This window comes from Streptomyces diversicolor, from assembly GCF_057537855.1.
This window is the reverse complement of the sequence record NZ_BAAJXA010000032.1, coordinates 57,504-106,004: the sequence shown is the minus strand read 5'-3', so window position 1 is coordinate 106,004 and position 48,501 is coordinate 57,504. Positions and strand designations below refer to the sequence as shown.

Here is a 48,501-nt window from a genome sequence, read left to right as displayed (position 1 = left end):
CACGGAGCTGGATCTGGGGCGGTTCGGCGGCCGGCATCCCGTCGAGCTGTTCGGCGGGGTGCGTTTCCCCGCCATCGGTGAACTCCCCTATCTCCTCACCCTCGCGGGCCACGGCTTCTACTGGTTCCGACTGCGCGGGGACACCGTGTAGCAGCCGCCGGGAAGGCGCCGCGGGGCGGTTTCCACCGCCCCGGCCGGGGCACGCATCAGTAACACCCCACCGGCTCGGACGCCCAGGAGGCGTACCGAAGAATGGGGAAAGGACGTGACGCCATGGCGGAAACGGTCACCCCGTCCGGCACGACGAGTCCGGCTCATATCCTCGCGTCCCTCGATCCCCTGCTGCGCGAGTGGCTGCCGAGGCAGCGCTGGTTCGCGGGGAAGGGGCGCCCGGTCACCGGGTTCTCACCGGTGGCGGTCACCGAGTTGCTGCCCTCCGGCCGTCTCGGCCTGTACCACCTGCTGGTCCGCGCCCACCAGCCGCCCGCACCGGGCGCCCGGCCGCGGCCCGGCGACTGCTACCAGCTGCTCGTGGGCGCGCGCGAGGCGCTGCCGCCCCACCTGGCGCCCGCGCTGATCGGACATGTGGACCGCGGGCCGCTCGCCGGCCGCACGGTGTACGACGCCCTGTACGACCCACGGCCCGCCGAGGTGCTGCTGGAGGCGCTGCGCGCCCGGGCCCGTATCGGGGTGCTGCGCTTCGAGCGGGACCCGGGGCAGCGGATACGCGACGGTCTGGTGGCCCGGCTGCTGACCGCCGAGCAGTCCAACTCCTCGGTCGTCTACGGAGATACGTTCATTCTGAAGCTGTTGCGCCGGGTCGTGCCCGGCGTCAACCCCGATCTGGAGATACCGCTGGCGCTGGCCGGCGAGGGCTGCGCCCGGGTGCACGCGCCGACCGCCTGGCTGCGGGCGGAGATCACGGACGCGGCCGGCGAGCCCGCCGTGCTGGCCGTACTCCAGCCCTTTGTGCGGGGCGCCACGGACGGCTGGGAGCTGGCGCTGCGCCGGCTGGCCAAGGGCGAGGACTTCGGCGCGGAGGCGCGGGAACTGGGCCGGGCCACCGCCGAGGTGCACACCGCGCTCGCGCACGCGCTGCCCACGGTCACCCTGGGCCGCGGCCGGCTGGAACCGCTGGTCGACGGGATGATCGAGCGGCTGGAGGCGGCCGTCCTCGCGGTGCCGGCCCTGCGCCCCCACGCGCCCGGGCTGCGGTCCGCCTTCACCGCGCTGGCCGGCCTGGCCGCCGAGGGGCGCACCTGGACCGCGCAGCGCATCCATGGCGATCTGCACCTCGGGCAGTGTCTGCGCGCGCCGTCCGGGCCGTGGTCGCTGATCGACTTCGAGGGCGAGCCGGCCCGGCCGCTGGCCGAGCGGCGCATGCCGCAGCCCGCGCTGCGGGACGTCGCGGGAATGCTGCGCTCCTTCGACTACGCGGCGCGGTCGGCGAGCCCGCCGGCGCCCGACTGGGCCGCGGTGTGCCGGGCGGCGTACTGCACCGGGTACGCCGAGGTCAGCGGGCGTGATCCGCGCACCGATCCCGTGCTGCTGCGGGCGTACGAGACCGACAAGGCGGTCTACGAGGCCGTGTACGAGGCCCGCCACCGCCCCGACTGGCTGCCCGTGCCCCTGGCGGCGATCCACCGCCTCGCCGCATCCGACCAGCCCTGACCCGCCCCGCGCCGAGGAGGCCCATCCGTGACCCCGCGCCCCGCGTCCAGCGCACCGGAACCGCACGACCGGCACCCCCACCCGCCCACCGCCGGCCGGCCACCGCGGCGCCCTGCGGCGCCACCTGCGAAGAAGAGGCAGGCGACCGCGGAAGCCGCGACGAGGAAGCCCCCGGTCGACAAGGGCGGGGCGCGGGACGCCCGGCAGACCACGGCGGGGAAGCCTGCCCGCGAGGAGCCGACGCAGGGGGCCAGGGATGTCGAGGGCATGGCCGTTCCGGCACTCGGCGCGGGGGACCGGGAGCGGCTGCTGGCGGGGACGCACCACGATCCGCACTCCGTGCTCGGGGCGCATCCGGTGGCCGGCGGTGTGGTGTTCCGGGCCTTCAGGCCGTACGCCCTGTCGGTCGCCGTCGTCACCGACGAGCTGCGGGCCGAACTCCACGACGACGGCGGCGGTTTCTTCTCGGCCCTGTTGCCGCTCGGTGACATCCCCGCGTACCGGCTGCGGGTGGCGTACGAGGGCGCCGTCCACGAGACCGAGGACGCCTACCGCTTTCTGCCCACGCTCGGCGAGCTGGACCTGCATCTGATCGGCGAGGGCCGGCACGAGCAGCTGTGGCGGGCGCTGGGCGCCGAACCCATGACCCACCAGGGAGTCGAGGGCACCCGCTTCACCGTGTGGGCGCCGAACGCCCGGGGCGTGCGGGTCACCGGCGACTTCACCTTCTGGGACGGCACCGGGTACCCGATGCGCTCGCTCGGCTCCTCGGGCGTCTGGGAGCTGTTCGTGCCCGGCATCGGCGAGGGCGAGCTGTACAAGTTCGAGATCACCCGGCCCGACGGCTCCCGCACGCTGCGCGCCGACCCGCTGGCCCGCCGGACCGAGGTTCCGCCCGCCACCTCCTCGATCGTGCACGCCTCACACCATGTGTGGGGCGACGAGGAGTGGCTGGCGCACCGCGCGGACATCCCGGTGCACGAAGCGCCGTTGTCCGTGTACGAGGTGCATCTGCCGTCCTGGCGACCAGGGCTGACGTATCGTCAGCTCGCTGAGCAGTTGCCCGCGTACGCCAGGGACCTGGGGTTCACCCATGTGGAGCTGATGCCGGTCGCCGAGCACCCCTTCGGCGGCTCCTGGGGCTACCAGGTCACCGGCTTCTACGCGCCGACCGCCCGCCTCGGCACCCCCGACGACTTCAAGTACCTGATCGACGCCCTGCACCAGGCGGGCATCGGCGTCCTCATGGACTGGGTCCCGGCCCACTTCCCGCGCGACGACTGGGCGTTGGCCCAGTTCGACGGCCGCCCGCTGTACGAGCACGCGGACCCGCTGCGGGCCGCCCATCCCGACTGGGGCACCCTGGAGTTCGACTTCGGCCGCCGCGAGGTGCGCAACTTCCTGGTCGCCAACGCCGTGTACTGGTGCGAGGAGTTCCACATCGACGGCCTGCGCGTGGACGCCGTCGCCTCCATGCTCTACCTCGACTACTCGCGCGAGCCGGGCCAGTGGACGCCCAATGAGCACGGCGGCCGGGAGAACCTGGACGCGGTGGCGTTCCTCCAGGAGATGAACGCCACCGTCTACCGCCGCTGTCCGGGCGTGGTCACCATCGCCGAGGAGTCGACCGCCTGGGACGGGGTGACGCGGCCCACCCACCACAGGGGGCCGAGCGGGTTCGGCGGGCTCGGCTTCGGCCTGAAGTGGAACATGGGCTGGATGCACGACTCGCTGCAGTACATCCAGCACGAACCGGTACACCGCAGGTACCACCACCACGAGATGACCTTCTCCATGGTGTACGCCTACAGCGAGAACTACCTCCTGCCCATCTCCCACGACGAGGTCGTGCACGGCAAACGCTCACTGGTCTCCAAGATGCCCGGCGACTGGTGGCAGCAACGCGCCGACCTGCGCGCCTACCTGGCCTTCATGTGGGCCCACCCTGGCAAACAACTCCTCTTCATGGGCCAGGAGTTCGCCCAGGGCGCCGAATGGTCCGAAGCACACGGCCCCGACTGGTGGCTCCTCGATCCCGGCTACGGCGCCGAAGGCGACCACCGCGGCGTCCGCGACCTCGTACGCGACCTCAACACCGTCTACCGCGCCACCCCCGCCCTGTGGCAGCGCGACACCGACCCCACCGGCTTCCAGTGGATCACCGCAGACAACGCAGCCGCAGCCGAGCACAACGTGTTCGCGTTCCTGAGATACGACGCGCACGGGACACCCCTGCTGTCGGTGTCCCACTTCTCCCCCGTCGTGCGCCACGACTACCGGCTCGGCGTACCGGACGACGTCCCCGCGTGGCGGGAGGCCGTCAACACGGACGCGGCCCGCTACGGCGGCGGCGACGTGGTGCACCCGCACCCGGTCAAGCCGGAGCCGCGCGGCCTGCACGGGCGCCCCGCGAGCATCCGGCTGACCCTGCCCCCGCTGGCTACGGTGTGGCTGCGGCCTGCCTGAGCCCGTCGGGCAGCGCGCCCGTGTGCAGCACGCCCAGCCGCTGGGTGGCCCGGGTCAGGGCCACGTACAGGTCGCTGGTGCCGTACCGGCCCGGCTCCACCACCAGCACCGAGTCGAACTCAAGCCCCTTGGCCTGGCGCGGGTCCAGCAGGACGACGGTCCGCGTCAGGTCGGGCTCGGCGCCTGCCGTGACCCCGTCCAGCCGGGCGGCGAGCGCCCGGTGCAGGTCGCGCGGCGCGATCACCGCGAGGCGGCCCTCGGCGGGCGTCAGTTCGGCGACCGCTTTCGCCACCGCGCCCGGCAGGTCGTCGGCCGCCCGCCGCACCCAGGGCCGTACCCCGGTCGAGCGGACCGATCTCGGCGGTTCGAAGCCGGGCTGTTCGGCGCGGACCACGGCCGCGGCCAGGTCCATGATCTCGGACGGGGTGCGGTAGTTGACGCCGAGGCGCGTGTGCTCCCAGCGGTCCTCGACGTACGGGGCGAGGATCCGGGACCAGGAGCCCACGCCCGCCGGCTCCGCGGTCTGGGCCGGGTCGCCGACCAGGGTCATCGAGCGGGTCGGGCTGCGCCGCATCAGCAGCCGCCAGGCCATCGGCGACAGCTCCTGCGCCTCGTCCACGATGATGTGCCCGAACGCCCAGGTCCGGTCGGCCGCGGCCCGCTCGGCGGCGCTGCGGACGTCGGTCTCCTCGTGCCGCTCGGCGAACCGTTCGGCGTCGATGATGTCGTGCGCGGACAGCACCTCGGAGCCGTCGGGATCGCCGTCCTCCTTGTCCTCGAACTCATAGGTGCGGGACGCGTACGACACATCGAGGACGCCTTGCGCGTAGGCGATCTGCGTCTCCCGTTCCCGTTCGGCGAGCGTCCGCCTGACGCGGTCGTCCTCGCCGAGCAGTTCGGCCGCCTCGTCGAGCAGCGGCACGTCCGCGACGGTCCACGCCCGGGTCACCGGACGGCGGATCGCGGCGGCGTCCTCGTCGCTCAGATACCCGTCGGGGTCGGCGAGGAAGTCCGCGAGCAGCCGGCGCGGGGTCAGCCTCGGCCACAGCCGGTCGATGGCGGACCAGACGTCCGGGTTCTCGGCGAGTTCGTCGCGGATCTGGGTGATGTCGGCGGCGTCCAGCAGATTGCCGCCGTCGTACGGGTCGGTGCCGATGCGCTCGGCCACCATGTCGGTGAGCGTGTTGAGGATGTGTCCCTCGAAGTGCTCGCGGGCCACGTTGTGCGGCAGCCCGGCGGCGCGGGTGCGCTCCCGGGCGACCTTCACCAGGCCGTCGTCGAGCATCAGGACCTCGCGGTCGTGCTCGATCGCGATCACCGGGTCGGGCAGCGCCTGCCGGTCGCGTACGACGGCGGCGAGCACGTCGGCCATGTCGGCACGGCCCTTGACCGCCGCGGCCCGCGGCGTGTCCCGGGCGGTGGCCCGCACCCCGGGGAACAGCTCGCCGACCGTGGCGAGCAGCACCCCCGTCTCGCCGAGGGAGGGCAGCACCTCGCCGATGTAGCCGAGGAAGGCGGGGTTCGGTCCGACGATCAGGACGGCACGCCGGGCCAGCAGGTCCCGGTGCTCGTACAGCAGATAGGCCGCCCGGTGCAGCGCGACCGCGGTCTTGCCGGTGCCCGGGCCGCCCTCGACCACCAGCACCCCGCGGTGGGGCGCCCGGATGATCTCGTCCTGCTCGGCCTGGATGGTCTGCACGATGTCGCTCATGCGGCCGGTGCGCGCGGAGTTGAGCGCGGCCAGGAGCACGGCGTCCCCGGTCGGGTCCTCGTGGCCGGTGCGGGTGACGTCGCCGAGGTCGAGGATCTCGTCGTGCAGGGAGGTGACTCTGCGGCCGTCGGTGGAGATGTGCCGGCGCCTGCGCAGGCCCATCGGGGTGTGGCCGGTGGCCAGGTAGAAGGGGCGGGCGACGTCGGCGCGCCAGTCGATGAGGACCGGGGTGCGCTCGGCGTCGTCGGTGCGCAGCCCGATACGGCCGATGTGATGGGTGGTGCCCGAGGTCAGGTCGATACGGCCGAAGCAGAGCGAGCCGTCCACGGCGTTCAGCGCGGCGAGCAGCCCGGACCGTTCGGCGACCAGGATGTCCCGCTCCAGGCGGGCCTGCATGGGCTTGTCGCCCTGCGCGAGAGCGTCCGCGACGGAGGTCTCGGTGTCGCCGCGCAGCGCGTCGACACGCGCGTACAGTCCGTCGATGAATTCCTGCTCGCGACGCAATTCATCGTCCGGAAATTCGGTGTTTGACAATTCCGCTCCCGCCCGGATATACTGTGCTCACTGAACTTCTTTGCGACTGCATTCCTTTGAAGTCGCGAATCACCGAATATACGCAAGGAAATCCCCCGAGCGCAATTGCTCGGGGGATTTTTTGCGGGCGTCACCGTCCTACAGCACGTCGGACAGCTCCTCCAGGAGCCTGCGCCGGGGCCGCGCCCCGACCATCGCCTTCACCGGCTCACCGTCCCGGAACACCATGAACGTCGGCATCGACAGCACCTTGTACGCGTTGGTGGTCACCGGATTGGCGTCCACGTCCAGTTGCACGACCTTCAGCCGGTCGCTCGTCTCGGCGGCGAGCGCGCCGAGCACCGGCGCCATCTGCCGGCACGGCGGACACCAGTCGGCGGTGAACTCCACCAGCACCGGCAGCTCGGATTCGATCACCTCCGCCGTGAAGTCCCCGTCCGTCACCTCGGCCACGCCGAGCGTCCTGGTCATCGTCGGTGTCCTCCCAGTTCGCACTCCGGTTCCGGACCGCCCGGAACCAGCGCCTCGGCGGCCAGCGCCGCCCTGGCCCGCTCCGCACGCCCGAGCTGCCCGGCGACCTGCGCCCGCACCGCCCGCAGCTCCCCGATCAGGGCGTCCAGCTCGTCCAGCTTGCGCCGGTAGACCGCGAGCGAGGCGGGGCAGGAGTCGCCCTCCGGATGCCCGGCCCGCAGACACTCCACGAACGGCCGGGTCTCCTCCAGGTCGAACCCGAAGTCCTGCAGCGTCCGGATCTGGGTGAGCAGCCGCAGGTCCCGCTCGTCGTAGACGCGGTGGCCCTTGCCGTCGCGGCGCGCGGGCAGCAGCCCCCGCGCCTCGTAGTACCGCAGCGTTCGCGTGGTGGTCCCGGCCCGTGCGGCCAGCTCGCCGATGCGCATGTCCCCGACGGTAGGCGTTGACGTCGGCGTCAGGGCAACCGGTCGGTCAGCCGGGCTCCCCCGCGGACCGGGCCACCTCCAGCAGGGAGGCGCTGTGCCGCTCCGCGTCGTAGGCCCGGCGTCCGCCGCGCAGGCCGAACAGCCGCTTGGCGAGCGCGATGTAGAGGACGGCGAGGATGTTGACGACGAGGGTGGCGATCTTCACCCAGCTGACGCGTTCGCCGAGTTCGTAGATCTCCAGCGGCAGGAAGACCGCTGTGGACACCACCGTCAGGTACTCGGCCCAGCGTTTGGCGTACCAGAGGCCGACCGCCTCCACCAGCTCGATCAGCGCGTACGCCAGCAGCAGCGCCGCCACCAGCAGCAGCGTGGAGTGCCGGTAGCCGAACGCCCTCTGGACGGAGCCCACCACCGGGGAGTGGTCGAGGTCGTAGTGGAAGTGCCGGAAGACCGGCCGGAAGACGTCCAGGTACTCGTCGAACAGCCGCCGTACCGCGTTCTCGCTGTTGCTGAACCGCCACACGGCCACCGCGACCAGCACGACGAACACCCCGCGCAGCGCCCGCTCGACGGCCACGCAGCGCAGGATGAACAGGTCCCGCAGCACCTTGCCGCGCGGCACCAGCGGGGCGTCGGCGGCGGGCCCCGAGCCGTGCGGTTCGCCGAGCACGAAGTCGCCGCAGCGCAGGCACCGCCAGACCTCGCCGAGCGCGGTCCGCGCGTGCAGCCGTACCCGCAGCCGGGGATCGTCCGGGGCGTAGGTCACATGGCCCTTGCGCGCACACGTGCGCCGGTTCCAGTCGATCGCCATCCCCCGTGTCCTCCGTAGCTGCCCGCGGCGGTGCCGCGCCGTTCCGTCCGGCATGGCACCGTAGTGCACCCGAGTAAGAGAGGCGGGGAAGGCGGGGGCCGGGGGCGTTCAGTCGGCCCTGCTGCCCGTCAGCTCCCGCTCCGTTTCGACCGGCTCCGGTGCGGCGGCCGAGCGGCCCGGCAGCAGCAGCGCCACCAGGACCGTGCCGGCCCCCAGGATCAGCGCGCCGACGAGGCTGGTGCGGGCCACCGCGTCCGCGAAGGAGGAACCGACCGCATCGGTCATCCGCCGGGCGCCCTCGGCGAGTTGCCCGGCCTGCGCCTTGAGCTGCGCGGCCTGCTGCGGATCGCCGGTGTCCGCCGCCCGCTCGGCGAGGTGCCGTGCCCGCTCGCCGATGCCCTGCGCGACGGCGTACCCGGCGCCCACCGAGTCCTGGGCGGTGGCCAGCGCGGTGGCCGGCAGCCCGGTGCCGCGGGTCGCGTCCGTGAGCCGGTCGGCGTACGAGGTGGACAGCAGGGAACCGAGGACGGCGATGCCGAGCGAGCCGCCCAGCTCCAGCGAGGTGTCGTTCACGGCGCCGCCGACGCCCAGTTCGGACTCCGGGAAGGCGCCCATGATGGCGTCCGTGCAGGGCGAGAGCGCGAGGCCGATGGCGAGGCCGAGGACGACGAGCGGGGCGACGAAGTCGCCGTACGAGGAGGCGGCGTCGACCCGGGTCAGCAGGGCGAGCGCCGCCGTGCCGGCGACCATGCCCGCGGTGACCGTCGGACGCATGCCGATGCGCGGGGTGAGCCGGCCGGTGAGCGCCGCGCCGACGAAGACGGCACCGGCCAGCGGCAGCATGCGCAGACCGGTCTCCAGGGCGTCGTAGCCGAGCACGAACTGAAGATGCTGGGTGAGGTAGTAGAAGGCGCCGAAGACGGCCAGGAAGAAGAGGGCGACGGCCAGATTGGCGCCCGCGAACCGGCGGCCCGTGAAGCGGCGCACGTCCAGGACCGGGTGCGGATGGCGCAGCTCCCACAGCACGAAGGCGACCAGGCCGGCGCCCGCGACGACGGCCGCCGTGACGGCCTTGGCGTCCCAGCCGAAGTGCGGACCCTCGATGATCATGTAGACCAGGGAGCCGATCCAGACGACGGACAGCAGCCCGCCGACGTGGTCGATGCGGTCGTGGTGGCCCGCCCTGGACGGCGGCACCAGGACCAGGGCGGCGACGATCGCGACGGCGGCGACGGGCACGTTGATCAGGAACGTCGACGACCAGCCGTGGTGGCGCAGCAGCGCGCCCGCGACCACCGGTCCGGCCGCGATGGCGAGCCCGGCGGTGGCCGTCCACAGGGTGATGGCCCTGGTGCGTTCGGCGCGCGGGAAGGTCGCGGCGAGCAGTGAGAGCGTGGCGGGCATGATGAGGGCCGCGCCGACGCCCATCACGGCGCGGGCCGCGATGACGGCCGTGGAGCTGTCGGCGAGCCAACCGGAGACGGCACCGCAGCCGAAGACGACGAGCCCGAGGACGAGGGCCCCGCGCCGGCTGTACTTGTCGCCGATCGCGCCGAGCAGCAGCATCAGCGCGGCGTACGGAACGGTGTAGGCGTCGATCACCCACTGCAGGTCGGCGCTGGACAGCCCCAGGTCGCGGGTCATGTCGGGGGCCGCGACCGTGAGCGCGGTGTTGGCCATCACGATGATCAGCAGGCTCAGACAGAGCACCAGGAGCGCCCACCAGCGCCGGGGGTAGGGGCGGTCCGTCCTGTCGACCGGCTGGTTCATGACGAAGCGCATGGCAGGGGTCGCCTTCCTCGCGGATGCACACGACAGCAGTTGCACAATGAAGTGCAATTGCACAACACTGTGCAAGGTATGCGAGATGCACAGTGCTGTGCAAGTCGAGGGGAGGGCAGAATGACTGCCATGACCACGGGCCACACCAGCCGCGCCGACGCCAATCGGCGGCACATCCTCGACGTCGCCCTCGCCGAGCTGCTGCGCGACCCCGACGCCTCCATGGATCAGATCGCGCGCGCCGCGGGTGTCGTACGGCGGACCGTGTACGGGCATTTCCCCAGCCGGGAGGCGCTGATCAGCACGCTCACCGACGGGGCGGTGGAGTCGCTGGCCGCCGCGCACGCGGCGGGCCGCGCGGGCGTCGAGGACCCGGCCGAGGCGGTGGCGCGTTCGGTGCTCGCGGTGTGGGAGATCGCCGACCGCTACCGGCTGCTGGTGGCGCTGGCCCAGCGCACGGTCACCGTGCAGGGCATCCGGGAACGCCTGACCCCGGTCCGCGAGGCGTGCGCGGAACTGCTCCAACGCGGCCTGGACCGGGGCACGTTCCGCTCACCGCTGCCGGCGGCGGCGCTGGCGTACGTCCACGAGCAGATGCTGTTCGCGGTGATGGAGGCGGTGAACGACGGCCTCCTGCCCCCCGCGGAGGCGGGCGGCTCCGCCGCGGTCAGCGTCCTGACAGCAGCAGGCATGGCCCCCGACCGAGCCACCGCCCTGGTGGCCGACCTGAACGGCTGACCCAGCGGCCCCGTCCACGCACCCCCGGCACACCTACGCTCCCAGGCCCACCACAACCCACCCAGGGGCGCGGGGAACGGCGCGCTCAACCACAACGCACCCGCGGGGAACGGCGCACCCAGCCACAACGCGGCCGGCACGGGCGGCCCGGTGCCAGGAGGCCGGCGCACAACGGAACCGGGTGGGCCGGGCAACGGGGGATGCTCGGCCGCCCGGGGCGGTGACCGGACGCCCGGCCCGGGTTCAGGCCGGGCCGGACGTCCGGAGTCGGTGCCGGGCCGAAGCCCGGGGGAACTACACGTCCGGAGCCTCCGCCGGGCCCAACCCCGGCGGAGCCACAGGTCCGGGGCCGGGGCCGGGGTGAAGCCCCGGGGGAAGGGCGTGTCCGTAGTTGGGGGCGGGGCGAAGGCCGGCGGGGCCGTTACGCCTTGGCCAGTTCCTTCTCGTGGTCGCCGTTGCCCGGCCGCTCCGGCAGCTCGGACGCCGGCTCGCCCTCGTCCAGCAGGGTCTTCTCGTCGAAGGGCAGCTCACCGGCGAGCACCCGCCGGACGCGGTCCGTGTCGATCTCCTTCGTCCAGGTGCCGATCAGCACGGTGGCGACGGCGTTGCCCGCGAAGTTCGTCAGGGCACGGGCCTCGCTCATGAAGCGGTCGATGCCGACGATCAGACCGACGCCGTCGACCAGCGCGGGCTTGTGCGACTGCAGTCCGCCCGCCAGCGTGGCGAGCCCGGCGCCGCTGACGCCGGCGGCGCCCTTGGAGGCGAGCAGCAGGAACAGCAGCAGCGGTATCTGCTCGCCGACCGACATCGGCGTACCCAGGGCGTCGGCGATGTACAGCGACGCCATGGTCATGTAGATCATGGTGCCGTCGAGGTTGAAGGAGTAGCCGGTCGGCACGGTGATGCCGACGACGGGCTTGCTGACGCCCAGGTGCTCCATCTTCGCGATGAGCCGCGGCAGCGCGGACTCGGAGGAGGAGGTGGACAGGATCAGCAGGAACTCCCGGGCCAGATACTTGAACAGCGCGAAGACGTTCAGCCCCGCGATGGCCCGCAGCAGCGCGCCGAGCACCACGAAGACGAACAGCACGCAGGTGATGTAGAAGCCGAGCATCAGCACCGCGAGGCTCTTCAGGGCCTCCAGGCCCGAGGAGCCGACCACCGCGGCGATGGCGCCGAACGCACCGATGGGCGCGGCCCACATCACCATGGCGAGGATGCGGAAGACGAGCCGCTGGATGTGTTCGATGCCACGCAGCACCGGCTGGCCGGCCGAGCCCATCGCCTGCAGCGCGAACCCGGCGAGCAGCGCGATCAGGAGGGTCTGGAGGACCTGCCCCTCGGTGAAGGCGGAGACGAACGTGGTCGGGATGATCGACAGCACGAAGTCCACCGGCGGCAGCGCGTCGCTGGCCACCTGGGCGTGCCCGGTCTGCTTGATCGCGTCGGTCAGGTGCAGCCCGTCACCGGGGTGCAGCACGTTGCCGACGACGAGTCCTATGGTGAGCGCGACGAGCGACATCACGAGGAAGTAGCCGAGCGCGATACCGCCGACCGCGCCGACCTTGGCCGCCTTGCGGACCGAGCCGATGCCCAGCACGATCGTGCAGAAGATGACCGGCGAGATCATCATCTTGATCAGGTTCACGAAGCCCGTGCCGAGCGGCTTCAGCTCGACCCCGAAGTCGGGCCAGATGAGCCCCACGGCGATGCCGAGCGCGACCGCGACGATCACGGCGATGTACAGATAGTGGGTGCGGTCCCGCTTCGCGGCGGGTGCGGCAGGTGCCGTATCGGATGTGCTGGCGGCCACGGCTGCCCTCCTTGACGTCTTCGTCGGCATCACCGGCGTGCGGCTCACGTCCGGGGGATATGGGGGATGCCGTGACTATCTCCTGGTCTGTGAGGGCGGTCACCCTTGCGTTCATTTAGTTCGCGCTTAACCGGAGAGGCACACTGACGACATGCGCTTCCCCGCCCCGCCCCGACCCCGCAGCCTGGCCGGCCAGCTGTTCGCCATGCAGGCCGTGCTGATCGCGGTCGTGGTCGCCGGGTACGCGCTGTTCACCTATCTCAGCGACCGCGGCCAGGCCGAGGACGCCGCGGGCCGGCAGGCCACGGCCGTGGCCCGCTCGATAGCCGACGCCCCCTCGGTGCGGGAGGCGATCAACACCACTGACCCGACGGCCCGGCTCCAGCCGTACGCGCTCCAGGTCCAGCGGGACACCGGCGTCGACTTCGTGACGATCATGAATCCGCGGGGCATCCGGTGGACGCACCCGGACACCACACAGATCGGCGGGAGGTTCCTCGGGCACATCGGGCCCGCCCTGCGGGGCCACTCCTTCACCGAGACGTACACCGGTACCCTCGGTCCGTCCGTGCGCGCCGTCACGCCCGTCTGGGACGGCACCCGGGTCATCGGCCTGGTGAGCGCGGGCATCCGCGTCGAGGCCATCAGCGAGCGGGTGCAGGAGCAGGTCACGGCCATGGCCGGGGTCGCGGCCGGCGCCCTGGCGCTGGGCGGCGTCGGCACGTACGTCATCAACGCCCGGCTGCGCCGGCACACCCATGGCATGAACGCGGCCGAGCTGAGCCATATGCACGACTACCACCAGGCCGCGCTGCACGCGGTGCGCGAGGGGCTGCTGATGCTGGACGGCCAGTTCCGCGTGGCCCTCATCAACGACGGCGGGCGGGAACTGCTCGGCGTCGGCCCGAAGGAGGAGGTGGTGGGCCGCTCGGTGGCCGACCTCGGGCTGCCCGCACCGCTCACCGGGGCGCTGCTGGCCTCGGAGCCGCGCGTCGACGAGGTGCATCTGACGGCGGACCGGGTGCTGGTCGTCAACACCTCGCCGGTGTCCGGCGGTGAGCGCCGCGGCACCGTCGCCACCCTCCGGGATGTCACCGAACTCCAGTCGCTCATGGGCGAGTTGGACTCCGAGCGTGGTTTCACCCAGGCGTTGCGCTCGCAGGCCCACGAGGCGGCGAACCGGCTGCACACGGTGGTCTCCCTGATTGAGCTGGGCCGTGCGCAGGAGGCGGTGGAGTTCGCGACCGCCGAGCTGGAGCTGGCCCAGGCGCTGACCGACCAGGTGGTGGCCGCGGTCGGCGAGCCGGTGCTGGCCGCGCTGCTGCTCGGCAAGACCGCCCAGGCCAATGAGCGGGGCGTGGAGCTGGTGGTGGCGCCGGAGAGCCGGCTGGACGACGGCCTGCTCCCGCCGGGCCTGCCGGCCCGCGACCTGGTGACCATCATCGGCAATCTGATCGACAACGCGGTGGACGCGGCCCAGGGCAGCGTGGGGGCCCGGGTCACGGTGACGGCATACACAGAAGACACAGAAGACACAGAAGACACAGAAGACACAGAAGACACAGAAGACGCCAAACACACCGAAGACACCGGCGACACCGACGGCACGGCCGCACGGGGCCGCGCCGAACTGGTGCTGCGGGTCGCCGACTCGGGCAGCGGGGTGGATCCGGCCCATGCCGAGCTGGTATTCCAGCGGGGATTCACGACCAAGCCGGCCGGGCCCCAGGGTCGTGGGCTCGGTCTCGCGCTGGTGCGGCAGGCGGTCACCCGGCAGGAGGGCACGTTGACGGTGGCGGAGAACGAAAAGGGCGGTGCAGGTGCTGCGGGCGGCGCCGGCGGCGCGGTGTTCGAGGTACGGCTGCCGCTGGCCAGGACGGCGGGGCCGGCTCGCAGGAGCGGCGGCGTCGCGGCGCGAGGTGGGGCATGACGGTGGGACAGCCCATCCGGGTCCTCGTCATGGAGGACGACCCGGTCGCCGCGGACGCGCATGTGCTGTACGTCGGACGGGTGCCGGGCTTCGTCGCCGTGGGCAAGGCGCACACCGGCGCGGAGGCCCGGCGGGTGCTGGACCGCACCCCGGTGGACCTGCTGCTGCTCGATCTGCACCTGCCGGACGTGCACGGCCTGCAGTTCGCCCGCTCGATGCGGGCGGCCGGCCACCACGCCGACGTGATAGCGGTGACGTCCGCCCGGGACCTGACCGTGGTGCGCGAAGGGGTCTCGCTCGGGGTCGTGCAGTACGTCCTCAAGCCCTTCACCTTCGCGACCCTGCGGGACCGGCTGCTGCGCTACGCCGAGTTCCACGCGGCGGCCGGCGAGGCCAGCGGGCAGGACGAGGTGGACCGGGCGCTCGCGGTGCTGCGGGCGCCGAGCCCGGCGGCGCTGCCGAAGGGCCTGAGCGCGCCCACCCTGGAGCGGGTCACGGTGACCCTGCGCGACCACACCAGCGGGCTCACCGCGACCGGCGTCGCCGAGGCGGTCGGCATCTCCCGCATCACGGCCCGCCGTTACCTGGAACACCTGGTCGACACGGGCCGGGCGGCCCGCAGCCCGCAGTACGGCACGGTGGGCCGCCCGGAACTGCAGTACCGGTGGGTGACGGGGCAGTGAGGTGAGCGCTCAGTCCGCCTCGGGCGCCGGACGCAAGGGCACGGCGTAGAGCACGATGTACAGGCCGAGTCCGCCCACCGCAAGGGCCTCCAGCAGCGACAGGGACACCAGCCCCGCCGACGCCCCGCCCGCAACCCAGTACACGACGAGTCCGCTGGCCGGCACCGCGCAGAACGCCAGCAGGTCCACCACCAGTTGCACGGCCTTGCGGGACAGGCGCCGGGCGTCCTGCCGGTGGGCCGTCTCCCAGCGGAAGACCTCCGTCGCCTCCGCGTCGGCCAGTTCGGCCAGCCGAGGCGCCAGTTCGTCGCGCACATAGGCACCGATCGCCGAGATCTTCTGGTCGTTGACCAGGTAGGTCCAGCCGAGGACCACGCACACCGGGGGCAGGGCCAGCAGCATGGCGGGCCGACCGGCCTGGGCGACAGCGGCGACGACCGCGGCCACCACGGTGAGGGTGACGTAGAGCAGATTGTCGCGGAAGCCGATCCGGCTCTTCTGCTCGTCCTTGACGGCCTGGTACTCGGTGAGCAGCAACTGGCCCACGCTGACGTCTCGTTCCGGCACTCGCGCCCCTTCCCCCGGCTACCTTAAGAGTGTGCCGCAGACACCGCCCACCGCATTGGTCCTGACCGCGCTCGCACTGGAGTACGCGGCGGTGCGCGCTCATGTGACGGGGCGCCGGGAGCGGGTGCACACGGGCGGGACGCGGGTGGAGGTGGGACGGCTGCCCGGTTGCTCCTGGCGGGTGGCGACCGCCGAACTGGGTGAGGGCGCGCGGACCGCCGCCGCGCTCACCGGTCCGCTCATCGACTGGCTGCGTCCGCGGGCGGTGCTGTTCGTCGGCGTCGCGGGTGCCCTCAAGGACGATGTGGCCCTCGGTGACGTGGTGGTGGGCACCAAGGTGTACGCCGTCCACGGCGGCAAGCAGACGCCCGAGGGCCTGCTGGTCCGCCCGGAGGGCTGGTTCGGCTCCAACGCGCTGGTGCAGGCGGCCCGTTCGGCCGTACGGGACATGCCGGGCGTACGCGTGCACTTCAAGCCGGTCGCCACCGGTGACGTGGTCCTGGCCGACGCCGGCTCCGATCTCGCCCGGCGGCTGCGGGAGCACTACAACGACGCCGCGGCGATCGAGATGGAGGGTTCGGGAGCGGTTCACGCGGCCCATCTGAGCGGGCAGGTCGACGCGTTGGTGATCCGCGGCATCAGCGACCGCGCCGACGCGGACAAGCAGCGGGCCGACGCCGCCGGTTCCCAGGAGCGGGCCGCGGCGCGGGCGGCGGCCGTCGCCGTGGCGCTCCTGCGCACCCACGCCCCGGAGGGCGACACCACCGCGGAGAGCGACACCCCCGCGGACGGCGACGCCCCCGCCGGCCCCGAGGCGGACGCCCAAGTCACCTACGGCGGCGACCACATCGACTTCCGGGGCGGCACCTTCCACGCACCCGTCGTCGGCAAGACGGTGCACACCGACCGCACCGGCCGCACCGACGACCGCCGCTGACACCCCCGGATCACCCGAGGGCACCGCTGCCAATCCGCCGCACATGCATTGACCTGACTAGACCACTCCTCCTACCGTCACGGAACCACCAGGCCACACCGCCGTGCGCCCGCAGGAGGTCATGCCCGTGCGCCCCACCGCCGCCCTCACCGCCCTCCTCGCCGCCGGCCTCGCCGCCACCGCGCTCACCGCGTGCGGCAGCGGGTCCGGCAGCAGTCCCGACACCGTGAAGATCAGCTTCAAGCAGTCGACGGACAACTCGATCAAGGTGATGGACACCTATCTCGCCGACATCAAGAAGCAGTTCGAGAAGAAGTACCCGGGCAAGAAGGTCGAGTTCGTGCCCGTCAAGGCCGCCGACTCGGAGTACTACACCAAGCTCCAGCAGATGCTCCGCTCCCCCAAGACCGCGCCCGACCTGGTCTACGAGGACACCTTCCTCATCAACTCGGACATCACCAGCGGGTACTTGAAGCCCCTCGACCCCTATCTCGACGCGTGGCCCGACTGGGACCAGTTCATCGACACCGCCAAGTCCGCGGCCCGGGGCGAGGACGGCAAGACGTACGGCGTCCCGGACGGCACCGACACCCGCGGACTCTGGTTCGACAAGGGCGTGTTCGAGAAGGCCGGGCTGCCCGCCGACTGGCAGCCGAAGACCTGGGACGACGTGCTCGACGCCGCCCGCACCATCAAGCGGAAGGTGCCCGGCGTCACCCCGCTCAACATCTACACGGGCAAGCCGGCCGGCGAGGCCGCCACCATGCAGTGCTTCGAGATGCTGCTGTACGGCACCGGCGACGGCGGCGCCGATCCGCTGTACGACACCGCGTCCAAGAAGTGGATCACCGCGGGGCAGGGCTTCGAGGACGCCCTCACGTTCGTGGAGACCGTCTTCGAGGAAAAGCTCGGCCCGGACGTGGCCGACGCCCTCGACCCCAACTTCGGCACCCGGGTGCGCGGCGAACTCCTCCCCCAGGGCAAGCTCGGCATCGACCTCGACGGCTCGTGGCTCCCGCAGGACTGGCTGCCGGGCAGCGGCCACGAGTGGCCCGAGTGGTCCAAACGGCTCGGACTGGCCGCCATGCCCACCCAGCACGGCCAGGCCCCCGGCAAGGTGAGCATGTCCGGCGGCTGGACCTGGGCGATCCCCGCCAAGGCGGGCAACCCCGACCTGGCCTTCGACTTCGTCAAGGTGATGCAGACGAAACCGAACGCGCAGAAGTGGTACATCGCCAACTCCGGCATCGCCGTGCGCAAGGACGTGGCGAGCGACCCCTCCTATGTCGCGGCGCAGCCCGGCATCAAGTTCTTCACCGACCTCGTCGCGAGCACGCACTACCGGCCCGCCTACCCGGCGTACCCGAAGGTCTCCACCGCCATCCAGGAGGCGATGGAGGGCGTGACGACGGGCGACACATCGGTCGACGCGGCGGCGAAGGCGTACGACGACGCGCTGAAGGCCGCGACCGACAACCGGGTCATCGAGAAGTGACCGGCGAGCGGCCATGACCACCGCACCGCACGCGGGTCCGGGCGTCGCGCCCGCCGCCCCGGACCCCACGCCCCTTGAACCGGCGCCGCGGCCGGCCCCCGGGTCGCTGCGCCGCGCGCTCACCCGGACGCTGCCCCTGACCCCCGCCCTGGTGGTCCTGCTGCTGTTCCTGGCGGGCCCCATCGCCTACTGCGCCTACATCGCCTTCACCGACCTCCAGTTGACCGGCCAGGCGCACGCGTCCTTCGTCGGGTTCGCCAACTTCCGCCGGGCGTTCAAGGACGAGCAGTTCCTGAACGCGGTGTGGCTGACGCTGGTGTTCACCGTCCTGTCGTCGCTGGTCGGCCAGAACACCCTGGGTCTGGCGCTCGCCGCGCTGATGCGGCGCGCCTCGCAACCGGTGCGCACGCTGACTGGCGCCGTGGTGATCACGGCGTGGGTGCTGCCGGAGGTCGTGGCGGCCTTCCTGCTGTACGCCTTCTTCCGCCGCGAGGGCACCCTGAACGCCGTCCTGGACTGGCTGCATCTGCCGTCCCAGAACTGGCTGTTCACGCTGCCCATCCTGGCGGTGTCGTTCGCGAACGTGTGGCGGGGCACCGCCTTCTCGATGTTGGTCTACTCGGCGGCGCTCGGCGAGATCCCCAAGGAGATCACGGAGGCGGCCGAGGTGGACGGCGCGAGCGGCTGGCGCCGCATGTGGCACATCACGCTGCCGATGATCCGCCGCTCCATCGGTACGAACCTGATGCTCAACACTTTGCAGACGCTGTCGGTGTTCGGGCTGATCTGGGTGATGACCCGGGGCGGGCCGGGCGACCGTAGCCAGACCCTGCCCCTGTTCATGTACGAACAGGCATTCCAGAACAGCATGATCGGCTACGGCACCGCGGTGGCGCTGCTGCTGCTCCTGGTCGGCTCCCTGTTCTCCGTCGTCTATCTGCGCCTGCTGCGGACGGAGGTCTGACGCCATGCCCCGTACTCTCGCGTCCCGCCGCACCCGTCACCGGCTGGCCGCCGACGCGGGCCTGCTGGTCGCGGCCGTCACCTTCGCGCTGCCGCTGCTGTGGGTGGTGCTGTCCTCCCTGGACCGGCACGCCGATCTCAGGGTGAAGGTCCCCGACGGGCTGACCCTGGACAACTTCGACGCCATTCTGAACGCGGACGTCACCTTCACTCCGCTGCTCAACAGCCTGATCCTGTGCGGCGGCGCGACCCTGCTGACGGTGGTGTGCGCGGCGCTCGCGGCCTATCCGCTGTCCCGGTTCCGCTCCCGGCTGAACCGTCCGTTCCTGCTGACGATCCTGTTCGCCACCAGCCTGCCCATCACCGCGATCATGGTCCCGGTCTACGCGCTGTTCGTCCAGGTGAACCTCATCGACACCCTGCAGGGCACGATCCTGTTCTTCGCGGCCTCTCAACTCCCGTTCGCCATCTGGCTGATGAAGAACTTCATGGACGGCGTGCCGAAGGAGCTGGAGGAGGCGGCGTGGACGGACGGCGCGTCCTCGCTGCAGTCACTCGTGCGGATCGTGCTGCCGCTGATGGGGCCGGGGGTCGCCGTGGTCACCGTCTTCTCGTTCGTGATGATGTGGGGCAACTTCTTCGTGCCGTTCATGCTGCTGCTCAGCCCGGACCAGATGCCCGCCTCGGTGAGCATCAACGAGTTCTTCGGCAACCGGGGCATGGTGGCGTACGGGCAGCTGGCCGCGTTCTCGGTGGTCTACTCGACGCCGGTGATCCTGCTGTACGTACTGGTCGCACGCCGCCTGGGAGGCGGTTTCGCCCTGGGCGGCGCGGTCAAGGGCTGACCCCGCCGCCCCGCGTGCCACACACGGAACCCCACCGTCCCAGGCCCGCAACGCGCCCCACACGGAACCCGCCCGCCATCCGCCCCGCACCATCGCCGCCACCACGACCCGCCCCCTCGCCGCACACCGTCGCCGCCCCGTCCACGCGGCGCCCGCCGTCAGCAGCCGCACTCCCGCGACGGCAATCCGGCACGCCCTTCGCCATCACCTTGGCAGCGGGCGTCGCCACGCTCGCGGGGGTCTGGATCGCCCTGCCGGCGGGCTCTTCACGCCGACGGCGGGCCGGATCGCACGCACACTGGAAGAGAACCGCGAACGCCCACGCCACTGGCCGCACCGGCAGCGCCCGAACGCTCAGAAGACCGACTCGGCCTCGTCCATGCGGTCCTTCGGGACCGTCTTCAGTTCGGTGACCGCCTCCGCGAGCGGCACCATCACGATGTCGGTGCCGCGCAGCGCGGTCATCCTGCCGAACTCGCCCCGGTGCGCGGCCTCCACCGCGTGCCAGCCGAAGCGGGTGGCGAGCACCCTGTCGTACGCGGTCGGCGTGCCACCGCGCTGGACATGGCCCAGGATGACCGGCTTGGCCTCCTTGCCGAGCCGCCGCTCCAGCTCGTACGCGAGGGCCGTGCCGATGCCCTGGAACCGCTCGTGCCCGTACTGGTCGATCTCGCCCTTGCCGTAGTCCATCGTGCCCTCGGCGGGGTGCGCGCCCTCGGCGACGCAGATGACGGCGAACTTCTTGCCGCGGTCGAACCGCTCCTCGACCATCTTGACCAGGTCACCCGGGTCGAACGGCCGCTCGGGCAGGCAGATGCCGTGGGCGCCGCCGGCCATGCCGGACTCCAGGGCGATCCAGCCGGCGTGCCGGCCCATGACCTCGACGACCATCACACGCTGGTGGGACTCCGCGGTGGTCTTGAGCCGGTCCATCGCGTCGGTGGCGACGCCGACCGCGGTGTCGAAGCCGAAGGTGCGGTCCGTGGAGGAGATGTCGTTGTCGATCGTCTTCGGGACGCCCACGACCGGCAGGCCCGCGTCGGAGAGCATCCGGGCCGCGGTCAGCGTGCCCTCGCCGCCGATGGGGATCAGCGCGTCGATCCCGAACTCGTCGACCATGTCGGTGGCCCGCTCGCACGCCTCGCGCAGCCGGTCGCGCTCCAGGCGCGAGGAGCCGAGGATGGTCCCGCCGAGGGAGAGGATGCCGCCGACCGCGTCGAGGTCGAGGGTGCGGTAGTGGCCGTCGAGCAGTCCCCGGTAGCCGTCCTCGAAGCCGATCACCTCGTCGCCGTAGTTCGTGACCGCCCGGTGCACGACCGACCGGATCACGGCGTTCAGGCCGGGGCAGTCGCCGCCTGCGGTGAGGACTCCGATGCGCATCCTGCTGTGTCTCCTGCTCGCTGTCGACGCGGGTGAGCCAGTCCGATTGTTTCATGTCCCGGAAGCGGACGCGGCACCCCGTCCTGACGGGCGCCTTATCCGCGGGCGACGGTATTGTCAAGGGGGTTCCGCTCACCCTGGTGGGCGTTTTTGTGCGAGACGAATGCGAGACGAAACGGAGAGCACGCGTGACCCGCAGTGTGTACGTCACCGGGATCGACCGCGGCGACGGCCGCCAGGTCGTCGAGTTGGGGGTCATGGAGCTCCTGACCCGGCAGGTCGACCGGGTGGGAGTGTTCCGTCCGCTCGTGCACCACCACCCCGACCGCCTCTTCGAACTGCTGCGGGCCCGCTACCGGCTCTCCCAGGACCCGGCGACCGTCTACGGCATGGACTACCACGAGGCGTCCACGCTCCAGGCCGAGCAGGGCACCGACGAACTGGTGTCCACGCTCGTCGACCGCTTCCACCTGGTGGCCCGCGACTACGACGTGGTCCTGGTGCTCGGCACCGACTTCGCCGACACCCAGCTCCCCGACGAACTCGCCCTCAACGCCAGGCTCGCCAACGAGTTCGGCGCCTCCGTGATCCCGGTGGTGGGCGGCCGCGGGCAGAGCACCGAGTCCGTGCTCGCCGAGACCCGCAACGCCTTCCGCGCCTACCAGGGCCTCGGCTGCGACGTGCCGGCGATGGTCGCCAACCGGGTGGCCCGGGACGACCGCGAGGAGCTGGCCGGTCAGCTCGCGGACCGGCTGCCGGTGCCCTGTTACGTGCTGCCGGACGACCCGGCCCTCGCGGCGCCGACCGTCGCGCAGATCGGCCAGGCCCTGGGCGCCGAGGTGCTGCTCGGCGACGACTCGGGGCTCGCCCGGGACGCGCTCGGCTTCGTCTTCGGCGGCGCCACGCTGCCCAACCTGCTGGCCGCGCTGACCCCGGGCTGTCTCGTGGTGACCCCGGGCGACCGCGCCGATCTGGTCGTCGGCTCGCTGGCCGCGCACAGCGCAGGCACCCCGCCGATAGCGGGCGTCCTGCTCACCCTGAACGAGCGCCCCAGCGAGGGGGTCCTCACCCTGGCCGCCCGTCTCGCCCCCGGCACCCCGGTGCTGTCCGTGGCCGGCAACAGCTTCCCCACCGCCGAGCGGCTGTTCTCCCTGGAGGGCAAGCTGAACGCGGCCACCCCGCGCAAGGCGGAGACCGCGCTCGGCCTGTTCGAGCGCTACGTGGACACCGGTGATCTGCTGGGCCGGGTCTCCGCGCCGAGCAGCGACCGCGTCACCCCGATGATGTTCGAGCACAAGCTGCTGGAGCAGGCCCGCGCCGGCCGGCGCCGGGTGGTCCTGCCGGAGGGCACCGAGGAGCGCGTACTGCGCGCCGCCGAGGTGCTGCTGCGCCGGGACGTGTGCGATCTGACCCTGCTCGGGCCGGTCGACCGGATCCGCAAGCAGGCCGCCGACCTCGGCATCGACCTCGGCGAGGCGCAGCTGATCGACCCGGCCGTCTCCGAACTGCGCGAGGCGTTCGCCGAGCGGTACGCCCGGCTGCGCGCCCACAAGGGCGTCACGGCGGAGCTGGCGCACGACGTCGTCGCGGACGTGAACTACTTCGGCACCCTGATGGTCGAGGAGGGCCTGGCGGACGGCATGGTCTCCGGTTCCGTGCACTCCACCGCGGCCACCATCCGGCCCGCGTTCGAGATCATCAAGACCCGCCCGGAGTCCTCGATCGTCTCGTCGGTGTTCTTCATGTGTCTCGCCGACAAGGTGCTGGTCTACGGTGACTGCGCGGTCAACCCGGACCCGGACGCCGCGCAGCTCGCCGACATCGCCGTCCAGTCGGCGGCCACCGCGCGGCAGTTCGGGGTGGAGCCGCGGATCGCGATGCTGTCGTACTCCACCGGCACCTCCGGTTCGGGCGCCGACGTGGACAAGGTGCGCGAGGCCACGAAGCTGGCCCGGGCGCGGCGGCCCGATCTGAAGATCGAGGGGCCGATCCAGTACGACGCCGCGGTGGAACCCACGGTCGCCGCGACCAAGCTGCCGGACTCGGAGGTGGCGGGGCAGGCCAGCGTGCTGATCTTCCCCGACCTGAACACCGGCAACAACACCTACAAGGCCGTGCAGCGCTCGGCCGGCGCGATCGCCGTCGGACCGGTGCTGCAGGGTCTGCGCAAGCCGGTCAACGACCTGTCACGGGGCGCGCTCGTGCAGGACATCGTCAACACCGTCGCCATCACGGCCGTCCAGGCCCAGAGCCCCGCGCCGGCCCCGCACGAGAAGGCAGCCGCCCAGTGACCTCCCGCCCGTCGCCCACCACGACGCCGTCCGGCCAACCGCTCCCGGCCGCCGGCGCGTCCCGCGTCCTCGTCCTGAACTCCGGCTCCTCTTCGCTGAAGTACCAGCTGCTGGACATGCGCGACGGCGGCCGGCTCGCCGTCGGTCTGGTGGAGCGGATCGGCGAGCAGACCTCCCGGCTCAGGCACACCTGCCGCACCACGGGTGAGACCCGTGAGCAGAACGGGCCGATCGCGGATCACGACGCCGCCCTGAAGGCCGTCGCGGGGGAGCTGTCCCGGGACGGCATCGGCCTCGACTCGCCGGAGCTGGCCGCGATCGGGCACCGCGTGGTGCACGGCGGCATGTTCTTCACGGAGCCCACCGTCATCGACGACTCCGTGCTCACCGAGATCGAGCGGCTGATCCCGGTCGCGCCGCTGCACAACCCGGCGAATCTGACCGGCATCCGCACGGCCCGGGCGCTGCGCCCGGACCTGCCGCAGGTCGCGGTCTTCGACACCGCGTTCCACACGACGATGCCGGAGTACGCGGCCCGCTACGCGATCGACACGAAGCTGGCGGACCGCTACCGGGTGCGGCGGTACGGCTTCCACGGCACCTCGCACGCGTATGTGTCCCGGGCGACCGCGCGGCTGCTCGGCAGGGCGCCGCGGGAGGTGAACGTGATCGTGCTGCACCTGGGCAACGGGGCGTCGGCCTCGGCGGTCCGCGGCGGCCGGTGCGTGGACACCTCGATGGGACTGACGCCCTTGGAGGGGCTGGTGATGGGAACCCGCTCCGGTGACCTGGATCCGGCCGTCATCTTCCATTTGCGGCGCGTTGGCGGAATGTCCATGGACGAGATCGACACTCTTCTCAACAAGAGGAGCGGTCTGTTCGGCCTGTGCGGCGACAATGACATGCGGGAGATTCAGCGCAGGATCGAGGAGGGCGACGCCGGGGCGCGGCTCGCCTTCGACATTTACGTACATCGGCTGAAGAAGTACATCGGCGCCTACTACGCGGTACTCGGCACGGTGGACGCGGTCGTCTTCACCGCCGGCGTCGGCGAGAACGCCGCCCCGGTGCGGGCGGCGGCGATCGAGGGCCTGGCGGGGCTGGGCCTCGGCGTCGACCCGGAGCTGAACGCCGCGCGGGGCGACGGGGCCCGGCTGATCTCGCCGCCGGGCGCGCGGGTCGCCGTGGCCGTGGTTCCGACGGACGAGGAATTGGAGATCGCCGAACAGACCTACGCACTGGTCGGAAAGGGCGTCTGAGGAATTCGACCGGCACTCGCCTGGCACTCGCCTGAGCGTGAACCCGCCCATTTGTGTCTTCCATCAGACGGAATATTCCGTAGCGAAACAAACCGATAGGATCGCCCCATGCGCCGTTCGAAAATCGTCTGTACTCTCGGCCCCGCGGTCGACTCCCACGAGATGCTCGTCGCCATGATCGAGGCGGGCATGAACGTGGCCCGGTTCAACTTCAGCCACGGCAGCCACGCCGAGCACCAGGCGCGGTACGACCGCGTCCGTGCCGCGTCCAAGGAGACCAACCGCGCCATCGGCGTGCTCGCCGACCTCCAGGGCCCGAAGATCCGCCTGGAGACCTTCGCCGAGGGTCCGGTGGAACTGGAGCGCGGCGACGAGTTCGTCATCACCACCGAGGACGTCCCCGGCGACAAGAGCATCTGCGGCACGACGTACAAGGGCCTGCCGGGCGACGTCTCGCGCGGCGACCAGATCCTGATCAACGACGGCAACGTCGAGTTGAAGGTCGTGGACGTCGAGGGGCCGCGGGTGCGGACGATCGTCATCGAGGGCGGCGTCGTCTCCGACCACAAGGGCATCAACCTGCCCGGCGCTGCCGTCAACGTGCCCGCGCTCAGCGACAAGGACATCGAGGACCTGCGGTTCGCGCTGCGCATGGGCTGCGACCTGGTCGCGCTGTCCTTCGTCCGGGACGCCCGGGACGTGGCCGACGTCCACAAGGTGATGGACGAGGAGGGCCGTCGCGTCCCGGTGATCGCCAAGGTGGAGAAGCCGCAGGCGGTCGAGAACATGGAGGACGTCGTGATGGCGTTCGACGGCGTGATGGTCGCCCGCGGCGACCTGGCCGTCGAATACCCGCTGGAGAAGGTCCCCATGGTGCAGAAGCGCCTGATCGAACTGTGCCGGCGCAACGCAAAGCCGGTGATCGTGGCGACCCAGATGATGGAGTCGATGATCACCAACTCCCGTCCGACCCGCGCCGAGGCGTCCGACGTGGCCAACGCGATCCTGGACGGCGCCGACGCGGTCATGCTGTCCGCCGAGTCGAGCGTGGGCGCCTATCCGGTCGAGACCGTCAAGACGATGTCGAAGATCGTCCGGGCGGCCGAGCAGGAACTGCTCTCCAAGGGTCTGCAACCGCTGGTGCCGGGCAAGAAGCCGCGCACGCAGGGCGGTTCGGTCGCCCGGGCGGCGTGCGAGATCGCGGACTTCCTCGGCGGCAAGGGCCTGATCGCCTTCACCAAGTCCGGTGACACCGCCCGCCGGCTGTGCCGCTACCGCGCCGTCCAGCCGATCATCGCCTTCACCACGGACGAGTCCACCCGCAACCAGCTGACGCTCAGCTGGGGCGTGGAATCGCATGTCGTGCCGTTCGTGAACAGCACCGACGAGATGGTCGACCTGGTCGACCAGGAGGTCACCAAGCTGGGCCGCTTCGACGCGGGCGACACCGTGATCATCACGGCCGGCTCACCCCCCGGCGTCACCGGCACCACCAACATGGTCCGCGTCCACCACTTGGGCGGCGGCGAAAGGGACTGAGCGCTCCGCTGGGGCGCCGCGCCATGCCGTCGGTCGTCCGCGGCACCGTCGTGGCTGGGCGGGCCCGCGCGGCGGAGCCGCATGTCGATACAGCCCCGCGCCCCTTCGGGGCGCAGTCGAACCGACGCGTACCCCGCACGCCACCGAGGGCGCCCCCTGCGAACAGGGGGCGCCCTCGGTGTTCCGCGGCTCCCGGGCGGGCTTGTGAGGGGTGTCAGTCTGTGGTGTACACGTGCATGCCCGGTATGTGCAGGGTGCCTCCGAACTGGGCAGCCTGGGTGACCTTCACGTGGGTGAAGTAGATCAGCGGGATGTTCAGCGGCGGTGGGCTGTCGGGGCTGAACGTCACGGGGATCAGGCCGAAGAGGTTGCCGGAGATGCTCTCCGTGTACATCACCGTGTCGCCCTCGCGGATCGTGGACGTCGAGCCGGCCGCGGCCTGCACGTGGTAGGTCTTGCCCGCCTGCTTGTCCTTGACCGTCTGGTGCAGATCACCGATGTCGGTGCCGCCGGAGATGACGTACTTCAGCACCTTCTTGGTGGTGCCGTTGGCGCACTTGACCTCGACGATGCCCTGGTAGTCGGCGCTCTTGAGCAGCAGCGAGCTGGCGTCCAGGTACCAGGGGTCGTCCGCCACCGGCACCGCGTTGTCGACGCCGCCGGTGTCGTCCGTGGCGACCGGGCAGTCGTCGGCGGACGCGGAGGCGGAGGCCGACGGACTGGGCGAGGAGGTGGCCGGCCCGGCCGCCTCGCGTACGGCGTCGGTGGTGTCCCCGGCCGCCTCGGACACCTTGTCGGTGGTGCCCTTGACGGTGTCCTCCACCGTCTTGGTGACCTTGCCCGCCGTGTCCTTGACGGTGTCGGCGGCGCTGCCGCCCGCGTCCTCGCCGGCTCCGGAGTCCTTGCCGCCGGAGTCCTTGCCCCCGCCGGAGTCCTTGCCGCCGGAGTCCGCCGTGGACGCCGACGCGGAGGGCGTGGGGCTCGCGCTCGCCGAGGAGCCGGAGCCCGAACCGCCGGTGAGGATGCCGGTGATCGCGTCGCCGATGGTGCCGAGCAGGTTCCCGCCGCCGGTGGACGCCGACGGGCTGGGCGTGGCCTTGTTGTCGGATGCGGCGGCCGACGCAGAGTCGGAGGCGTTAGAACCGCCCGCCGAGGACGCCGACTTGGACGCGGACGGGCTCGGCGCGGCCTTGTCGTCGGAACCTGAATCCGACGAAGAGGCGTTGCCCGAGGCGTCCTTGGCGCCACCGGCGCCGTCTGTCGCCGACGGCGTCGGCGTCGGCGTCGCCTGGTCCGCGGACTCGCTCGCGCTCGGCGAACCGGTGGGCGACGGCGAGGCCGAGGTGCCCTTGGAGTCGTCCAGCGCGGTGACACAGTCCTTGTACTCGTCGGCCGTCAGGCTCTTCGACGACGGCGGTGTGTCGTTGTTGTCGGCGAGGGCGAGCGTGGACGTGAACCCCATGCCCATGAGGACCGCCGTGGGCATCGCCACGGTGGCGATGGCCTTGCCCGCCGGCATGTGGAACCTGGTGAACAGCGGCTTCTTGGGTGCCGCGTGACGCGGCCCGGTTCTCACACGGGACGCGTCCACATGAGTCCCGTGGGTCACCTCGTCAGCCGGCACTGTGCCTCCCGTTCGCCCCGTTGCCCGGGCTCGTTCCTGACAGGTCGTTCGCCTCGTACCCCGGGCCCGTCGCACTGCCGGGCACGGCCTCCGGGGAGTCCCCCGCGCCCGCGCCGCCCGCCTCGGCCGGCTGCGCCGCAGGCGGTACGCCCGGCGCCCAGGCCACGGCCATCGCCCCGCCGATCAGCGCGAACAGGAAACCGATGATGAAGCCGCCGAAGTTGGACACGGGGATGGACACCAGCGCCAGCAGGATCGCGGCGACTCCCGCGAAGGTCCGCACGTGCTGCTGGAACCAGAGGCTGATACCGAGGACGACGAGCAGCACACCGATGATCAGGGACCCGGCTCCGGCGGTGGTTGCCATCGCCAGGGTCAGATGCCCGATCTGGAGATGCGCGTACGGGAAGTACATGATCGGAAAGCCGCCGAACAGGACGAACAAGCCCGCCCAGAACGGGCGGTTCCCTCGCCAGGCGCGGAACTGCAGCCTACGGCGATGGAACTGGCCGGTAACGGCAGGAGTCTCGGCGCTCATGGAAAACAGCTCCCTGGTACGGCATTGCTGTGATGGTGATGTGTGCCACGCGTGAAGACGCGGCCGAAGTGGGGACGGGCGGGGGCGCCATCGGCTCCCCCGCCCGTCAGTGAGTGCTCAGTAGCACTCGACTCCCTTGCCTTTACCCCTGTGCAGCGACATCTGCAGGCCGCTGAGCTTGAAGGTTCCGGCGGTGGTCGCCCACGCCGTCTGCCGTACGTTGGTCAGGTCCGCGGAGTCGGCCTGCTGGGCGAATCCGTACGGATTGGCCTGCTCCTTGCCGCCCTTCATGCCCGGGCCCTTGCCGCCCCTGCCGTCGGCGGCGTTGGTGTCGCCCGCGGCCACGCCGATGTCGATGTTGCTGAACGTGGCGTCGGCCTGGAGATCATCGATGTCGATGTACAGGTTCTGGGCCTTGACCTGACGGTCCTCGTTGGAGCTGTCACCCGCCTCCAGCCGCAGGGTGATGTCACCGAGCAGCGGAATGTTCGGGGTGACGACCGACTGGCACATCTTCTGGATCGTGGCGGTCTTGAACGACGAGACCGCGACGGCGTGAGCCGTCTTCTCACCAGAGAGGGTGTACCCCGAGTCGACCGCTCCGTACTGCGCGAAGCCCTCACCGTGGAGCGACTTCGCCGTCACCTTGAACGACTGGCCGGAGACGCTGAACGACGCCGCGAGGGCGCCCTGCGCGAGTGCGACGCCTATACAAGCCGTGGCGGCGACGCTGGGCACCATGACCACAGCGAACCGCTTCCATCTGGTCCCGCCACGCACCTGGGACTCCATATTTCCTCCTTCTCGGACGTACATCTCCTGGCCCGGACTCGCACCAGTCGGCGGCTCGGCCGGGCAGGGATGGGAGAAGTGCTACGTCCTCGGGAAGGAGAACGCCCGCGCCCGGGGACACGAACCGCGCCCGAAATCACCGGCGATCACCCCCGAGCGACAACCTCTGGTCGCGCCTGACACGCATCACGCACAACCTTGCCGGACAGGCTTCGCCGGCCTGGCGAAGACCCCCCTGTCCGAGAGCCGGCCCCACTGCCGCCGGCTCTGCTCGGTGGGGACCCAGATGGACCCGCGCGCCCGATTGGCTGTCGGGGTACGGGAATGGACCGAGCGTCGCCGATCGTGGTGCATTCTCGCCGCCCGCACAAGGGGGTTCGTTACTGGCTAGTAACGGCCGGATAACCGAAGCACGACCCAGCGGCCCCGGAGCGCGACGCTCGGTGGCATCGAAGGGCAGAACAAAGCCGCTGATCTCCGGGCGGAACCAGACAGATCAACGGCCTTGATTTACTGCCAGTAACAGCGGCCGCGATTACCAAGATTTGGTAAAGCGCGGCCGCCCTGACGTCTCGTCGGCAAATCTTTCACTCGGGCATCACATGCCCCTGCGTTTAGCGACTGGTCAGAACGGGGCCCCCGCCCCGCTCGGGGTCCCGCTCAGAACAGCGCCCGGGCGAGCGCCCTGCGCGCCCCGACGACCCGCGGGTCGTCGGCCCCGACCACCTCGAACAGCTCCAGCAGTCGGCGCCGCACGGCGTCCCGGTCGTCACCCGCCGTGCGCCGTACGGTCTCGATGAGCCGCCCGAAGGCGTCCTCGACATGCCCGCCGACCAGGTCCAGATCGGCCGCGGCGATCTGCGCCTGCGCGTCACCCGGCTTCTCGGCGGCCTCCTTGCGCACCTGCTGCGGATCGGCGCCCTGTACCCGCTGAAGCAACTCGGCCTGGGCGAGCCCCAGTTTCGCCTCGCTGTTGCCCGGGTCGTCGCTCAACACGTTCTGGTACGCGCGGATCGCCCCGCCGAGGTCGCCGGCGTCCAGCGCCTGCACGGCGGCCTCCAGCAGCGCGTCGTACGGGCCGGCCGGTGCGGGGGCCGCGGCGGCGTCGGCACCGGCCGGTTCGGCGTCCGGGTCGACGGTCAGACCGGTGAGCCCGAAGCGCTCCTCGGCGACCTGCACCAGCTGGTCGAGGGTCTGCCGGATCTGCTGTTCCCCGGCGGCCCCCTGGAAGAGGGGCAGCGCCTGCCCCGCGACGACGGCGAAGACGGCCGGGATCCCCTGGATCCCGAACTGCTGCATCAGCATCTGGTTCGCGTCGACATCGATCTTGGCGAGCAGGAAGCGCCCGTTGTACTCGACGGCCAGCCGCTCCAGGACCGGGCTCAGCTGCTTGCAGGGCTGACACCACTCGGCCCAGAAGTCGATGACGACCGGTACCTCGGCGGAGCGTTGCAGGACATCGCGTTCGAAGCCCGCCTCATCGACGTCGATGACGAGATCGGCCGGGGATACGGCCCCCGTTCCGCCCTGCCGGGCGGCTTCGGCGCGCGCCTGCTCCGCCTTGGCCTTGGCCTCCTGGGCCGCCTTCACCGCGGCGAGGTCGACGACGCCGCTCATGGACATGTTCCGTGGCTGCATGCGTCTATCCTCCCCCGTACCGGCGCCTGTGTGAAAAGCGGTGTGAAAGCGCGCCGGGTCCCCACCCGCGCACCAGGGCACACCTCGTGTGCGCGTTCGCCCGCGCACGTCCCGCACGGGCTTTCGCTACGACTCGTAGCGTAATGCCAAAGGGGGTCCGGGCGACACCGCACCCCGGTGATCTCCCTCACGGCCGCGCGGAATCGGCCGGTTATGGTCGGGGGATGCAGAGCCGCACCCCCGCCGCCCGCACGGGCCGTCCGCGCAGCGCCGCCGCGGACACCGCGATCCTGGCCGCGACCCGGCATGCGCTGGTCGAACTGGGCTGGTCGAAGCTCACGCTGTCGGACGTGGCGACGCGGGCCGGGGTCGCCAAGACGACGCTCTACCGGCGCTGGGCGGGCAAGAACGAACTCGTCGTGGACGCGGTGGCGGAACTCTTCGACGAACTGGAGCTGCCCGACCGGGGCAGCCTCGCCGCCGACATCGAGGGCGTCGTCCTCCAGTTCGCGGCGATCCTGGCCCGCCCCGAGGCGCGCAGCGGCCTGATGGCGGTGCTGGCGGAGTCGACCCGGGACGAGGCGCTGCGCGAGCGCATCCGCGCCTCGATCGTCGACCGGCAGAAACGGCTGGTGCTCCAGGGCCGGGCCCGGGCACAGGGACGCGGCGAGCTGCCCCCGCAGCCGGATCCCGCGGAGGCCGCCCGCACGGTGGACCTGATCTTCGACGTGGTCGCGGGCGCGGTCGTGCACCGCACCCTGGTCAGCGCGGAACCCGCCGATCCCGACTGGGTACGCGGCTTCACCCGCGTCCTGCTGCACGGCCTCGCGGCCGCCGAGACGCCCCGGCCGCAGCCGCCTCCCCGGGCGGCCGCGACTCCCTAGAACCCGGCCGGTTCCGTGTAGACCCCCCACTCGTCGCGCAGCGCTCCGCAGATCTCGCCGAGGGTCGCCTCCGCGCGCACCGCGTCCAGCATCGGTTCGATCATGTTGGACCCGGACCGTGCGGCACCGATCATGGCGTCCAGCGCCGAGCGCACCGCCGTCTCGTCCCGGGCGGCCCTGCGGGCGCCGAGCAGCCGGACCTGCTCCCGCTCCACCTCATGGCTGACCCGCAGGATCTCCAGGTCCCCGGTGACCGAGCCGGTGTGGACGTTGACGCCCACGACCTTCTTGTCGCCCTTCTCCAGGGACTGCTGGTAGCGGAACGCGGACTCCGCGATCTCCCCGGTGAACCAGCCGTCCTCGATCCCGCGCAGGATCCCGGAGGTGACCGGACCGATCGGGTGGCGCCCGTCGGGGTGCGCCCGAAGGCCCCGCTCCTTGATCCGGTCGAAGATCTTCTCCGCGTCCGCCTCGATCCGGTCCGTCAGCTGCTCCACGTACCACGAACCGCCCAGCGGGTCGGCCACGTTGGCGACGCCGGTCTCCTCCATGAGCACCTGCTGGGTGCGCAGGGCGATCTCGGCGGCCTGCTCGCTCGGCAGCGCCAGCGTCTCGTCCAGGGCGTTGGTGTGCAGCGAGTTGGTCCCGCCGAGCACGGCGGCCAGCGCCTCCACGGCCGTGCGCACCACGTTGTTGTAGGGCTGCTGGGCGGTCAGCGACACCCCGGCGGTCTGCGTGTGGAACCGCAGCCACTGCGCCTTCTCGCTCTTGGCCCCGTACACGTCGCGCAGCCACCTGGCCCAGATCCGGCGCGCCGCACGGAACTTGGCGATCTCCTCGAAGAAGTCGACGTGCGCGTCGAAGAAGAAGGACAGGCCGGGCGCGAACACGTCCACGTCGAGCCCGCGCGACAGCCCCAGCTCGACGTACCCGAACCCGTCCGCCAGCGTGTACGCCAGCTCCTGGGCGGCCGTCGCCCCGGCCTCGCGGATGTGGTAGCCGGAGACGGACAGCGGCTTGTAGGCGGGGACGCCGGCCGCGCAGTACTCCATCAGGTCGCCGATCAGCCGCAGATGGGGCTCCGGCTGGAACAGCCACTCCTTCTGCGCGATGTACTCCTTGAAGATGTCGGTCTGCAGCGTGCCGTTGAGGACGCCCGTGTCCAGGCCCTGCCGCTCGGCCGCGACCAGGTACATGCAGAAGACGGGGACGGCGGGTCCGCTGATCGTCATCGAGGTCGTGACGTCGCCGAGCGGGATGTCCTTGAACAGGACCTCCATGTCGGCGGCCGAGTCGATGGCCACCCCGCAGTGGCCGACCTCGCCCAGCGAACGCGGGTCGTCGGAGTCGCGCCCCATCAGCGTGGGCATGTCGAAGGCGACCGAGAGCCCGCCGCCGCCCGCGGCGAGGATCATCTTGTAGCGCTCGTTGGTCTGCTCCGCGTTGCCGAACCCGGCGAACTGGCGGATCGTCCAGGTGCGCCCCCGGTAGCCGGTCGGGTACAGACCGCGGGTGAAGGGATACTCCCCCGGCCAGCCGATCCGCTCGAATCCCTCGTACGTGTCGCCGGGTCGCGGCCCGTACACCGGCTCCACGGGATCGCCGGAGAGCGTGGTGAAGTCAGCGTCGCGCTTGCGCGCGGCGTCATAGCGGGCCTGCCAGCGGCTGCGGCCCTCCTCGATGGCATGAGCGTCCATACCCTCGAATTTACTAGGACGTCCAAGTAAATGTCGATGGCAGACCGCCGCGCGTCGCCCGCACGGCGGTGTGACCTACGCCTTGGCGGCGGCGGGGGCCGGGTCGGCGACCTTGGCCTCCAGCTGGTGGCTGATCTTCCGCTCGACGAAGAAGGCGGCCGTCGGGATCGTCCCCGCGAGCAGCACCCACAGCTGTCGCCCGACCGGCCACTTCGCCTTGGAGCCCAGGTCGAAGGCGACGACGAGGTAGACGACGTACAGCCAGCCGTGCGCGATCGCGATCACCCGGGTGAAGTCCGCGGCGCCGTCGATGCTCAGGAGGTACTTCGCGATCATGCCGAGACACAGCAGGACCAGGAGCACACCCGTGACATAGGCCATGACGCGGTAGCGGGTCAGCACGCTTGGTTTCATGGATACGAGCGTAACGACCCGTTCCGGGCGGCCTTGCCCCGGGTCACTCCTCGAAATCCTGCGCGGCGACGCGCAGTGGACGCAGCATCGCGAAGATCTCCGCGCACTCCTCCGCGTCGTACACGCCGAGCCCGAAGTCCATGGCCATCAGGTCACGGGTGGCGGCCTCGACGACCTCCCGGCCCTTGTCGGTGATCACGGCGAGCGTGCCGCGCCCGTCGTTCGGATTGGGCCGCTTGTCCACGAGACCCGACCGCACCAGCCGGTCGACGGTGTTCGTCACCGACGTGGGGTGCACCATCAACCGCTCGCCGATCTTCGACATCGGCAGCTCCCCCGCCTTGGAGAAGGTGAGCAGCACCAGCGCCTCGTAGCGCGCGAACGTCAGCCCGTACGGCTTCACCACCGCGTCGACCTCGCCGAGCAGGATCTGGTGCGCCCGCATGATCGAGGTGATCGCGGACATCGACGGCACGTTCCCCCACCGCTGCTTCCACAGGTCGTCGGCGCGAGCGATGGGATCGAAGGGGAGGCTGAGTGGCTTCGGCACGCCCTTGACCTTACCGGCCGGTCATATGCCGGTCAGCCCCGTCCCGGCTTTCGGTCGCCCGATACGCCGCCGCCAGCGCGCAGCAGCACACGACCCCCAGCGCACCGGCCCCGGCGACGGTCGCCCGCACCCCGAACGCCTCGGCCGCCACGCCCGCCAGCGCCATGCCCACGCCCTGGACGGTCATCAGCCCCGCGCTCAGCACGGTCATGGCCCGTCCGCGCAGCTCCTCGGGGACCGCCCGGACGAACCGCTGGTCGAGGCCGAGCGTGTACGCGGACCCGGCGCCCGCGAGCAGCAGGAGCAGCAGCGAAACCGCGAGCCCGGGGCGCAGGACGTAGCCGAGGTAGGGCAGCAGGGTGAGGCAGACCAGCGGCAGCGCGATCCGCTCCCGGACGGCCGGACGAAGCCGGGCGCCGGCGTACAGCTCGCCGAGGACCGTGCCGACCGGCAGCGCGCACATCAGCAGGCCGAGCCCGGCGGACCCGACACCGAGCGCGTCCGCGTACGGGGCGGCCAGCGCCTCCGGGACGACGCAGAACATCGCGGGCACCCAGAACAGCAGCAGCTGGAGGCGTATCCGCGGGTCGGCGAGGAGCGGCCGGGCGCCGCCCGCAAGGCCGCCGGGCACGGCGCCGGTGTCCCGGGCCCGGGCCGGCCGCCTGCGGGTGCCGAGGCGCAGCAGCGCGGCCGAGCCGAGGAAGGTGCTCACGGTGATCAGCAGCGCGTGCCGGGGCGCGACCACGGCGAGCAGCAGCCCGCCGAGCCCGTACCCGACGAGCAGGGCGCTCTGCGCCACGATCCGCAGCAGCGAGCGGCCCAGCACGAACAGATCACCGCCGCCGAGGACGTCGGCGAGGGTCGCCATGCGGGTACCGGCGAACACCGGCGCGACGACGGCGACGCAGCAGCGCAGCGCGAGCAGGGCGCCGATGCCGGTCCCGGGCACCACCATGAGCGCGACGCACCCGGCGCACACCAGGTCGCACACCACCAGCACCCGGCGGGCCGGGAAGCGGTCGGCGACCCCGGCGAGCAGGGTGCCGCCGAGCACGTACGGCAGGAAGCCGAGCGCGAAGGTCAGCGCGCTCAGCAGGGGCGAGCCGGTGAGGTCGTAGACGAGCACGGACAGCGCGATCTCGCTGACGATCACGCCCAGCATGGACAGCGTGTGGGCGGCGAAGACGGCCCGGAACTCGGGCACGGCGAAGACCCGGGCGTACCCGGTGGCCGGCGGCGCCGGCACCTGCTGATCTGATGTCACGCACGGCAGCGTGCACGCGCGCGTGCCGTCGGCGTAAAGATTCGGTGTGTGCCGAATCCGGCCGGGGCCGCCCGGCCGCACGCCGTCGCGCCCGGGAGGTCCGTCATGCCGTCGCTGCTGCACTTCGAGGAGATCGACTTCCTGCGCTGCCGGTTCGCGCTGTCCCCGCTGTGGGAGACGCAGCAGGCGGTGCGCACGCTCAAGCACGCGGACCGGCGCGGCTACCACGCGCCCTGGCTGCGCCGCATCCGCACGGCCGCGGCGGGCCTCGACCTGGCCCCGCTGTGGCTGCTGATGCCGCGCCGCGGTCACTCGCCCGACTGGCTCGGCCCGGCCCCGATCGGCCCGACGACCACCTTCGAGGAGGAGATCGCGGCCGTGCGCGCGGCCGATCCTGCGACGGCCCGCGAGGACACCGCCCGGTCGCTCCGGGCGACCCGGGGTGCGCTGCGGTCGCCGTACGGCCGGGCCTGGCTGGCCGACCCGGAGCGGATGCTGCGCGAGCTCGCGGACCTCCTGGAGGAGGCGTGGCGGGTGCTCGTCGCGCCGGACTGGCCGCGGCTGCGCACGCTGCTTGAGGCGGACATCGCCTTCCACTCCCGCCGGTTCGCGCAGGTCGGTCTCGGCGGGCTGCTGCCGGAGATCAGCGAGCGGTGCAGCTGGCAGGGCGGGACGCTGGTCGTGGCGTCGCACGACCGGCACGAGCGGCGGCTGGGCGGGCAGGGTCTGGTGCTGATGCCGAGCGTGTTCGTCTGGCCGGACGTCATCAGCTCCTTCGACCCGCCCTGGCAGCCCGCCCTGGTCTACCCGGCCCGCGGCATCGGCGGCCTGTGGTCGCGCTCCGCCGGCCCTGCCCCGGAACGGTTGGTACGGCTGCTGGGGCGGGGGCGCGCGGCGGTGCTCGGCGCGCTCGACGAACCCGCGACCACCACCGCGCTGGCCCGCCGGCTGTCACTGGCGCCCTCCTCCGTGTCCGCGCATCTGACGGCGCTGCGCGACAGCGGCCTGCTGACGGCCCGCCGCTACGGCCACGAGGTCCTGTACGAACGCACTCCCCTCGGCATAGCCCTGGCGACAAGCGAACCCATCTGAACCAGGCCCAGTGAAGCGCCCCGAAGGGGCGCGGGGAACGGCGCGACCAGCCACGACGATGCCGCAGACGGCCGACGGCATATCGCGGCATTCCCAGCGGAGCGCTCAGTGGCGCAGGTGGTGGCGGATCGCTCTGTGGGCCATGGGGCCGAGTTCGTCCAGGGCGGCCACCAGGGCGCCGAGTTGTTCCAGTGCGTCCAGGGCCGCCTGGGCGCCCCGCTCGTCCACGCCCTCGTACAGCTCGATCCCGACGAAGGCCGCGGCCACCGCGCGGGCGAGCCCCGCCGGGTCGGTGAACTCGGCGAACGGGGTGGCCGTGAGGACCCGGGTGAGGACCCGCTCGATCTCGGTGATCCACAGGTCGAGGCCGGCCGCCGTGGCCGGGCCGAGGGACGCGTGGGTCTGGGCGCCGGCCAGCAACTGGCCGAGCAGCGCGACCTGCCCGCCGGCCCGCTCCTGTTCGTGGATCTCGCGGCCGACGGCCAGCAGTTCGCCGAGCGAGCTGACGGCGGCGAGCCGGGCGCGGTACCGGGAGACCGCCTGTTCCGCGCCGTAGCGGCAGGCGGCGGCGAGGAGTTCGTCCACCGAGCCGAAGTGGTAGAAGACGAGCGCCTGGTTGACCCCGGCCGCCGCCGCGACCGTACGGGCCGACGTCTTCGCGATGCCCTGCTCGGTGAGCGTGCGCAGCGCGCCCTCCAGCAGCTTGGTCTTCGTCTCCGTGGCCCTCGTCTCCGTGGCCCTCGGCTCCGCGGTCATGACGGGTTCGCCAGGGAGCACAGCAGGTGCGGGGCACGCGCGCGTGCGGGCGCGGTGCGCAGGCAGCGCCGGGCGGCCGGGGTGCCGGGCAGCGGCGCCTTGAACAGGGCGAGGGCCATGGCGACGAGGAGGAGCAGCGGGCACAGGAACGCCACAGCGGGGGCGAGTGAGCCGAAGCGCGGGACGAGGGAGCCGGCGCCGAGGCCGGCGCAGCCCGCGGTGAGCACCAGCGCCCGTACCAGCAGTTCGGCCAGCCAGTTCAGCAGCGCGCGCTCCGGTGTGATCCCGCGCTCCAGCCACAGCCGCAGCCGGTCGAAGGACCATGCGGTCGCCCAGCCCATCAGCGGGCGCAGCAGCAGCCGGTCGGCGAGCGCGCCGAGGGCGCCGCCGCGGGGGCGGTAGTCGTAGCCGGTGAGGAAGCGGACGCCGTCGCCGTCGGGTACGTAGCGGAAGTAGCCGCCGCCGGCGGCGATCGGGGTGAGCGGGTGCGGGGAGGCGAAGCGCAGCGCGGAGGCGCGGGTGCCGTCGGGGCGCTCCTTCTCACCGGCCGAGATCCCGGTGCCGGACACCCTGAGGAAGGGCAGCACGCGGGTGGCGTACCGAAAGCGGCGCGGCTCGCCCTCCGGGCCCGGCAGGCGGGTGATCTCGGTGAACCTGAGGTCCCAGCGCGGACGCTGGACGGGGTCCTGTGTGCGGTCCCAGAGCGCGTCGAGATCGGCACGCACGCGTGCCTCCACGTAGAGCTCCACGGTGCATTCCCCCAAGCCGACCGGCAGTTGAGCGACCGCTCAACCACCCGGCAGGCAACGTACACCCGTTTGAGCGACCGCTCAAACCCCTGAACGGGCGGTCCCACGGCGGGACATGGGAGAACCCCGGCCCTGGGACCTTCGGGGCCGGGGTTCGGCACGGCGGGCGGTGCGCGGGGGCTCAGCCCGCCAGATGGCGCTCGACGGTCTCCACCTTGGAGGTGAGGCCGTCGGTGACGCCTGGCCGGATGTCGGCCTTGAGCACCAGGGAGACGCGCGGGGCGCGCTCCTCCACGGCGGCGACGGCGCGCTTGACGACGTCCATGACCTCGTCCCACTCCCCCTCGACGGAGGTGAACATGGCGTCGGTGCGGTGCGGCAGGCCCGACGCGCGGACCACGCGGACGGCGTCGGCGACGTACTCCCCCACGTCCTCGCCGACGCCCAGGGGCGTCACGGAGAAGGCGACGATCATGCGTTGACGACCCCTTCCCGGCGGGCGCGGGCGGCGATGACCGCGTCCTCGGCCTCCCGGCGCAGCTTGCGCTCGGCGAAGAAGCCGCCGGTGGGCAGGACCGAGAGGACGAAGTAGAGGGCCGCGGTCTTCAGGCCCCACTTGGCGCGGTTCCAGGCGTCGGCCCAGAAGATCACGTACAGGACGAACAGCACACCGTGGATGCCGCCCATCACGGGCACCGCGTTGAAGTCCGTGGTCCGCTTCAGCACGGAGCAGACGAGCAGGACGAGGAAGGAAACGGCCTCCGGGGCGGAGACCAGGCGGAGGCGTCGCAGGGCGCTGGCGGTCTTGATGTCCACGGGTCACCTTCGGTGGGAGCGGGGCGGCAGTTCGTCTGGCGCCGGTTTGTGAACGCGAGCACAAACTCTCGCCCATTGTGGCAAACCGCCGAGGGCCACTCGGGAGGACCCCCTCCCCTCGGCACGGCGGGCCCGCTACCGTCGCCGGGTGGCGATGTTTCGACTTCAAGGCAGCAGAGTGCTCGCCGTCGAGATGACCGGGGACGCCGTGAAGGCGAAGAACGGCTCGATGGTCGCGTACGACGGGCAGATGAGCTTCAAGAAGCTGACCGGTGGCGGTGAGGGGCTGCGCGGCATGGTGACCCGCCGGCTCACCGGTGAGCAGATGACCGTGATGGAGGTGAAGGGGCACGGCACGTGCTGGTTCGCGGACCGCGCCTCGGAAATCAACCTCGTCGACCTCCAGGGGGACAAGCTGTACGTGGAGTCGAGCAATCTGCTCGCGACCGACGCCGGGCTGCGCACCGGGACGACGTTCACCGGACTGCGCGGCGCCTCGCAGGGCAACGGGCTGTTCACGACCACCGTCGAGGGCCGCGGGCAGGCCGCGATCATGTCGGACGGGCCGGCCGTCGTGCTGCGGGTCAGCCGGCAGTACCCGCTGACCGTCGATCCCGGCGCCTACATCGCCCATCAGGGCGAGGTACGCCAGTCCTTCCAGGCCGGTGTGACCTTCCGCACGTTCCTCGGTGAGGGCGGGGGCGAGGCGTTCCAGATCCGGTTCGAGGGCGAGGGGCTGGTGTACGTGCAGCCGAGCGAGCGGAACACCATCGCGGGGGATGTGTGACATGGCGTTGCGGGAGGTCAATTCGAAGATGGTGGAGGCCACGGTGGTCCCCGGCACCCGGCTGTTCAGCCAGCGCGGCGCCATGCTCGCCTACCGGGGCGACGTCTCCTTCACCCCCAACATCCAGGGCGGGCAGGGCGGTGTGCTGTCGATGATCGGCCGCCGGGTCACCGGTGAGGCCACCCCGCTGATGACCGTCGAGGGCAGCGGCACCGTCTTCTTCGGGCACGGCGGCCACCATGTGCAGGTGATCAGCCTCTCCGGCGACACCCTGTACGTGGAGGCGGACCGGCTCCTCGCCTTCGAGGGCACGCTCCAGCAGGGGACGATGTTCATGGGCTCGCAGGGCGGGGTCATGGGGATGGTGCGCGGGCAGGTCACCGGGCAGGGGCTGTTCACCACCACGCTCAAGGGACACGGGGCGGTCGCCGTGATGGCGCACGGCGGGGTGTTCGAGCTGCCGATCACACCGCGGCGTCCGGTGCACGTCGACCCGCAGGCGTACGTCGCCCACCACGGTGACGTCCGCAACAAGCTGTCCACCGCGCTCGGCTGGCGCGACATGGTGGGGCGTGGCTCCGGCGAGGCGTTCCAGCTGGAGCTGAGCGGGAGCGGCACGGTGTACGTCCAGGCGTCGGAGGAGAAGCTGTGAGCAGGTACGCAGGTCCGGGCGCCGGGCCCGTGGTGTACGACCCGATGACCCTGCCCGCCGACGACAACGTGAACAGCTACACCTTCTGCGTGGAGCTGAACGGCGGGCAGTGGTTCCTGCAGAAGGGGAAGATGATCGCCTACTACGGGGCGATCGAGTTCAACGGGATCGGGCACGGGCGGCTCGACCGTCTCGTGCGTACGTCCTTCCATTCGCCTCTGCACGCGAGCGACTGGGTGGTGGCGGAGGGCTCGGGCAAGATGCTCCTCGCCGACCGGGCCTTCGATGTGAACTCGTACGACCTGGACGAGGGCAATCTGACCATTCGCTCGGGCAACCTGCTCGCATTTCAGCCAAGTCTTGCGCTCAAACAGTCGATCGTGCCGGGTTTTCTCACCCTCATCGGAACCGGGAAGTTCGTGGCCGCGTCCAACGGCCCCGTGGTGTTCATGGAACCCCCGATCCGGGTCGACCCGCAGGCGCTGGTCGGATGGGCCGACTGCCCCTCCCCGTGCCACCACTACGACCATGGGTATCTGACCGGCGTTCTGGGCGGTCTACGTGGGATGACGGGCCTCGGCGGGGTCTCCGGGGAAGAGCACCAGTTCGAGTTCGTGGGGGCCGGCACGGTGCTGCTCCAGTCGACCGAGAAGCTGATGGAGGAGCAGGCGACGGGGGCCGTTCCGGGTGAGCCCGGGGTGCCCGGCGGCGGGATGTCGGGAGGTCACGGAGCGGGCCAGGGCGGACCGCGTCTTCCCGGACAGCTGGGAGATCTCCAGCGTCGCTTCGGGCTGTGAGCGGTAGTCTGCGGAGTGTGACGTCGAACGCGTGCGCACGGTCACACCACCCTCGCTAGTTCACCTTTCAACTTCTTAGGTAGACTTCATTCATGGAGACCGAGACGGCCACGCGCTGGCTGACCGAAGCGGAGCAGTGCGCCTGGCGCACCCACCTGGAGGTCAACAGGCTGTTGACGTACCAGCTCGAAAAGGATCTGCAGCCGTTCGGACTGACGATGAACGATTACGAGATCCTGGTGAATCTGTCCGAGTCGGAGGACGTACGGATGCGGATGAGCGACCTCGCGTCCGCCACCCTCCAGTCCAAGAGCCGCCTCTCGCACCAGATCACGCGCATGGAGAACGCGAACCTGGTGCGGCGCGAGAACTGCGAGTCCGACCGCCGGGGGCTGTACGCGGTGCTGACCGAGCACGGCATGGAGACCATGCGGAAGGTCGCGCCGCATCATGTGGCGTCCGTACGCAGGCACTTCATCGACCTGCTGGCCCCGGAGGCCCTGACGGAACTGGAAAAGGCCCTGAAGCCGATCGCACAACACCTGAGAAGCCAACGAGCCCGCCCCTGACCGGCAGGCCGCCGCACCGCCGCACCGGCTCACAGCAAGCCCGACAGACGCCCCGAACGGCAACCGACCGCAGCGCGGCGGGGCCAACGGAGCACCGCCCGGCGCCCCCACCGCCCACGGTGGCGCCCCCAAGCCCCACAGGACCCGCTACGCCGAGAGGTTGCGGCTGTGCTGAGCCGCCCGGCCACCGGGCAAGGCCCCCCACGCCGCACCACGGCGGGCGCACCCCGCACAGGGCCGCGGCTCGTCACACCAGCGGACCATCACTGACAGCCCCACCGATGGCCCGGGCCGTCCGCCCCGCAGCACACCACAGCGAGCCCACCGCGGCCGATACCCGCCGGTCCACCATGCCCCGCAGCAGCACACCGCGCGCGGCCCCGACCCCGGCACCGGCGGCCATCGTACGAGCGGACCACTACGGGCAGTTCCACGGCGCTCGCGAGCCCGCCGACCCGGACCGCGGCCGGCGCCGTCGGTCCCGCCCTGCGTGACGGCGTCAGCCGGTGGTGTCAGGGAGGCCACGGCAGCCCGTCAGGAGCGCCCGAAGCCCCCGGGCCCGTTACCCCGCCCGGTCCGACGCCCCGCACGCGCGCCCGACGCCGGTCCGGACGCCCTCCGCCCCCGCCCGGCAGCGCGGACCTCACCCGGCCCCGAGCGCCCCCGGGGCCTCAGCGCAACGTCCCGCTCAGCTCCACGACAGGGGTCCTCCGTCCTCGGCGTCTTCGCCCCTGGGCGCCCCCTGCCCGCGCCCCATCCAGCCCGTCGGTCCGGCGCCCGTAGGCGCGGTCGGGGTGCGGGGCGGTGGTGCTACCGGTCGTGCCGGTCGTGTGCCGTTTGGGTCAGGGCCGCCAGGAGTCGGTCGGCGGCGCTGTAGGGGTCCAGGTCACCGGAGGTGACTCGTTCCGCGAGGGTGCTCAGGTGGCGGTCGCCGTGCAGGTCGCCGATGCGTTCCCGCAGGGCCGTGACCGCGATCGTCTCCACCTCGCGGGCCGCGCGGGCCAGCCGGCGCTCCGCCAGCACCCCCCGCTCCTCCATCCACGCGCGGTGCTTCTCCAGCGCCTCCACGACCTCGTCGACGCCCTCCGCGCGGGACGCGACCGTCTTCACGATGGGCGGCCGCCAGTCGCCGGGCCCGCGCGCCTCGCCCAGGCCGAGCATGTGGTTCAGCTCGCGGGCGGTCGCGTCGGCGCCGTCCCGGTCGGCCTTGTTGACGACGTACACGTCGCCGATCTCCAGGATGCCCGCCTTGGCCGCCTGGATGCCGTCGCCCATCCCCGGGGCCAGCAGGACGACGGACGTGTCGGCCTGGGAGGCGATCTCCACCTCCGACTGGCCGACCCCGACCGTCTCGACGAGGATCACGTCGCAGCCCGCCGCGTCCAGCACGCGGATCGCCTGCGGCGCGGCCCAGGCGAGCCCGCCCAGATGCCCGCGGGTCGCCATGGAGCGGATGTAGACGCCGGGGTCGGAGGCATGCTCCGACATCCGCACCCGGTCGCCGAGCAGGGCCCCGCCGGAGAAGGGCGACGAGGGGTCGACGGCCAGGACACCGACCCGCCGGCCCTGCTTGCGGTACGCCGTCACCAGCGCCGAGGCCGACGTCGACTTGCCGACGCCCGGAGAGCCGGTGAGCCCGACGACGTACGCGCCGCCGGTCAGCGGCGCGAGCGCCGCCATCACCTCCCTCAGCTGCGGGGACGCCCCCTCCACCAGGGAGATCAGCCGGGCCACGGCCCGCGGCCGGCCGTCCCTGGCCTGGGCCACCAGAGAGGAGACGTCCTGCATCACTGCTCCGTTCGCTCGCTACGACGTGCTCGGCATGCCCGCGGCGCTCCACCGCACGGGCCCCGTCATGCCTTCGGTACCCGCACGATCAGCGCGTCACCCTGGCCGCCGCCCCCGCACAGCGCCGCCGCGCCGGTCCCGCCGCCGCGTCGCTTCAGCTCCAGCGCCAGATGCAGCACGAGCCGCGCACCGGACATACCGATCGGGTGACCCAGCGCAATGGCACCGCCGTTGACGTTCACCTTTTCGGTGGATACTCCAAGATCCTTCATTGACTGCACCGCGACGGCCGCGAACGCCTCGTTGATCTCGATCAGATCGAGGTCGGCGACCTCCAGGCCCTCCTTCTTCAGGGCGTGCCGGATCGCGTTCGACGGCTGCGACTGGAGGCTGTTGTCCGGACCCGCCACATTCCCGTGCGCGCCGATCTCCGCGATCCACTCCAGGCCCAGCTCCCGCGCCTTGGCCTTGCTCATCACCACGACGGCCGCGGCGCCGTCCGAGATCTGCGAGGAGCTGCCCGCGGTGATGGTGCCGTCCTTGGCGAACGCCGGGCGCAGCCGGGCCAGCGACTCCACGGTGGTGTCGCCGCGGATGCCCTCGTCCTGGCTGAACAGCACCGGGTCGCCCTTGCGCTGCGGGATCTCCACCGGGGTGATCTCGGCTTCGAAGACGCCGTTCTTGCGGGCCGCCGCGGCGCGCTGGTGGGAGAGGGCGGCGATCTCGTCCTGCTCCTGGCGGCCGATGCCCAGGCGGGTGTTGTGCTTCTCGGTGGACTCGCCCATGGGGACGTTCTCCCACGGGTCGGTCAGGCCGTCGTACGCCATCGCGTCGAGCAGTTCGACCGCGCCGTACTTGTAGCCCTCGCGGGACTTCGGGAGCAGGTGGGGGGCGTTGGTCATGGACTCCTGGCCGCCGGCCACCACGATGTCGAACTCACCCGCGCGGATCAGCTGGTCGGCGAGGGCGATGGCGTCGAGCCCGGACAGGCACACCTTGTTGACGGTGAGCGCCGGCACGCTCATCGGGATGCCGGCCTTGACCGCTGCCTGGCGGGCCGGGATCTGACCGGCGCCGGCCTGGAGCACCTGGCCCATGATCACGTACTGCACCTGGTCGCCGCCGATCCCCGCACGGTCGAGGGCGGCCTTGATCGCGAAGCCGCCGAGGTCGGCTCCCGAGAAGGACTTGAGCGAGCCGAGCAACCGCCCCATCGGCGTACGGGCACCCGCCACGATGACGGAGGTCGTGCTGTTCGTTGCTGACATGAGGTGCGATCCCCTTCCAGCTGCGCAGAAGCTGAGGAGTGAACGAGGGTTTACTTCGAATGTACTGAGGGGTAGTCGCGGCCGTCATCGGCCTTTCGGTGTGATCGCGCGCACGTTGCGTAACCACCTCCGGAGCGCTGCACTGAACTCATGCTGACGCGAATCGACCACATCGGGATCGCCTGCCACGACCTCGACGCGACCGTCGAGTTCTACCGGGCGACCTACGGCTTCGAGGTCTTCCACACCGAGATCAACGAGGAGCAGGGCGTACGCGAGGCCATGCTCAAGATCAACGATACGTCCGACGGCGGCGCTTCGTACCTCCAGCTCCTGGAACCGGTCCGGGAGGACTCCACGGTCGCGAAGTGGCTGGCGAAGAACGGCGAGGGCGTCCACCACATCGCCTTCGGCACGCCGGACGTGGACGGGGACGCCGCCGGCATCCGCGGCAAGGGCGTACGCGTCCTGTACGACGAGCCCCGGCGCGGCTCCATGGGGTCCCGGATCACCTTCCTGCATCCGAAGGACTGCCATGGCGTCCTCACAGAACTGGTCACTTCGGCGCCTGTTGAGTCACCTGAGCACTGACCCGCGTACATAGGGGCCGGTAGGGTTGGGGGCGGTCGCCCTCGAAGGCCGGGCGGCGGCCGCATGCCGGGGTCCGGGTTTCGGGGGACGAGCATCGGGGCAGCAGCCCGTGCTCCGCCGTTGATCTGACACCATTCCCCGGGGGCCCCGTTCGGCGGACGGACGGTGCTCGTTCGGAGAAACTTGCGACCAGGGGACGGATGGGACCGCGCAGTGCGGGGCTACGAGAGCCAGGAGCGAGAGCCGGCGGCTGACGTCGACCACCTCTCTCGGTTCGAGGCCGAGATGAAGCGGCTGAAGACCGAGCGGGAAAAGGCGATCCAGCACGCCGAGGACCTCGGCTACCAGGTCGAGGTGCTGCGCGCCAAGCTGCACGAGGCGCGGCGCACCATCATGTCCCGGCCGGCGTTCGACGGCGGTGACCTCGGCTACCAGGCCGAGCAGTTGCTGCGCAACGCCCAGGTGCAGGCCGACCAGCTGCGCCAGGACGCCGAGCGGGAGCTGAGCCAGGCCCGGGCCCAGACCCAGCGCATCCTCCAGGAGCACGCCGAGCAGGCCGCCCGGCTCCAGGCGGAGCTGCACCAGGAGGCGGTCGCCCGGCGCCAGCAGCTGGACCAGGAGCTGGCCGAGCGCCGGCAGACCGTCGAATCGCACGTCAACGAGAACGTGGCGTGGGCGGAGCAGCTGCGCGCCCGTTCCGAGGCGCAGGCCCGCCGCCTGCTCGACGAGTCCCGCGCCGAGGCGGAGCAGGCCATGGCCGCGGCCCGCGCCGAGGCCGAGCGGCTGACCGCCCAGGCCCGCCAGCGGCTCCAGGCCGAGGCCGAGGCCGCGCGCGCGGAGGCGGACCAGCTGCTGCGCCGGGCCCGCACCGACGCCGAGCGGCTGCTGAACGCCGCGTCCACGCAGGCCCAGGAGGCCACCGACCACGCCGAGCAGCTGCGCTCCGCCACCGCCTCCGAGTCGGACGCGGCGCGCCGGCAGGCGAGCGAGCTGAGCCGGGCCGCCGAGCAGCGCATGGCGGAGGCCGAGACCTCGCTGCGCGAGGCGCGCAGCGAGGCGGAGAAGCTGCTCGCCGAGGCGAAGGAGGCAGCCGCCAAGGCCCTCGCCGGCGCGGAGGCGACCAACGAGCAGCGCACGCGCACGGCCAAGGAGCAGGTCGCGCGGCTGGTCAGCGAGGCCACGAAGGACGCGGAGCACGCCCGGGCCGAGGCCGAGCAGATCGTCGCGGACGCCCGCGCCGAGGCCGAGAAGATCGTCGCCGAGGCCGGCGAGAAGGCCCGTACCGTCACCGCCGAGGAGGCGGCCTCCCAGCTGTCGAAGGCGGCGAAGACCGCCGAGGACGTCCTCGACAAGGCCGCCGAGGAGGCCAAGCGGACCACCAAGGCCGCGGCCGAGGAGGCCGAGCGGATCCGCACCGAGGCGGAGAGCGAGGCGGACCGGCTGCGCGCCGAGGCGCACGACATCGCCGAGCAGCTGAAGGGCGCGGCGAAGGACGACACCAAGGAGTACCGGGCCAAGACGGTCGAGCTCCAGGAGGAGGCGCGCCGGCTGCGCGGCGAGGCCGAGCAGCTGCGGGCCGACGCGGTCGCCGAGGGCGAGAGCATCCGCGCCGAGGCGCGGCGCGAGGCGGTCCAGCAGATCGAGGAGGCGGCCAGGTCCGCCGAGGAGCTGCTGGCCAAGGCCAAGGCGGACGCGGACGAGCTGCGCCAGACGGCCACGACGGACAGCGAGAAGGTCCGTACGGAGGCCATCGAGCGGGCGACGACACTGCGCCGGCAGGCCGAGGAGACCCTGGAGCGCACCCGCAAGGAGGCCGAGCGGCACCGCGCGGAGGCCGCCGAGCGGGCCGAGGCGGTCACGGCGGACGCCGAGCGGGCCGCGCGCGAGCTGCGCGAGGAGACCGAGCGGGCCGTCGAGGCGCGGCGCGAGGAGGCGGCCGAGGAGCTGACCCGGCTGCACACGGAGGCCGAGGAACGGCTCGCCGCCGCCGAGCAGGCGCTGGACGACGCCCGTGAGGAGGCGGCCCGGCTGCGCCGCGAGGCCGCCGAGGAGACGGAGCGGCTGCGCACGGAGGCCGCCGAGCGGATCCGCACGCTCCAGCAGCAGGCGGAGGCGGAGGCGGAGCGGCTGCGCACCGAGGCCGCCGCGGACGCCTCCGCGTCCCGAGCGGAGGGCGAGGCCGTCGCGGTGCGGCTGCGCTCGGAGGCCGCGGCCGAGGCCGAACGGCTCAAGGCGGAGGCGCAGGACACCGCCGACCGGGTACGGGCCGAGGCGCAGGCCGCCGCCGAGCGGCTGGGCGCGGAGGCGTCGGAGACGCTGGCCGCCGCGCAGGAGGAGGCCGCCCGGCGCCGCCGTGAGGCCGATGAGCTCCTCGGCGCCGCCCGCCAGGAGGCCGACCAGGAGCGGGAGCGGGCCCGCGAGCAGAGCGAGGAGCTGCTGGCGTCGGCCCGCAAGCGGGTCGAGGACGCGCAGGCCGAGGCGGTCCGGCTGGTCGAGGAGGCCGACCGGCGCGCCACCGAGATGGTCTCCGCGGCCGAGCAGCACGCCCAGCAGGTCCGGGACTCCGTCGCGGGGCTGCACGAGCAGGCGCAGGAGGAGATCACCGGCCTGCGCTCGGCGGCCGAGCACGCGGCGGAGCGGACACGGCGGGAGGCCGAGGAGGAGGCGGACCGGGTACGCGCCGACGCCTACGCCGAGCGGGAGCGGGCCGGCGAGGACGCGAGCCGGATGCGGCAGGCGGCCCAGGAGGAGTCGGAGGCGGCCCGGACGCTCGCCGAGCGGACGACGACGGAGGCGATCGCCGAGGCGGAGCGGCTGCGCACGGAGGCGTCGGCGCACGCCCAGCGGGTGCGCACCGAGGCGTCGGACACCATCGCCGAGGCCGAGCAGGCCGCCGCGCGCACCCGTGCGGAGGCCCGCGAGGA

Annotated in this window: 43 protein-coding genes (1 of these 43 cut by a window edge); 21 read left to right on the top strand and 22 right to left on the bottom strand. The window is 71.9% G+C overall.

What is annotated here, in order from left to right:
- The 3 genes from AC27LF_RS31905 to glgB form a co-directional block, all read left to right on the top strand.
- Positions 1–151 (top strand): alpha-glucosidase C-terminal domain-containing protein (locus tag AC27LF_RS31905; protein ID WP_479664364.1); only part of this gene is annotated, 151 nt, incomplete at its 5' end.
- Positions 152–273: 122 nt separating this feature from the next.
- Positions 274–1,671, top strand: coding sequence for a maltokinase N-terminal cap-like domain-containing protein (locus AC27LF_RS31900; RefSeq protein WP_479657301.1), 1,398 nt, complete (start codon positions 274–276; stop codon positions 1,669–1,671).
- 267 nt (positions 1,672–1,938) lie between these two features.
- A complete protein-coding gene (gene glgB / locus AC27LF_RS31895; protein ID WP_479657303.1) occupies positions 1,939–4,137 on the top strand; it encodes a 1,4-alpha-glucan branching enzyme in 2,199 nt (732 codons plus the stop codon).
- Here the strand turns inward: glgB and AC27LF_RS31890 are convergent.
- The 5 genes from AC27LF_RS31890 to AC27LF_RS31870 form a co-directional block, all read right to left on the bottom strand.
- Positions 4,112–6,382, bottom strand: coding sequence for a HelD family protein (locus AC27LF_RS31890; protein ID WP_479657304.1), 2,271 nt, complete (start codon positions 6,380–6,382; stop codon positions 4,112–4,114). The genes glgB and AC27LF_RS31890 overlap by 26 nt on opposite strands.
- Positions 6,383–6,520: 138 nt before the next feature.
- Positions 6,521–6,853 carry a thioredoxin family protein gene (locus AC27LF_RS31885; protein WP_479657306.1) on the bottom strand — a complete coding sequence of 111 codons (333 nt, stop codon included), beginning with the start codon at positions 6,851–6,853 and terminating at the stop codon, positions 6,521–6,523.
- Entirely contained in the window at positions 6,850–7,278 is a 429-nt protein-coding gene (locus AC27LF_RS31880; RefSeq protein WP_479657307.1) for a MerR family transcriptional regulator, read from the bottom strand. Before AC27LF_RS31880 ends, AC27LF_RS31885 begins: the two co-directional genes overlap by 4 nt.
- 46 nt (positions 7,279–7,324) lie before the next feature.
- Positions 7,325–8,089, bottom strand: coding sequence for a DUF2127 domain-containing protein (locus AC27LF_RS31875; RefSeq protein WP_479657308.1), 765 nt, complete (start codon positions 8,087–8,089; stop codon positions 7,325–7,327).
- 108 nt (positions 8,090–8,197) lie between these two features.
- A complete protein-coding gene (locus AC27LF_RS31870; RefSeq protein WP_479657309.1) occupies positions 8,198–9,871 on the bottom strand; it encodes an MFS transporter in 1,674 nt (557 codons plus the stop codon).
- Positions 9,872–9,991: 120 nt separating this feature from the next.
- Here AC27LF_RS31870 and AC27LF_RS31865 point away from each other — a divergent pair, with 120 nt between their 5' ends.
- Complete coding sequence (locus tag AC27LF_RS31865) at positions 9,992–10,609, top strand: TetR/AcrR family transcriptional regulator (RefSeq protein WP_479657310.1); 618 nt, start codon at positions 9,992–9,994, stop codon at positions 10,607–10,609.
- Between the two features lie 421 nt (positions 10,610–11,030).
- Here the strand turns inward: AC27LF_RS31865 and AC27LF_RS31860 are convergent, their stop codons facing one another.
- Positions 11,031–12,452 carry a cation:dicarboxylate symporter family transporter gene (locus AC27LF_RS31860; protein WP_479657372.1) on the bottom strand — a complete coding sequence of 474 codons (1,422 nt, stop codon included), beginning with the start codon at positions 12,450–12,452 and terminating at the stop codon, positions 11,031–11,033.
- 121 nt (positions 12,453–12,573) lie between these two features.
- On the opposite strand from AC27LF_RS31860, the gene AC27LF_RS31855 reads away from it, so the two are divergent.
- Complete coding sequence (locus AC27LF_RS31855) at positions 12,574–14,352, top strand: sensor histidine kinase (RefSeq protein WP_479657311.1); 1,779 nt, start codon at positions 12,574–12,576, stop codon at positions 14,350–14,352.
- Complete coding sequence (locus AC27LF_RS31850) at positions 14,349–15,035, top strand: response regulator (RefSeq protein WP_479657312.1); 687 nt, start codon at positions 14,349–14,351, stop codon at positions 15,033–15,035. Before AC27LF_RS31855 ends, AC27LF_RS31850 begins: the two co-directional genes overlap by 4 nt.
- A 9-nt stretch (positions 15,036–15,044) precedes the next feature.
- On the opposite strand, the gene AC27LF_RS31845 is transcribed toward AC27LF_RS31850, so the two are convergent.
- Positions 15,045–15,602 carry a hypothetical protein gene (locus AC27LF_RS31845; protein ID WP_479657313.1) on the bottom strand — a complete coding sequence of 186 codons (558 nt, stop codon included), beginning with the start codon at positions 15,600–15,602 and terminating at the stop codon, positions 15,045–15,047.
- Positions 15,603–15,633: 31 nt separating this feature from the next.
- Here AC27LF_RS31845 and AC27LF_RS31840 point away from each other — a divergent pair, with 31 nt between their 5' ends.
- The 4 genes from AC27LF_RS31840 to AC27LF_RS31825 all read left to right on the top strand — a co-directional run bounded on the left by AC27LF_RS31840 (position 15,634) and on the right by AC27LF_RS31825 (position 19,842).
- The gene (locus tag AC27LF_RS31840; RefSeq protein ID WP_479657314.1) at positions 15,634–16,539 is read left to right on the top strand and encodes a 5'-methylthioadenosine/S-adenosylhomocysteine nucleosidase; all 906 of its coding nucleotides are present in this window, start codon (positions 15,634–15,636) and stop codon (positions 16,537–16,539) included.
- 121 nt (positions 16,540–16,660) lie between these two features.
- Positions 16,661–18,034: an extracellular solute-binding protein gene (locus tag AC27LF_RS31835; RefSeq protein ID WP_479657315.1), complete on the top strand. Its 1,374-nt coding sequence runs from the start codon at positions 16,661–16,663 to the stop codon at positions 18,032–18,034.
- 13 nt (positions 18,035–18,047) lie between these two features.
- Positions 18,048–18,998 (top strand): carbohydrate ABC transporter permease, encoded by a 951-nt coding sequence (locus AC27LF_RS31830; RefSeq protein WP_479657316.1) that lies wholly within the window; start codon positions 18,048–18,050, stop codon positions 18,996–18,998.
- Positions 18,999–19,002: 4 nt separating this feature from the next.
- Positions 19,003–19,842, top strand: coding sequence for a carbohydrate ABC transporter permease (locus tag AC27LF_RS31825; protein ID WP_479657317.1), 840 nt, complete (start codon positions 19,003–19,005; stop codon positions 19,840–19,842).
- A gap of 354 nt (positions 19,843–20,196) precedes the next feature.
- On the opposite strand, the gene AC27LF_RS31820 is transcribed toward AC27LF_RS31825, so the two are convergent.
- Positions 20,197–21,222 (bottom strand): ATP-dependent 6-phosphofructokinase, encoded by a 1,026-nt coding sequence (locus tag AC27LF_RS31820; RefSeq protein ID WP_479657318.1) that lies wholly within the window; start codon positions 21,220–21,222, stop codon positions 20,197–20,199.
- Between the two features lie 188 nt (positions 21,223–21,410).
- On the opposite strand from AC27LF_RS31820, the gene pta reads away from it, so the two are divergent.
- The 3 genes from pta (at position 21,411) to pyk (ending at position 26,311) form a co-directional block, all read left to right on the top strand.
- A complete protein-coding gene (gene pta / locus AC27LF_RS31815) occupies positions 21,411–23,513 on the top strand; it encodes a phosphate acetyltransferase (RefSeq protein ID WP_479657319.1) in 2,103 nt (700 codons plus the stop codon).
- Positions 23,510–24,772: an acetate kinase gene (locus AC27LF_RS31810; RefSeq protein WP_479657320.1), complete on the top strand. Its 1,263-nt coding sequence runs from the start codon at positions 23,510–23,512 to the stop codon at positions 24,770–24,772. Before pta ends, AC27LF_RS31810 begins: the two co-directional genes overlap by 4 nt.
- Positions 24,773–24,880: 108 nt before the next feature.
- Positions 24,881–26,311 carry a pyruvate kinase gene (gene pyk / locus AC27LF_RS31805; RefSeq protein WP_479657321.1) on the top strand — a complete coding sequence of 477 codons (1,431 nt, stop codon included), beginning with the start codon at positions 24,881–24,883 and terminating at the stop codon, positions 26,309–26,311.
- A gap of 214 nt (positions 26,312–26,525) precedes the next feature.
- Here the strand turns inward: pyk and AC27LF_RS31800 are convergent, their stop codons facing one another.
- The 4 genes from AC27LF_RS31800 to AC27LF_RS31785 form a co-directional block, all read right to left on the bottom strand.
- Entirely contained in the window at positions 26,526–27,935 is a 1,410-nt protein-coding gene (locus AC27LF_RS31800; RefSeq protein ID WP_479657322.1) for a hypothetical protein, read from the bottom strand.
- Complete coding sequence (locus AC27LF_RS31795) at positions 27,925–28,473, bottom strand: DUF6114 domain-containing protein (protein WP_479657323.1); 549 nt, start codon at positions 28,471–28,473, stop codon at positions 27,925–27,927. The genes AC27LF_RS31800 and AC27LF_RS31795 overlap by 11 nt, the downstream gene beginning before the upstream one ends.
- A 117-nt stretch (positions 28,474–28,590) precedes the next feature.
- Complete coding sequence (locus tag AC27LF_RS31790) at positions 28,591–29,265, bottom strand: DUF6230 family protein (protein WP_479657324.1); 675 nt, start codon at positions 29,263–29,265, stop codon at positions 28,591–28,593.
- 660 nt (positions 29,266–29,925) lie between these two features.
- A complete protein-coding gene (locus AC27LF_RS31785; RefSeq protein ID WP_479657325.1) occupies positions 29,926–30,903 on the bottom strand; it encodes a tetratricopeptide repeat protein in 978 nt (325 codons plus the stop codon).
- Between the two features lie 224 nt (positions 30,904–31,127).
- On the opposite strand from AC27LF_RS31785, the gene AC27LF_RS31780 reads away from it, so the two are divergent.
- Positions 31,128–31,787, top strand: a complete 660-nt coding sequence (locus AC27LF_RS31780) for a TetR/AcrR family transcriptional regulator (protein WP_479657326.1) — start codon at positions 31,128–31,130, stop codon at positions 31,785–31,787.
- Here AC27LF_RS31780 and icmA read toward each other — a convergent pair.
- The 4 genes from icmA to AC27LF_RS31760 all read right to left on the bottom strand — a co-directional run bounded on the left by icmA (position 31,784) and on the right by AC27LF_RS31760 (position 35,712).
- A complete protein-coding gene (gene icmA / locus AC27LF_RS31775; RefSeq protein WP_479657327.1) occupies positions 31,784–33,484 on the bottom strand; it encodes a coenzyme B12-dependent isobutyryl-CoA mutase large subunit in 1,701 nt (566 codons plus the stop codon). The two genes, AC27LF_RS31780 and icmA, sit on opposite strands and share 4 nt — an antisense overlap.
- Before the next feature lie 75 nt (positions 33,485–33,559).
- Entirely contained in the window at positions 33,560–33,898 is a 339-nt protein-coding gene (locus tag AC27LF_RS31770; protein WP_479657328.1) for a DUF3817 domain-containing protein, read from the bottom strand.
- Between the two features lie 43 nt (positions 33,899–33,941).
- Complete coding sequence (locus tag AC27LF_RS31765; protein WP_404026096.1) at positions 33,942–34,448, bottom strand: MarR family winged helix-turn-helix transcriptional regulator; 507 nt, start codon at positions 34,446–34,448, stop codon at positions 33,942–33,944.
- A gap of 10 nt (positions 34,449–34,458) precedes the next feature.
- Complete coding sequence (locus AC27LF_RS31760; protein WP_479657329.1) at positions 34,459–35,712, bottom strand: MFS transporter; 1,254 nt, start codon at positions 35,710–35,712, stop codon at positions 34,459–34,461.
- Positions 35,713–35,817: 105 nt separating this feature from the next.
- Between AC27LF_RS31760 and AC27LF_RS31755 the strand changes: the two genes are divergently transcribed.
- The gene (locus tag AC27LF_RS31755) at positions 35,818–36,804 is read left to right on the top strand and encodes an ArsR/SmtB family transcription factor (RefSeq protein ID WP_479657330.1); all 987 of its coding nucleotides are present in this window, start codon (positions 35,818–35,820) and stop codon (positions 36,802–36,804) included.
- Between the two features lie 105 nt (positions 36,805–36,909).
- On the opposite strand, the gene AC27LF_RS31750 is transcribed toward AC27LF_RS31755, so the two are convergent.
- From AC27LF_RS31750 to AC27LF_RS31735, 4 genes are all read right to left on the bottom strand, one after another.
- Positions 36,910–37,560, bottom strand: a complete 651-nt coding sequence (locus AC27LF_RS31750; protein ID WP_479657331.1) for a TetR/AcrR family transcriptional regulator — start codon at positions 37,558–37,560, stop codon at positions 36,910–36,912.
- Positions 37,557–38,309: a hypothetical protein gene (locus AC27LF_RS31745; RefSeq protein ID WP_479657332.1), complete on the bottom strand. Its 753-nt coding sequence runs from the start codon at positions 38,307–38,309 to the stop codon at positions 37,557–37,559. The genes AC27LF_RS31750 and AC27LF_RS31745 overlap by 4 nt, the downstream gene beginning before the upstream one ends.
- Before the next feature lie 181 nt (positions 38,310–38,490).
- Positions 38,491–38,784 carry an MTH1187 family thiamine-binding protein gene (locus AC27LF_RS31740; RefSeq protein ID WP_479657333.1) on the bottom strand — a complete coding sequence of 98 codons (294 nt, stop codon included), beginning with the start codon at positions 38,782–38,784 and terminating at the stop codon, positions 38,491–38,493.
- Positions 38,781–39,125 (bottom strand): DUF3817 domain-containing protein, encoded by a 345-nt coding sequence (locus AC27LF_RS31735; RefSeq protein WP_479657334.1) that lies wholly within the window; start codon positions 39,123–39,125, stop codon positions 38,781–38,783. Before AC27LF_RS31735 ends, AC27LF_RS31740 begins: the two co-directional genes overlap by 4 nt.
- Positions 39,126–39,279: 154 nt before the next feature.
- On the opposite strand from AC27LF_RS31735, the gene AC27LF_RS31730 reads away from it, so the two are divergent.
- The 4 genes from AC27LF_RS31730 (at position 39,280) to AC27LF_RS31715 (ending at position 41,930) form a co-directional block, all read left to right on the top strand.
- Positions 39,280–39,912: an AIM24 family protein gene (locus AC27LF_RS31730; RefSeq protein WP_479657373.1), complete on the top strand. Its 633-nt coding sequence runs from the start codon at positions 39,280–39,282 to the stop codon at positions 39,910–39,912.
- A gap of 1 nt (position 39,913) precedes the next feature.
- Positions 39,914–40,564, top strand: coding sequence for an AIM24 family protein (locus AC27LF_RS31725; RefSeq protein ID WP_479657335.1), 651 nt, complete (start codon positions 39,914–39,916; stop codon positions 40,562–40,564).
- Positions 40,561–41,361: an AIM24 family protein gene (locus tag AC27LF_RS31720; RefSeq protein WP_479657336.1), complete on the top strand. Its 801-nt coding sequence runs from the start codon at positions 40,561–40,563 to the stop codon at positions 41,359–41,361. Before AC27LF_RS31725 ends, AC27LF_RS31720 begins: the two co-directional genes overlap by 4 nt.
- Before the next feature lie 92 nt (positions 41,362–41,453).
- Positions 41,454–41,930 (top strand): MarR family winged helix-turn-helix transcriptional regulator, encoded by a 477-nt coding sequence (locus AC27LF_RS31715; RefSeq protein ID WP_479657337.1) that lies wholly within the window; start codon positions 41,454–41,456, stop codon positions 41,928–41,930.
- Positions 41,931–42,740: 810 nt separating this feature from the next.
- On the opposite strand, the gene meaB is transcribed toward AC27LF_RS31715, so the two are convergent.
- On the bottom strand, positions 42,741–43,718 hold the full coding sequence (gene meaB / locus AC27LF_RS31710; protein ID WP_479657338.1) for a methylmalonyl Co-A mutase-associated GTPase MeaB: 978 nt from the start codon (positions 43,716–43,718) through the stop codon (positions 42,741–42,743).
- A gap of 65 nt (positions 43,719–43,783) precedes the next feature.
- Positions 43,784–44,986: an acetyl-CoA C-acetyltransferase gene (locus AC27LF_RS31705; protein ID WP_479657339.1), complete on the bottom strand. Its 1,203-nt coding sequence runs from the start codon at positions 44,984–44,986 to the stop codon at positions 43,784–43,786.
- A 150-nt stretch (positions 44,987–45,136) separates the two neighbouring features.
- Between AC27LF_RS31705 and mce the strand changes: the two genes are divergently transcribed.
- Positions 45,137–45,577: a methylmalonyl-CoA epimerase gene (gene mce, locus AC27LF_RS31700; protein WP_351744630.1), complete on the top strand. Its 441-nt coding sequence runs from the start codon at positions 45,137–45,139 to the stop codon at positions 45,575–45,577.
- Positions 45,578–45,790: 213 nt separating this feature from the next.
- Positions 45,791–48,501, top strand: the 5' portion of a protein-coding gene (gene scy, locus AC27LF_RS31695) for a polarized growth protein Scy (RefSeq protein WP_479657340.1). 1,171 nt of this gene lie beyond the right edge of the window; 2,711 of the gene's 3,882 nt are visible here — the first part of the coding sequence; the start codon lies at positions 45,791–45,793; its stop codon lies off the right edge, out of view.

What these genes read in the sequence shown, in the direction of transcription:
- AC27LF_RS31900 (WP_479657301.1), top strand. Translation starts at nt 274, where the DNA reads ATGGCGGAAACGGTCACCCCGTCCGGCACGACGAGTCCGGCTCATATC.
- glgB (WP_479657303.1), top strand. Translation starts at nt 1,939, where the DNA reads ATGGCCGTTCCGGCACTCGGCGCGGGGGACCGGGAGCGGCTGCTGGCG.
- AC27LF_RS31885 (WP_479657306.1), bottom strand. Translation starts at nt 6,853, where the DNA reads ATGACCAGGACGCTCGGCGTGGCCGAGGTGACGGACGGGGACTTCACG.
- AC27LF_RS31880 (WP_479657307.1), bottom strand. Translation starts at nt 7,278, where the DNA reads ATGCGCATCGGCGAGCTGGCCGCACGGGCCGGGACCACCACGCGAACG.
- AC27LF_RS31875 (WP_479657308.1), bottom strand. Translation starts at nt 8,089, where the DNA reads ATGGCGATCGACTGGAACCGGCGCACGTGTGCGCGCAAGGGCCATGTG.
- AC27LF_RS31870 (WP_479657309.1), bottom strand. Translation starts at nt 9,871, where the DNA reads ATGCGCTTCGTCATGAACCAGCCGGTCGACAGGACGGACCGCCCCTAC.
- AC27LF_RS31865 (WP_479657310.1), top strand. Translation starts at nt 9,992, where the DNA reads ATGACTGCCATGACCACGGGCCACACCAGCCGCGCCGACGCCAATCGG.
- AC27LF_RS31860 (WP_479657372.1), bottom strand. Translation starts at nt 12,452, where the DNA reads ATGCCGACGAAGACGTCAAGGAGGGCAGCCGTGGCCGCCAGCACATCC.
- AC27LF_RS31855 (WP_479657311.1), top strand. Translation starts at nt 12,574, where the DNA reads ATGCGCTTCCCCGCCCCGCCCCGACCCCGCAGCCTGGCCGGCCAGCTG.
- AC27LF_RS31850 (WP_479657312.1), top strand. Translation starts at nt 14,349, where the DNA reads ATGACGGTGGGACAGCCCATCCGGGTCCTCGTCATGGAGGACGACCCG.
- AC27LF_RS31835 (WP_479657315.1), top strand. Translation starts at nt 16,661, where the DNA reads ATGCCCGTGCGCCCCACCGCCGCCCTCACCGCCCTCCTCGCCGCCGGC.
- AC27LF_RS31830 (WP_479657316.1), top strand. Translation starts at nt 18,048, where the DNA reads ATGACCACCGCACCGCACGCGGGTCCGGGCGTCGCGCCCGCCGCCCCG.
- AC27LF_RS31825 (WP_479657317.1), top strand. Translation starts at nt 19,003, where the DNA reads ATGCCCCGTACTCTCGCGTCCCGCCGCACCCGTCACCGGCTGGCCGCC.
- AC27LF_RS31820 (WP_479657318.1), bottom strand. Translation starts at nt 21,222, where the DNA reads ATGCGCATCGGAGTCCTCACCGCAGGCGGCGACTGCCCCGGCCTGAAC.
- pyk (WP_479657321.1), top strand. Translation starts at nt 24,881, where the DNA reads ATGCGCCGTTCGAAAATCGTCTGTACTCTCGGCCCCGCGGTCGACTCC.
- AC27LF_RS31795 (WP_479657323.1), bottom strand. Translation starts at nt 28,473, where the DNA reads ATGAGCGCCGAGACTCCTGCCGTTACCGGCCAGTTCCATCGCCGTAGG.
- AC27LF_RS31790 (WP_479657324.1), bottom strand. Translation starts at nt 29,265, where the DNA reads ATGGAGTCCCAGGTGCGTGGCGGGACCAGATGGAAGCGGTTCGCTGTG.
- AC27LF_RS31785 (WP_479657325.1), bottom strand. Translation starts at nt 30,903, where the DNA reads ATGCAGCCACGGAACATGTCCATGAGCGGCGTCGTCGACCTCGCCGCG.
- AC27LF_RS31780 (WP_479657326.1), top strand. Translation starts at nt 31,128, where the DNA reads ATGCAGAGCCGCACCCCCGCCGCCCGCACGGGCCGTCCGCGCAGCGCC.
- icmA (WP_479657327.1), bottom strand. Translation starts at nt 33,484, where the DNA reads ATGGACGCTCATGCCATCGAGGAGGGCCGCAGCCGCTGGCAGGCCCGC.
- AC27LF_RS31770 (WP_479657328.1), bottom strand. Translation starts at nt 33,898, where the DNA reads ATGAAACCAAGCGTGCTGACCCGCTACCGCGTCATGGCCTATGTCACG.
- AC27LF_RS31755 (WP_479657330.1), top strand. Translation starts at nt 35,818, where the DNA reads ATGCCGTCGCTGCTGCACTTCGAGGAGATCGACTTCCTGCGCTGCCGG.
- AC27LF_RS31750 (WP_479657331.1), bottom strand. Translation starts at nt 37,560, where the DNA reads ATGACCGCGGAGCCGAGGGCCACGGAGACGAGGGCCACGGAGACGAAG.
- AC27LF_RS31740 (WP_479657333.1), bottom strand. Translation starts at nt 38,784, where the DNA reads ATGATCGTCGCCTTCTCCGTGACGCCCCTGGGCGTCGGCGAGGACGTG.
- AC27LF_RS31730 (WP_479657373.1), top strand. Translation starts at nt 39,280, where the DNA reads ATGTTTCGACTTCAAGGCAGCAGAGTGCTCGCCGTCGAGATGACCGGG.
- AC27LF_RS31725 (WP_479657335.1), top strand. Translation starts at nt 39,914, where the DNA reads ATGGCGTTGCGGGAGGTCAATTCGAAGATGGTGGAGGCCACGGTGGTC.
- AC27LF_RS31715 (WP_479657337.1), top strand. Translation starts at nt 41,454, where the DNA reads ATGGAGACCGAGACGGCCACGCGCTGGCTGACCGAAGCGGAGCAGTGC.
- meaB (WP_479657338.1), bottom strand. Translation starts at nt 43,718, where the DNA reads ATGCAGGACGTCTCCTCTCTGGTGGCCCAGGCCAGGGACGGCCGGCCG.
- AC27LF_RS31705 (WP_479657339.1), bottom strand. Translation starts at nt 44,986, where the DNA reads ATGTCAGCAACGAACAGCACGACCTCCGTCATCGTGGCGGGTGCCCGT.
- mce (WP_351744630.1), top strand. Translation starts at nt 45,137, where the DNA reads ATGCTGACGCGAATCGACCACATCGGGATCGCCTGCCACGACCTCGAC.